Source organism: Promicromonospora xylanilytica, from assembly GCF_054782895.1.
The window spans coordinates 57,672-115,342 of record NZ_BAAGRP010000007.1 but is presented as its reverse complement, the minus strand read 5'-3'; the positions used below and the strand labels follow the sequence as shown (position 1 = coordinate 115,342).

Annotated in this window: 43 protein-coding genes, 2 pseudogenes and 1 riboswitch (2 of these 46 cut by a window edge); of the genes and pseudogenes, 21 read left to right on the top strand and 24 right to left on the bottom strand. The window is 72.9% G+C overall.

The genetic code is table 11. The features are described 5' to 3' along the window. A pseudogene (locus ACYVK7_RS08325) lies at positions 1-1,111 on the top strand (PepSY-associated TM helix domain-containing protein) (it extends 391 nt beyond the left edge of the window). A gap of 52 nt (positions 1,112-1,163) precedes the next feature. On the opposite strand, the gene ACYVK7_RS08320 reads toward ACYVK7_RS08325, so the two are convergent. From ACYVK7_RS08320 to ACYVK7_RS08305, 4 genes are all read right to left on the bottom strand, one after another. Continuing rightward, the gene (locus tag ACYVK7_RS08320; RefSeq protein ID WP_460887225.1) at positions 1,164-2,741 is read right to left on the bottom strand and encodes a hypothetical protein; all 1,578 of its coding nucleotides are present in this window, start codon (positions 2,739-2,741) and stop codon (positions 1,164-1,166) included. Between the two features lie 140 nt (positions 2,742-2,881). Then, positions 2,882-3,355 carry a GbsR/MarR family transcriptional regulator gene (locus tag ACYVK7_RS08315; RefSeq protein ID WP_460887224.1) on the bottom strand — a complete coding sequence of 158 codons (474 nt, stop codon included), beginning with the start codon at positions 3,353-3,355 and terminating at the stop codon, positions 2,882-2,884. After that, on the bottom strand, positions 3,352-4,224 hold the full coding sequence (locus ACYVK7_RS08310) for an alpha/beta fold hydrolase (RefSeq protein WP_460887223.1): 873 nt from the start codon (positions 4,222-4,224) through the stop codon (positions 3,352-3,354). Before ACYVK7_RS08310 ends, ACYVK7_RS08315 begins: the two co-directional genes overlap by 4 nt. 40 nt (positions 4,225-4,264) lie before the next feature. Next, a complete protein-coding gene (locus ACYVK7_RS08305) occupies positions 4,265-4,936 on the bottom strand; it encodes a TetR/AcrR family transcriptional regulator (protein WP_460887222.1) in 672 nt (223 codons plus the stop codon). A gap of 49 nt (positions 4,937-4,985) precedes the next feature. Between ACYVK7_RS08305 and ACYVK7_RS08300 the strand changes: the two genes are divergently transcribed. Further along, positions 4,986-5,918: an NADP-dependent oxidoreductase gene (locus ACYVK7_RS08300; protein WP_460887221.1), complete on the top strand. Its 933-nt coding sequence runs from the start codon at positions 4,986-4,988 to the stop codon at positions 5,916-5,918. A gap of 22 nt (positions 5,919-5,940) precedes the next feature. Here the strand turns inward: ACYVK7_RS08300 and ACYVK7_RS08295 are convergent, their stop codons facing one another. Together ACYVK7_RS08295 and ACYVK7_RS08290 are read right to left on the bottom strand one after the other, a co-directional pair. Next, positions 5,941-6,954: a zinc-dependent alcohol dehydrogenase family protein gene (locus tag ACYVK7_RS08295; RefSeq protein ID WP_460887220.1), complete on the bottom strand. Its 1,014-nt coding sequence runs from the start codon at positions 6,952-6,954 to the stop codon at positions 5,941-5,943. A 166-nt stretch (positions 6,955-7,120) separates the two neighbouring features. Continuing rightward, positions 7,121-7,969, bottom strand: a complete 849-nt coding sequence (locus ACYVK7_RS08290) for an SDR family oxidoreductase (RefSeq protein ID WP_460887219.1) — start codon at positions 7,967-7,969, stop codon at positions 7,121-7,123. 108 nt (positions 7,970-8,077) lie between these two features. On the opposite strand from ACYVK7_RS08290, the gene ACYVK7_RS08285 reads away from it, so the two are divergent. Beyond that, positions 8,078-8,533: a winged helix-turn-helix transcriptional regulator gene (locus tag ACYVK7_RS08285; RefSeq protein ID WP_460887218.1), complete on the top strand. Its 456-nt coding sequence runs from the start codon at positions 8,078-8,080 to the stop codon at positions 8,531-8,533. 48 nt (positions 8,534-8,581) lie between these two features. On the opposite strand, the gene ACYVK7_RS08280 is transcribed toward ACYVK7_RS08285, so the two are convergent. Beyond that, the gene (locus ACYVK7_RS08280) at positions 8,582-9,277 is read right to left on the bottom strand and encodes an ArsR/SmtB family transcription factor (RefSeq protein WP_460887217.1); all 696 of its coding nucleotides are present in this window, start codon (positions 9,275-9,277) and stop codon (positions 8,582-8,584) included. An 85-nt stretch (positions 9,278-9,362) separates the two neighbouring features. Here ACYVK7_RS08280 and ACYVK7_RS08275 point away from each other — a divergent pair, with 85 nt between their 5' ends. Next, entirely contained in the window at positions 9,363-9,827 is a 465-nt protein-coding gene (locus ACYVK7_RS08275) for an ACT domain-containing protein (protein WP_460887216.1), read from the top strand. On the opposite strand, the gene ACYVK7_RS08270 is transcribed toward ACYVK7_RS08275, so the two are convergent. Continuing rightward, a complete protein-coding gene (locus ACYVK7_RS08270) occupies positions 9,820-10,710 on the bottom strand; it encodes an SDR family oxidoreductase (RefSeq protein WP_460887215.1) in 891 nt (296 codons plus the stop codon). The genes ACYVK7_RS08275 and ACYVK7_RS08270 overlap by 8 nt on opposite strands. A gap of 111 nt (positions 10,711-10,821) precedes the next feature. On the opposite strand from ACYVK7_RS08270, the gene ACYVK7_RS08265 reads away from it, so the two are divergent. Next, positions 10,822-11,427 carry a TetR/AcrR family transcriptional regulator gene (locus tag ACYVK7_RS08265; protein ID WP_460887214.1) on the top strand — a complete coding sequence of 202 codons (606 nt, stop codon included), beginning with the start codon at positions 10,822-10,824 and terminating at the stop codon, positions 11,425-11,427. A gap of 6 nt (positions 11,428-11,433) precedes the next feature. Here ACYVK7_RS08265 and ACYVK7_RS08260 read toward each other — a convergent pair whose 3' ends face one another. Continuing rightward, positions 11,434-12,318 (bottom strand): SDR family NAD(P)-dependent oxidoreductase, encoded by an 885-nt coding sequence (locus ACYVK7_RS08260; protein WP_460887213.1) that lies wholly within the window; start codon positions 12,316-12,318, stop codon positions 11,434-11,436. A gap of 238 nt (positions 12,319-12,556) precedes the next feature. On the opposite strand from ACYVK7_RS08260, the gene ACYVK7_RS08255 reads away from it, so the two are divergent. Both ACYVK7_RS08255 and ACYVK7_RS08250 read left to right on the top strand, forming a co-directional pair. Then, positions 12,557-18,817, top strand: coding sequence for a polymorphic toxin-type HINT domain-containing protein (locus tag ACYVK7_RS08255; protein ID WP_460887212.1), 6,261 nt, complete (start codon positions 12,557-12,559; stop codon positions 18,815-18,817). Next, positions 18,796-19,422, top strand: coding sequence for a hypothetical protein (locus tag ACYVK7_RS08250; protein ID WP_460887211.1), 627 nt, complete (start codon positions 18,796-18,798; stop codon positions 19,420-19,422). The genes ACYVK7_RS08255 and ACYVK7_RS08250 overlap by 22 nt, the downstream gene beginning before the upstream one ends. A 49-nt stretch (positions 19,423-19,471) precedes the next feature. Here the strand turns inward: ACYVK7_RS08250 and ACYVK7_RS08245 are convergent, their stop codons facing one another. Then, complete coding sequence (locus tag ACYVK7_RS08245; protein WP_460887210.1) at positions 19,472-19,945, bottom strand: hypothetical protein; 474 nt, start codon at positions 19,943-19,945, stop codon at positions 19,472-19,474. Between the two features lie 224 nt (positions 19,946-20,169). On the opposite strand from ACYVK7_RS08245, the gene ACYVK7_RS08240 reads away from it, so the two are divergent. Both ACYVK7_RS08240 and ACYVK7_RS08235 read left to right on the top strand, forming a co-directional pair. Beyond that, positions 20,170-21,282, top strand: coding sequence for an alcohol dehydrogenase family protein (locus tag ACYVK7_RS08240; RefSeq protein ID WP_460887209.1), 1,113 nt, complete (start codon positions 20,170-20,172; stop codon positions 21,280-21,282). Further along, entirely contained in the window at positions 21,269-22,315 is a 1,047-nt protein-coding gene (locus ACYVK7_RS08235; protein WP_460887208.1) for a proline racemase family protein, read from the top strand. The genes ACYVK7_RS08240 and ACYVK7_RS08235 overlap by 14 nt, the downstream gene beginning before the upstream one ends. Before the next feature lie 117 nt (positions 22,316-22,432). Here the strand turns inward: ACYVK7_RS08235 and ACYVK7_RS08230 are convergent, their stop codons facing one another. From ACYVK7_RS08230 to ACYVK7_RS08210, 5 genes are all read right to left on the bottom strand, one after another. After that, positions 22,433-27,106, bottom strand: a complete 4,674-nt coding sequence (locus ACYVK7_RS08230; RefSeq protein WP_460887207.1) for a S8 family serine peptidase — start codon at positions 27,104-27,106, stop codon at positions 22,433-22,435. Positions 27,107-27,295: 189 nt separating this feature from the next. Further along, positions 27,296-28,324: a helix-turn-helix transcriptional regulator gene (locus ACYVK7_RS08225; RefSeq protein WP_460887206.1), complete on the bottom strand. Its 1,029-nt coding sequence runs from the start codon at positions 28,322-28,324 to the stop codon at positions 27,296-27,298. 125 nt (positions 28,325-28,449) lie between these two features. Further along, positions 28,450-29,340 (bottom strand): carbohydrate ABC transporter permease, encoded by an 891-nt coding sequence (locus tag ACYVK7_RS08220; RefSeq protein ID WP_460887205.1) that lies wholly within the window; start codon positions 29,338-29,340, stop codon positions 28,450-28,452. Beyond that, positions 29,337-30,239, bottom strand: coding sequence for a carbohydrate ABC transporter permease (locus tag ACYVK7_RS08215; protein ID WP_460887204.1), 903 nt, complete (start codon positions 30,237-30,239; stop codon positions 29,337-29,339). The genes ACYVK7_RS08220 and ACYVK7_RS08215 overlap by 4 nt, the downstream gene beginning before the upstream one ends. 94 nt (positions 30,240-30,333) lie before the next feature. Next, entirely contained in the window at positions 30,334-31,620 is a 1,287-nt protein-coding gene (locus tag ACYVK7_RS08210; RefSeq protein ID WP_460887203.1) for an ABC transporter substrate-binding protein, read from the bottom strand. A 269-nt stretch (positions 31,621-31,889) separates the two neighbouring features. Between ACYVK7_RS08210 and ACYVK7_RS08205 the strand changes: the two genes are divergently transcribed. From ACYVK7_RS08205 to ACYVK7_RS08175, 7 genes are all read left to right on the top strand, one after another. Further along, positions 31,890-33,074 (top strand): ROK family transcriptional regulator, encoded by a 1,185-nt coding sequence (locus ACYVK7_RS08205; RefSeq protein WP_460887202.1) that lies wholly within the window; start codon positions 31,890-31,892, stop codon positions 33,072-33,074. After that, complete coding sequence (locus ACYVK7_RS08200) at positions 33,071-34,291, top strand: substrate-binding domain-containing protein (protein ID WP_460887201.1); 1,221 nt, start codon at positions 33,071-33,073, stop codon at positions 34,289-34,291. Before ACYVK7_RS08205 ends, ACYVK7_RS08200 begins: the two co-directional genes overlap by 4 nt. Beyond that, positions 34,288-35,046: an ATP-binding cassette domain-containing protein gene (locus tag ACYVK7_RS08195; protein WP_460887200.1), complete on the top strand. Its 759-nt coding sequence runs from the start codon at positions 34,288-34,290 to the stop codon at positions 35,044-35,046. The genes ACYVK7_RS08200 and ACYVK7_RS08195 overlap by 4 nt, the downstream gene beginning before the upstream one ends. After that, positions 35,043-36,251 carry a sugar ABC transporter permease gene (locus ACYVK7_RS08190; protein WP_460887199.1) on the top strand — a complete coding sequence of 403 codons (1,209 nt, stop codon included), beginning with the start codon at positions 35,043-35,045 and terminating at the stop codon, positions 36,249-36,251. Before ACYVK7_RS08195 ends, ACYVK7_RS08190 begins: the two co-directional genes overlap by 4 nt. Before the next feature lies 1 nt (position 36,252). Continuing rightward, positions 36,253-37,257, top strand: a complete 1,005-nt coding sequence (locus ACYVK7_RS08185) for a LacI family DNA-binding transcriptional regulator (RefSeq protein WP_460887198.1) — start codon at positions 36,253-36,255, stop codon at positions 37,255-37,257. 65 nt (positions 37,258-37,322) lie between these two features. Then, the gene (locus ACYVK7_RS08180) at positions 37,323-41,705 is read left to right on the top strand and encodes a GH92 family glycosyl hydrolase (protein WP_460887197.1); all 4,383 of its coding nucleotides are present in this window, start codon (positions 37,323-37,325) and stop codon (positions 41,703-41,705) included. 331 nt (positions 41,706-42,036) lie between these two features. Beyond that, positions 42,037-43,608, top strand: a complete 1,572-nt coding sequence (locus ACYVK7_RS08175) for a ricin-type beta-trefoil lectin domain protein (RefSeq protein WP_460887196.1) — start codon at positions 42,037-42,039, stop codon at positions 43,606-43,608. 120 nt (positions 43,609-43,728) lie between these two features. On the opposite strand, the gene metE is transcribed toward ACYVK7_RS08175, so the two are convergent. The 3 genes from metE to ACYVK7_RS08160 all read right to left on the bottom strand — a co-directional run bounded on the left by metE (position 43,729) and on the right by ACYVK7_RS08160 (position 48,209). Beyond that, a complete protein-coding gene (metE, locus tag ACYVK7_RS08170) occupies positions 43,729-46,131 on the bottom strand; it encodes a 5-methyltetrahydropteroyltriglutamate--homocysteine S-methyltransferase (protein ID WP_460887195.1) in 2,403 nt (800 codons plus the stop codon). 8 nt (positions 46,132-46,139) lie between these two features. Then, positions 46,140-46,242: riboswitch (SAM riboswitch) on the bottom strand. A 205-nt stretch (positions 46,243-46,447) separates the two neighbouring features. Beyond that, a complete protein-coding gene (locus ACYVK7_RS08165; protein WP_460887194.1) occupies positions 46,448-47,602 on the bottom strand; it encodes a Cmx/CmrA family chloramphenicol efflux MFS transporter in 1,155 nt (384 codons plus the stop codon). 136 nt (positions 47,603-47,738) lie between these two features. Then, positions 47,739-48,209, bottom strand: coding sequence for a GNAT family N-acetyltransferase (locus tag ACYVK7_RS08160; RefSeq protein WP_460887193.1), 471 nt, complete (start codon positions 48,207-48,209; stop codon positions 47,739-47,741). Between the two features lie 139 nt (positions 48,210-48,348). Here ACYVK7_RS08160 and ACYVK7_RS08155 point away from each other — a divergent pair, with 139 nt between their 5' ends. Further along, positions 48,349-49,182 (top strand): HAD family hydrolase, encoded by an 834-nt coding sequence (locus ACYVK7_RS08155; protein ID WP_460887192.1) that lies wholly within the window; start codon positions 48,349-48,351, stop codon positions 49,180-49,182. Positions 49,183-49,262: 80 nt separating this feature from the next. Next, positions 49,263-50,495 (top strand): YibE/F family protein, encoded by a 1,233-nt coding sequence (locus tag ACYVK7_RS08150; RefSeq protein ID WP_460887191.1) that lies wholly within the window; start codon positions 49,263-49,265, stop codon positions 50,493-50,495. A 151-nt stretch (positions 50,496-50,646) separates the two neighbouring features. Here ACYVK7_RS08150 and ACYVK7_RS08145 read toward each other — a convergent pair. Then, positions 50,647-50,952: pseudogene (locus tag ACYVK7_RS08145) on the bottom strand (MarR family winged helix-turn-helix transcriptional regulator); the annotation flags it as partial. Positions 50,953-51,062: 110 nt separating this feature from the next. Between ACYVK7_RS08145 and ACYVK7_RS08140 the strand changes: the two are divergent. Next, positions 51,063-51,959, top strand: a complete 897-nt coding sequence (locus ACYVK7_RS08140; RefSeq protein WP_460887190.1) for an NADP-dependent oxidoreductase — start codon at positions 51,063-51,065, stop codon at positions 51,957-51,959. Here ACYVK7_RS08140 and ACYVK7_RS08135 read toward each other — a convergent pair. The 4 genes from ACYVK7_RS08135 to ACYVK7_RS08120 form a co-directional block, all read right to left on the bottom strand. Continuing rightward, the gene (locus tag ACYVK7_RS08135) at positions 51,926-52,732 is read right to left on the bottom strand and encodes a TetR/AcrR family transcriptional regulator (protein WP_460887189.1); all 807 of its coding nucleotides are present in this window, start codon (positions 52,730-52,732) and stop codon (positions 51,926-51,928) included. The genes ACYVK7_RS08140 and ACYVK7_RS08135 overlap by 34 nt on opposite strands. Before the next feature lie 68 nt (positions 52,733-52,800). Continuing rightward, positions 52,801-54,051: a chromate efflux transporter gene (gene chrA / locus ACYVK7_RS08130; RefSeq protein ID WP_460887905.1), complete on the bottom strand. Its 1,251-nt coding sequence runs from the start codon at positions 54,049-54,051 to the stop codon at positions 52,801-52,803. A 175-nt stretch (positions 54,052-54,226) separates the two neighbouring features. Next, on the bottom strand, positions 54,227-54,649 hold the full coding sequence (locus ACYVK7_RS08125) for a hypothetical protein (protein WP_460887188.1): 423 nt from the start codon (positions 54,647-54,649) through the stop codon (positions 54,227-54,229). 19 nt (positions 54,650-54,668) lie between these two features. Then, entirely contained in the window at positions 54,669-55,469 is an 801-nt protein-coding gene (locus ACYVK7_RS08120) for an SDR family oxidoreductase (RefSeq protein WP_460887187.1), read from the bottom strand. A gap of 134 nt (positions 55,470-55,603) precedes the next feature. On the opposite strand from ACYVK7_RS08120, the gene ACYVK7_RS08115 reads away from it, so the two are divergent. Next, positions 55,604-56,488, top strand: a complete 885-nt coding sequence (locus ACYVK7_RS08115; protein ID WP_460887904.1) for a sigma-70 family RNA polymerase sigma factor — start codon at positions 55,604-55,606, stop codon at positions 56,486-56,488. 98 nt (positions 56,489-56,586) lie between these two features. Next, positions 56,587-57,147, top strand: a complete 561-nt coding sequence (locus tag ACYVK7_RS08110) for a hypothetical protein (RefSeq protein ID WP_460887186.1) — start codon at positions 56,587-56,589, stop codon at positions 57,145-57,147. 57 nt (positions 57,148-57,204) lie between these two features. Here ACYVK7_RS08110 and ACYVK7_RS08105 read toward each other — a convergent pair whose 3' ends face one another. Beyond that, positions 57,205-57,671, bottom strand: the 3' portion of a protein-coding gene (locus tag ACYVK7_RS08105; RefSeq protein WP_460887185.1) for a DUF899 family protein. It continues 334 nt past the right edge of the window; 467 of the gene's 801 nt are visible here — the last part of the coding sequence; its start codon lies beyond the right edge, outside the window; it ends in the stop codon at positions 57,205-57,207.

The following is a 57,671-nucleotide window of genomic DNA, read 5'->3' as shown; positions in this document are numbered from 1 at the left end:
CCGCGCCGTGTTCGTGGACCCGGGCACCGGTGAGGTCCGGGGCGACCTCACCGTCTACGGCACCAGCGGTGCCCTGCCGCTGCGCGCCTGGCTCGACCAGCTGCACCGCAACCTCCACCTCGGGGACGCCGGACGGCTGTACAGCGAGCTCGCCGCGTCGTGGCTCGGCATCGTGGCGCTCGCGGGTCTCGGGCTCTGGATCCTGCGCATCCGCAAGTCCCGCACCAAGAAGGACTTCGTGCGGCCGGGCCGCGGGCGCACCGGATACCGGCGTCTGTTCACCTGGCACACGTCGGTCGGTATCTGGGTCCTGCTGGGGGCACTGTTCCTCTCGGCGACGGGCATCACCTGGTCGCAGTACGGCGGCAGCAACGTGGACACCCTGCGGGCCACGTTCGACTGGAGCACCCCCGGCGTCGACGCGCGGCTGCCGGGCGGCGGCGCGGAGCAGGGGCCGGCGGCAGCCGGCGGGGAGCACGCCGAGCACGGGGGTGAGCACGCGGGCCACGGTGCGGCGGGCGCCGGGGGCGCCGGGGACGCCGCGGCAGCGGCCGATCCCGCTCTGCTCGACGCCGTCCTCGCCACGGCGCAGGCGGTGAACGTCAACACGGGCCTGGTCGAGATCACACCCCCGGCCGAGCCCGGTACCGGCTGGGTGGTGCAGGAGATCCAGCGCAGCTACCCGACCGAGGTCGACGCGGTGGCGGTCGACCCTGAGACGATGCAGGTTCTCCACCGCGTGGACTTCGCCGAGTTCCCCCTGGCGGCGAAGCTCGCCCGCTGGGGGATCGACCTCCACATGGGCTCGCAGTTCGGCCTGCCCAACCAGCTCGTGCTGTTCTTCCTCGCGAGCGGCATCGCGACGATGGTCGTGCTCGGCTACCTCATGTGGTGGAAGCGCCGCCCGACGAACGAGCCGCGTGCCCTGGGTGGGGCCCCGCCGCGGCGTGGCGTGCTGCGCGGAGCGCCGTGGTGGGGGATCGCCGCGGTGCTCGCGGCGGCGGTCGCCGTCGGCTGGTGGCTGCCGATGGTCGGCTGGACGCTCGCCGGGTTCGTCGTGCTCGACGTCCTCGTCGGACTCGTCCGCAGCCGCACCGCACGCACACCCTGACGCCCGGGCCGGGCGCCGGCTCGCCGCACCGGTGCGGCGAGCCGGGGTCCGGTCAGTGCTTGGTGTACTTCAGCGGGCGCGGGTACAGGTCTCCCTGGACCGCCCACAGCTTGGTGTTCTTCATGACGATCCGCATCGCGAAGAACCCGTCGGGGTTGAGCGACGTCACGTCGGCGCCGTTCCACGCCACGTCGAACCAGCCCCCTCCGGCCGGCGTGACGACGCTCTTCTCCAGCTCGAAGCCCTTCTGCGTCACGGTTCCGCCGGTGTTCCGCAGCTCGCACCGGATCCATCCGCCGGGTTCGACGTCGGCGAGGATCTGGACGGTGCGGCCGGAGAAGTTGAGGCCCTGCGTCGTCAGCACCGACTCCTTGGCCGCCGTGCGCGCGCCGTAGCAGGCGAGCTTGTCCTTCTCGACGTACCCGCGGCCCAGGGCGGTCTCTCGCCATCCGGTGTGCTGCCCCTTGCCGCCCATGTAGTAGAACCAGAGGCGGTCGTCGATCTCCAGGGGCACGGCGGAGAAGATCACGTTGCTGTCGAAGTCGCCGTGGGGGTAGCCGCCGTTCTCCTTGCCGTGCGGGATGAGCACGCTGTTCTCGGGCGAGACCCGGTTGAACTCGCTGAGGTTGGAGGACCAGTGCAGCTCGAGGTCGACGTTCTCGTAGTCGTCGAGCGCGGAGTCCCCGTCGTGATAGACGGAGGCGAGCCCGAGGTAGACACCGTGCTGCTCGAACACCGGCATCGAGTAGATCTGGTCCTCGAACCCGTTGCCCCGGTGGATCTCCTCCGGAACCGACCAGTTCAGGAAGTCGGTCGACCGCGACACCGCCGAGACTCTGATGTTGTTGTCCCACAGCCGGGTGATCAGGACGTACTCGCCGGTCCTCGGGTCGACGAAGGTCTGGTTGTGGCAGTCGCCGCCCGGCACCGGGCTCTTGCTTGCGGCGGGCCAGGGGATGAGGTCGCCGAAGTGGACGCCGTCGGCTGAGAACGCGACGCAGAGCTGGGCTCCGCCCTCCTCCCGCAGGGTCAGCAGCTTGTAGCGCCGTGCGGGGTCCGGGTCGGCGGGGTCGCGGAGGACGGACGTGCCCTGGACCTTGCGGTACAGGAGGTTGTTGTCCGTGCTGCCGTCGAACTCGACGACGCCGAGGTGCGGTTTGGTCCAGACGATGCCGTCCGTCGACTCGGCGTACGCCAGCCCGGCCTCTCGGCCGGCGATCACGTAGGGCTCCTTGGCGCGTCGTGCCGGCGGTGTGTCGAGCGAGGCGGGGTCCTTGACCAGCAGGGTGTAGTACGCACGGAACAGCTTGGCCTCCGGGTCCCACAGGACGTTCGGATAGCCGTTGTCGTAGCGCGGCTCCCACGGGAGGTAGGGGTCCTCGAAGATGCCCTCGCGGAAGAGCGGCCCGCGGGAGTCCTTCACGAAGGTCCCCATCTGCACGCTCGCGTTGGTGTGGATGTGGCCGTTCCAGAAGCCGGAGTCGAACGCGTAGAACTTGCGCTGCTTGCTCGGGTCCGGCAGCGCCATCGGCCGGGCTGCTACCGGGAGCGGGGAGGCGGCGGCCGCCGTGAGCGCCCCGGAGATGAATCCACGTCGGCTCGGGGCAAAGGAAGGGGTCGGCTCGGGCATGCGAGTTCCTCTCTCTCGTGCGGGCATCGTCGCCCAGGTCTCCGTCGACCAGGTCTGCGCACCCAGGTCTCCGTCGACCAGGGCACCTGACGTCAGATGTCTGATGTCCTCGGTACCGTAGCAGCGAGAGGGCGCCGTGCCTAGTCGTCGCGCGGTGCCGAGTGCCGGTCGCGGAGCATGCGCTCCCCGGCGTCGACGTAGGCCTCGAACAGGTCCGTCACGGCGTCCAGACGGTCCGCGGCCCGGGCGTCCTCCGTCAGGTTCCGGCCCGAGCGCAGGGTGCGGATGAACGCACGGGAACGTTCCTGGCTGGCCGCGAGCAGCTGCTCGAAGCCACCGGCTGCCTCGATGAGGAGCCGGCGGCTGCCGGCCTGCGGGATGGTCCGGGCCAGGCCCCAGGAGACCAGTTCCCGCATGGCGGTACTCACCGCGCCCGCGCTGAGCCTCAGCTCGGCGCGGATCTCGTCGGACGACGCCGGTGTCGCCCGGGTCAGCAGGTAGCCGTAGGTGCGCCCGGTCGCGCGGGACAGGTTCCAGGACGCGAGGATGTCGCCCATGGCGTTGACGAACTGCTCGCGCTCCTGACCGGGCTGGTCGGCGTGCTCCTCGGTCATGGTGCCGCCGGGCTCTCGCCGGTCCTGGTGCCCATCGTCCCCAGGAGCTTCAGGAGGGTGCCGTTCAGGGCGTCCGGAGCGTCGAGCGTGACCATGTGTCCCGCCTCCGCGACGACGTGCTCGGCGATACCCTCCGCCGCGGCCCACCGTGGCATGGCGGTCGCGATGTTGCCGGTGCGGTCCTCCGCGCCCCGCACCAGGCCGAGCGGCACGGGCGTGCGGTAGCCCGGTTGTGGGTCGACCAGGCTCACCGTGGCCCGCCAGACGTCGAGGAACCGCTCCTTCGGCAGTTGCGCGAACAGTTCCTCGGTCCGGGCGACGGCGGTGGGGCGCACGGCCGACGCGCGGGCCATCAGCCCGGGTAGGCGGGACGCCGGGACGGTCGACAGCAGCGGTGCCGCGAGGTGGAGCGCCAGCCGCTCGAGGCGGCCGAGGGGTCCGGCGTTCCAGGCCGAGTCGAGGACGACGAGGCCGCCGGCCCGCTCCGGAGCCCTCCGGGCGAACTCCTGCGCGAGGTTGCCGCCGAGCGAGTGCCCGACGAGCAGCGGCCCGTTGGGCCGCGGGCCGGTCCCGAGGGCGTCGGCCTCCTGCTCGACCAGCCCGAGCCGGTCGAACAGGGCTGCCAGGTCGTCGAGCGCGTCGTCGGCGGTGAACCGGGTCCCGGGGTGCAGCGGGGAGACGCCGTGCCCGCGCAGGTCCCAGACGATCACGCGGTAGCCGGCGTCGCGCAGCGCCGGGAGCTGGGGCTCGAACATCGTGTGGTCGACGCCCGCGCCGTGGCTGAGCACCACGGGGCGGCCCGGTCCACCGAAGTCGGTGAACCGGATCGTCGCTCCGGGCCGGGGGAGGGTCTCGGTCAGATTCACCATTCTCTGAATATAGTGCACAGTGCTGGATGACACCGTCCGGTCAGCGCATGGCGGCCATCAGCGGCAGCCGGACGGCCGGCGGCAGCGGGCCGACGGCCGGACGCGCGCTGATCGACTGGATGACCAGTGCCGCGAACCGGCGCGAGGCCGCCGCGGCGGCCTCGCGGGACGTGGCGCGGATGCCCGAGTTGGCCATGATCAGCATGATCAGGTCGTCCAGCACGAAGTCGCGGCGCAGGTCGCCCGTGTCCTTGGCGCGCTGGACCAGGTCCGCCAGCGCACGCAGGACCCGCGTGCGCTCCTGGGCGAAGTCGACGGCCTGCGGGAACGCGGTGATGAACGCGGCGGTGAAGCCGCGGTCGAGGGCGTGCATGACGCACACCTGCTCGATCACCGTGCGGAGCCCGCGCCAGGCGTCGGGGTCCTCGAGGCCGTCGGCGACGATAGCGGTGCAGCGCACCATCTGTTCGCCGAACGCCTCGGTGACCAGCGCCTCCTTGGTCGGGAAGCGCCGGTAGAGCGTGGCGGGGCCGACGCCGGCGCGCCGGGCGACCTCGCGCATCGATACGCCGATGCCTTCCTCGGCGAACGTGCTGCGGGCCACCTCGAGGATGCGGTCGCGGTTGTCCCGGGCGTCGGAGCGCAGGGTGTGCGGCGGCCGGGCCGGTTCCGGCAGCTCGGGGGGCGGTACTTGAGTCAACGGGGTCGTCATCGCTCTCACTTCGCCGAAACGGACGGGCTGTTCCACTAGCGTCCCGACCATGATCGCACTCCAGTTCTCCGAGTACGGACCCGCCGACGTCCTCCACCTTGCCGAGGTCGCGGAACCCCATGCCGGTCCCGGCCAGATCCGCATCGCCGTCCGGGCGGTCGGCGTCACGCCCGCCGACTGGTACCTGCGCTCCGGCATGCTCAGCGACATGATGCCCGTCCCGCTGCCCCACACGCCCGGCGTCGACGCCGCGGGCATCGTCGACGAGGTCGGCGAGGGGGTGACCGGGGTCCAGCCGGGTGACGCGGTCCTCGGGCTGGTCGACGTCGCGGGCCTCGGCGGTGCCGCCGCTGAATTCGCCGTGCTGGCGGCCTGGGCGCCCAAGCCCGACGAGCTCACCTGGGAGCAGGCGGGCGGCGCGGCCGCGAACGTCGAGACCGCCACCAGGACCCTCGACCGGCTCGGCGTCGGCGCGGGCACGACGCTGCTGATCGAGGGCGCGGCGGGCGGCGTCGGCACCGTCGCGGTCCAGCTCGCCGTCGCGCGTGGCGCCACCGTCGTCGGTACCGCCCGCGAGGCCAACCACGAGTTCCTCGCCGGCCTCGGCGCCATACCGACCACCTACGGCGACGGCCTGGCCGGCCGGGTCGCGGCGCTGGTGCCCGACGGCGTCGACGCCGTGCTCGACTGCGCCGGCTCCGGATCGCTGCCTGACCTGGTGGCCATCGCGGGCGGCGCGGCATCGGTGGTGACGGTCGCCGACCTGCGCGCCCACGAGCACGGCGTCGAGCTGTCGAGCTCCGGCGGCCCCGGCGCGGCCGAGCAGGACGGGCGGCACGGGCTCGCCGTGGCTGCGGCGCTCGCCCGGGAGGGCCGGTTCACCGTTCCGGTCGCCGCGGCCTTCCCGCTGCGGGACGCCGCCGCGGCGCACGAGCTCAGCGAGAGCCGGCGCGCGCGGGGGAAGATCGTGCTGACGCTCTGACGGTCATCCCGCGACGGGCCGGTCAGGGTGTCAGCAGCACCTTGATCGCGCGCCGCTCGTCCATCGCGCGGTAGGCGTCGGCCACCTCGGACAGCGGGAGCGTGAGGTCGAAGACCTTGCCCGGGTCGATCTCGCGCTTCCACACGAGGTCCAGCAGGTGCGGGAGGTAGGCGCGCACGGGGGCCACACCGCCGCGGAGGCCCTTGTTGCCCCAGAACAGCGTGTCGGTGGGGAGGTCGCCGTGCGGCACGCCGACCAGCCCGATCAGGCCGCCGGGGCGGACCAGCTCCACCGACTGCGCCCGGGCTTCCTCGGTGCCGACGCACTCCAGCACCGCGTCGGCACCGATGCCCTCCGTGAGCTCGTGGACCTGTGCCAGGCCCGCCGCACCGCGCTCGGCGACGATGTGGGTGGCGCCGAACTCCTTGGCCACGACCTGCCGCGACTCGTGCCGGCTCATGGCGATGATCGTGGCGGCGCCGAGCTGGGCGGCTGCCAGCACGCCACTCAGCCCGACGGCGCCGTCACCCACCACCACGACGCTCGACCCCGGCCCCACGCCGGCCGAGACCGCCGCGTGCCATCCGGTGCACAACACGTCGGACAGGCTCAGCAGGCTCGGGATCAGGTCGGCGTCCGGCTCGCCGGGCGTCGCGAGCAGCGTGCCGTCGGCGTTCGGGATGCGGATCTTCTCGGCCTGGCAGCCGTCGAACCCGCCCCCGTGCAGGCAGTTCGCCTGCATGCCCTTGCGGCACACCGCGCAGGTGTTGTCGCTGTGCAGGAACCCGCCGACGACGAAGTCGCCCGGCGCGACCGTGGTGACCGCGTCACCGACCTGCTCGACGACGCCGACGTACTCGTGCCCGATCGGCGTGGGCCGCTTGACCCGTGAGACACCCCGGTAGCGCCACAGGTCCGAGCCGCACACGCAGGACGCGACGGTACGGATGACGGCGTCGGTGGGCTCCACGATGACGGGATCGGGCCGCTCCTCGAAGCGGACGTCCCCGGGGCCATGAATGATCGCTCCTCGCATGCGCCCATTCAACACGCTCCGGGTACAGGGCTGGGCACGGGTGCGGGTGCGTGTGGTCGGCAGTTCGTCAGGTGGTCGGTAGCCCGGGCTACCGACCACCTGACGAACTGCCGACCACAGCTGGTGGTCAGGGGCTGCGGTCAGGGGCTGCTGTCTGGGGCTGCGGTCAGGGGCGCAGGACGTTCCTCAGTGGGGTGGTCGGGCGGCCCAGGAGCTTGGCCAGGTCGTCGCTGGTGGTCTCCAGGTCGCCCGCGGCGATCGAGGCGTCGATGCCGGCCACGAACCCGGCGGTGCCCTCGTCCAGGCCGGCCTGCTGCAGCTCGGCCTGGTAGTCCTCGACCGAGAGGTCCCGGTAGGCCACCGGAGTGCCCGTGACGTCGCTGATCGTCGCGGCGAGCTCCTCGAACGTGAACGACTGCCCGCCCAGCTCGTGGACCACGTCGCCGTCGGACTCGGCGAGGAGGGCCGCCGCCGCCGCTGCCGCGAAGTCGGCCCGCGGGGCGGCCGAGACCTTGCCGTCGCCGGTGGCGCCCACCACCTCGCCCCGCTGCAGGTACTGCTCCAGCTGGTCGGTGTAGTTCTCGGTGTACCAGCCGTTGCGCAGCAGGGTGACCGGGATGCCGGACGCGCGCAGCGCTTGCTCCGTGGCCTGGTGCTCGCCGGCGAGCGGGTTGGTGGTGTCGTCAGCCTTGAGGATGCTGGTGTAGGTGATGCGCTCCACGCCGGCCGCCTTCGCGGCGTCGATCACCGCGGCGTGCTGTGCCACGCGCCCGCCGGGCTCACTCCCGGAGATCAGCAGCAGGCGCTGCACGCCGGCCAGGGCCGCGGGCAGGGTCTCGGGGCGCGAGTAGTCGCCCTCGCGGACCTGTACCCCGCGCTCGGCGAGGTCGGCGGCCTTGGCGGGCGTGCGGACCACGGCGACCAGGTCGGCCGCGGGGACACCGCGGGACAGGAGGTCCTCGACGACGAGGCGGCCGAGGCGGCCCGTGGCTCCGGTGACGGCGTAGACGGTCATGACACTCTCCATTGCTCAAAGTGGAAACTACTGAAGTGGTTGCGAGCAGTTAGCACTAACCAATCGAAAGTACACCACATTCCGAGGGCGTAGCGGTACCCTGGTGCCGTGAGCATCACCGACCTGGAACCCGACGGCCCCGCGGAGGACGGCCCTGCCGCAGGCCCCCCGCAGGAGCTGGTGACCGACGTCTTCGCGCGCGGCTGCACCTCCCGGGCGGCGTTCGAGGTGGTCACGTCCAAGTGGGCGTCGCTCGCCCTGCTCGCGCTCGGCGAGGGCGGCTACCGCTTCAACGCGCTGCGCCGCCGCGTCGAAGGGGTCAGCGAGAAGATGCTGTCCCAGACCCTGCAGGCCCTCGAACGCGACGGCATGGTCACGCGCGACGTCGTCACCACCATCCCGCCGCGCGTCGAGTACTCGCTGACGCCGCTCGGCGAACGGGTGGCGCAGCGGCTGCGGGCGCTCGCCGACCTCCTGGAGGAGACGGCGGCCGAGGGCGCCTGGGCGCCGGCGCAGGAAGGTGCCGCTGCCGACGGCACTGGCGCTGGCGGCGCCGACCGCTGAGCCCGGCGACCGCTGAGCCCGGCGTCGGCAGCGCGCCCAGGCGCATCGTCACTCGGCGTCGGCCAGGTCGACTCCCCATGTCGCCCGCAGGAGCTCGTGCCCCGCAGGCGTGACGTCCAGCCCGCGCCCGGGCCGGTGCCGGGTGACCCACCCGGCGGAGAGGAACCGGGACCCGACCGCCGAGCCCAGCGCTCCGGCCAGGTGCGGCCGGCGCTCGGTCCAGTCGAGGCACGCCCGCGTCGTGGCGCGCCGGGCGGCGACGGCGCCGTCGACGTCCACCCCGATCTCGCGCAGGCCCGCGGCGCCGGTGTCGGTCAGGGTGAGCTCGTCGGGGCCGGCGAGCCAGCCGGAACGGACGCAGGCGTCCGTCAGCCCCGTGCCGAGCCGCCCGGCGAGGTGGTCGTAGCAGAACCGCGCGGCGGCCAGGTACTCGGCCCGCCGGCTGTGCCGGTAGCCGGAGACGGGCGTGGCGTCGGCGAGCATGCCCAGGGACTCCAGGGCGGCGGCGACCTCCCCGTCCGCCAGGGAGTAGTAGCGATGCCGTCCGTGGGTCCGGCAGGTCACCAGACCGGCGTCCAGGAGCACGGCGAGGTGTTCCGACGCGGTGGAGGCGCTCACCCCGGCCGCCTGCGCCAGCTCGCCCGCCGGGCGCCGGGTGCCGTCCATGAGGAGGTTCAGGAACGTCGAGCGGGCCGGGGTGGACAGTGCCCGCCCCACGGCGGTGAAGTCCCTGTCCCTGCTCACGCGGCCGAGTCCCTGCTCATGCGGCCGACCGTACGGCGGGGACATCTCGGCGTCCACCGAAGCGTCCCCGGCCTACGGTCCCGACATGAGACGAGCGACGAGCCCTGCCACGACACGAGCGGCGACACGAGCGACCGGCCAGCACGCGATGCAGGACCTCGAGATCCACCTCCCCGACCGTCCGGGAGCGCTCGCCGACCTGGGCCAGGCCCTGGGGGAGGCAGGCGTGAGCCTGGAGGGCGGCGGCGTCTTCACCCACGACGGCCGGGCGGTGGCGCACTACCTCGTGCACGACGGCGCCCGCGCCCACCGGGCCGTCACCGCGGCAGGGCTCGGGCCCTGCGTGGTGCGCACCGTCGAGCTCGCGAGGCTGGACCAGGAGGCGCCGGGGCAGCTCGGCGTTCTCATGCGACGGCTGGGCGACGCAGGAGTGAACGTGCTGGTCCAGTACAGCGACCACAGCGGCAACCTGGTGCTGCTGGTCGCCGACGAGGACGTCGCGGCCTGCCGGGAGGTCGTGGCGAGCTGGGGGAGCCGTCGGCTCAGCTGACGCGGTGCGCAGACCGGCGCGCGCGCAGCCGGCCGATCAGGGACCAGCCGATCATGCGCGCCATCCGCACCGGGCCGTAACGGACGCCGGTCGCGAACGGAGTCTCGCCGCGGAGGCTCGCCTCGGCGCCACCGTCTACGAAGAGCACCTGGCCCGTGACGAACCCCGCGTCCGGGGAGAGCAGCCAGGCGATCGCCGCGGCGACCGGTTCGACCGGGCCGGGCATCCCTAGCGGCTGCGGCAAGGCGTCCTGGAGCACCCGCACGGTCGCGGTGTCGGAAAGCATGGTGCGGCGGGCGGTCTCGGTCTCGACGATGCCGGGTGCGACAGCATTGAGCAGGATGCCGGCCCCCGCCCACTCGTCGCGCACGGCGGTGCGTCGCAGCCACCGGTTCAGGGCGATCTTGGTCGACCGGTAGATTGCCGCGCCGCGCCCGCGACTCGTCAGACGGTCGGCGGCCGTACGGGCGAGCGCCTCGTCGTCGGCCAGGCAGGCGTCGACCAGATCGGTGTCGCCGGCCGAGAGCGAGGACGCCGAGCTCACCACGACGGCCCGTGGGTGAGGGCCGACGGCCAGGTCGTCACGCAGCGCCGTGAGCAGTGCCGTGGTGCCGAAGTAGTTGAGCGCGACGGCGACCTCGCCCTCCGGGCTGCCCGCGACGAGCGCTGCGCCGTCGATGCCTGCCGGGGCATGGCGACGGATGCTCTCGACGGCCACGGCGCGTCCCTCGGCCGTGGTGAGGTCGGCGCGGACCTCGACGTCTGCCCCGATGCCGCACCGGACGACGTGCGCGCCGCCCGCCACGAGGCGGGTGGCGAGGGCCGCGCCGATCCCGGAGTCGGCGCCGGTCACGACGTAGGTCCGGCCGGTGTGCTCGGGCATGGGTACTCCTTCGTGAGGCGCAGGTTCGGCGAGGCGCTGGCCTGGCGCGCACCGGCTAAGATGCACTAGTGCAAGAATACACTAGTGCATCAGATGCGCTATGCTGGAGCGATGAGCAAGCAGGTCGAGCAGGCCGGAATCCGGGAGCGCAAGCGCGCCGAGACGCGGAGTGCCGTCGTCCGGGCGGCGACCCGGCTGTTCCTCGAGCGGGGCGTCACCGGCACGTCCATCGACGACATCGCCGCGGGGGCAGGCATCGCGCGCCGCACGTTCTTCCTGCACTTCCCGTCCAAGGAGGACGTGCTCTTCCACTACCTGGAGGACCATGTCGGCCGCGCGGGCCGGGTGGTCGCCGACCTGCCCGCGCGGGCCGACGCCGCGCAGGGCGTCCGCGCGGTGATGGGCGTGCTCGTCGACCTCTTCGAGGACCCGCGCGCCGGGACGGACGAGCTCGCCGATCTCCGGGCGCAGCTCATGGCCGGCTCGCGCGGCCTTCCGGGCTCGCTCGTGGTGCGGTTGCAGCGGGCGCAGTCGGACCTGGGCGCCGCACTCCGTGAGCGGTTCCCGGACCCCGACGCCTGGCCGTCGCTGTCCGCGCACCTCGGGGCCTGCATGGGTGCTGCCGCCGCGGCGGCGGTCGCCGTCGAACGGCCCGGGGAGCGGGCGCCCGCCATCCGGGACGCCGTCGAGCGCGCGAGCGCGGGGTTCACGGCGTAGCGCGGCTCAGCGTGCCGTGACCCCGACGAGCTCCGCCGAGCGGTCCCACAGTCGGCGGGCGAGGTCGGCGTCACGCGCCTGGGGGTTGACGCGCCACGCGACGCGGCCGCCCTCGTAGTACGCGCCCGACTGCCAGTCGACGCCGGGCTCCGTCCGGGCGAACCGGACCAGCTGGGCGGCGCCCTTCTCCGGCGTGGCCAGGAACATCTTGCCGATCCTGCTCTGGTAGAGCGGCCGGAGGAAGCTCGTGCTCTCGGCGCCGAAGCTCGTCGCCACCACGCCCGGGTGAAAGGCCGCCGACGCCAGGCCCTGCTCGTGGAAGCGACGGTGCAGCTCGGTGGTGAACAGGATGTTCTCGAGCTTGGCCGTGCCGTACGCGAGGTGGGGCGTGAAGTCGCGGTCGTGGTCGAGGTCGTCCAGGTCGAGGTGGCCGAAGAGGCGTGCGCCGGCGCTCGAGGTCTGGATCACCGTCGCGCGGCTCACCAGGAGCTTGTCGAGCAGGAGGCTGGTCAGCAGGAACGGTGCGAGGTGGTTGACCTGAAGGGTCCGCTCGTGGCCGTCGACGGACTTGGTGCGGTCGCCGAGGATGCCGCCCGCGTTGTTGGCCAGCACGTCGATGCGCGGGTAGGCGTCGTCCAGCTCGGCCGCCAGGCGTCGCACGTCCGCCAGCCGGGTGAAGTCGGCGACGAAGTGGTCCCCGCCCAGCTCGGCAGCGACCCGGGCGGTCTTCTCGGGGGAGCGTCCGACGACCGCGACATGGTGGCCGGCCCGGGCGAGCAGGCGTGCTCCGGCCGCGCCGATCCCGTCGCTGGCGCCGGTGATGACGATGGTCCTCGGCGTGGTCCCGGGGGTGGACGCAGGCCCCGTGGGGACGGGGGAGTCGCTGTTCATGTTTCACAGCATGCACGCAGCGGGTGATCCAGCGGGGGATCGCTGCCCGCAGCACTTCCGGGCATCGGCCCGCAATGAATTTTTCGTCCCCTCGCGATTGCCCTGACCTGCGCATTTCATAGCAACTCAATGCACACGGATCAGAAATGCGTACTTAATCGGTTGTCGGCTCCGTACAGGCTGATCACACTCGATACCGGGTAACTGCTCAGGAAACACACCAACGCGGGGGTTGGCGATGTCCGAAGCACGTGCGCACCATCTTGTGATCACCCGGCTGGACCGGCGCTGGCTCGCGGCGGCGGTCGCCACCGGCTTCGGGGCATCGCTGCTGATCGCCGTCGCACCGCAGGAGACCGCCCAGGCGGCTCCGGACGTGCCGCAGGCGACCGCGGGCCAGGGGCCGACCGACCGGCCGATGCCCGAGGGGGTGCGCCGCTCCACCGCGTTGCCGGAGGACGAACGCCCACCCGTGGTGCCGGCGGCCGTCCCGTCCGGCGGCGAACCCGTCGAGGTCACCGCTCGGGAGTGGCGCACGCTCACCGCCCCGACCCCGCGGGCCGCCGCGGCCGCCGCCGCCGCCGGCTTCGCCGACGTCGACCTGCGACCGGGCTTCCTGCTGGGCGACACGTCGCTGGTCCTGTACTTCTCCGAGGGTGACGTCGACCCGGACTGGACGCACGCCGTCGTGCGGCTGTACGAGGGCGACGACCAGACGGAGCAGGAGTCGGTACGCCTGAGCCGGGAGGAGCTGGAGGCCCCGCGGGCGTGCGGTGCCGCGGACTTCTGCCGGTCCTTCGGGCGCGACGACGGCTGGGAGCTGGACAACGGCAAGGACTACTTCGTCACCGTCGCCGCGGTGCTGCCGGGCGGCGACGAGGTGGTCTCGGAACCGTCCGGCGACTCCCGGCCGCGCGCCACGATCCTGCCGCCCGACATCCCCGACGACCAGGCCGCCGGCTGCGGGTGCGAGAACGCGCTGGCACCGACCGCCGTCGGCCAGGCGCAGCGCGGCGTGGGCGTCAACACGGGGACCGGCGCGTTCGTGCGCGTGGAGCGGGACCTGCAGATGGCGTCCTTCGGCATCCCGTTCGCGAGCGCGCGCACGTACTCGTCGGCGAACAACCGCCAGGGGCCGCTCGGCATCGGCTGGGCGTGGTCGTACGACATGCGCGTCACGGAGACGGACGACGGCGTCATCGTGCGTGCCGAGGACGGCGCTGAGGCGCTCTACACCCCTGACGGCGACGGGTACACCCGCCCGCCGGGCGTGCGGTCCGAGCTGCACCGGGCCGGCGACGGGTGGGAGCTGGTCACACCGCAGCAGGTCACGTACGAGTTCGGGGCGGCGGGGCGGCTCGCGGCGGTCCTCAGCCCGCGCGACGACGGCGTGCGCCTCGCGTACGGAGCGCAGTGGCACGGCCACGACGCCATCGAGATCACCGACGCCTCCGGGCGCACCGCCGTCGCCGTGCTCGAGGACGGGCTGATCACCCGGATGGTCCTCCCGGACCGCCGCCAGGTGCGCTTCGAGTACACCGACGGCCTGCTCACCGAGGTGGAGGACGCGCGCGGCAACGAGTGGCGGTACCGGTACGACGCCGAGGGCCGGCTGGCTCAGGTGGTCGACCCGCACGAGGTCGTGGCGGTGTCCAACGACTACGGTCCGGGCGGCCGCGTGATCGCGCAGCGCGACGGCGTGGATGCCGAGATGACCTTCGGCTGGGACGCCGACAAGCAGGAGGCACGCAGCACCGACGAGGACGACGTCACGGTCTACGACGGGTACCACGGCAACGTGCTGATCTACAGCCAGCGCAGCACCGGCGACGCGGACAACCACCGGTACAACAAGCGCCTCGACCGCAACCTCGTGGTCAACGGGAACCAGTACCAGCACGTGGTCAACTTCGACGAGCGGGGCAACCCGACCCGGGCGCAGGCACCGCAGGGCTTCGACGAGAAGACGAAGTACGACGACCGGAACAACCCGATCGAGTACACGGACGCGAACGGGAACGTCTGGAAGAACACCTACAACGAGTTCAACGAGCTGGTGCGCAGCGTCGACGCCGAGGGCAACGACATCACGCACGCGTATGACGACCGGGGCCTGCTGATCTCGACGACGGACCAGCGGGACAAGGTCACCACCTACGAGTACCTGCCGGACGGCGAGGAGAACGCGGGGCTGCTGGCCGCCGTCGTCTCCCCGGAGGGTCGCCGCAGCGAGTACGCCTACGACCGCACGGGCCGCCAGGTCGCGGCCACGGACCCACGAGGTACCGCGGACCCGCGCGAGCGCAGGCACTACACGACGAAGACGCACTACGACGAGCAGGACCGCGTGGTGCGCGTCGAGGAGCCGGGCAAGCACCACGACTGGCGCACCGTCTACGACGACGTCGGCCGGCTCACCCACCAGATCACGCCCGAGGACGCCGTCACCAGGACGACCTACCTGGACAACGGCCTCCAGTCGCGGGTCGAGGGTGGCGGCCGCGTGATGACGTTCGCCTACACGGACGCCGGACGCCGCGCGTCCGAGAGCGTGCGGATGAAGGGCGACGACCTGACGACGTCGTACACGTACGACGCGAAGGGCCTCGTCAAGACCGTGACGTCGCCGCGCGGCAACGTGCCGGGCGCGAACAAGGCCGACTTCACCACCGAGTACTTCTACGACGCGAACGACAACCCGATCCGGATGCGCATGCCCTACCCGGGCGGCGGGTTCACCACCCGGGACATCAAGGTCGACGCCCTGGACCGCACGACGGCGGCGATCAACGAGCTGAACAAGACCTCCAGCTTCGAGCGCAGCAACACCGGCCAGGTCGACTCGGTCACGGACACCAAGGGCCGTACCACCACGATGGGGTACGACAAGAACGGGCGGCAGACCGAGCGCACGGACGCGGGGAACAAGACGACCCGCACCGAGTACGACGCGGCGGGCAACAAGATCAAGGAGATCTCGCCGACGGGCGGGATCACCACCTACGCGTACACCGACGACGGCCTGCTCGCCTCGGTGACGGAACCGCGCGGCAACGTGGAGGGCGCCGACAAGGACCGCTTCACCACGCGCTTCGAGTACGACCTGGCGGGCAACCGGACCAAGGAGATCGACCCGCTCGGCAACACGACGACGACCACCTACGACGCGAACAGCCGGCCCACCGAGCTGACCGACGCACGCGGCGGGACCACCTACTACGCCTACCGCGACGACGACCAGATCAGCCACGTGCGGCAGCCGGACGCGCCGACGCTGCCGATCTTCAGCAAGGCCTTCGCGACGGTGCTCACCTACGACGACGACGGCCGCGTGGTCGGCGTCCGCGACCCGCAGGGCGGGCGCTCGCGGATCACGTACGACGACGCCGGCCGGCCCGCGACCACCACGGACCCGCTGGGCCGCACCGCGCACGTCGGGTACGACGCCGAGTCGAACCCGCTCTGGAGCATCACGACCGACCGGCACGAGGACCTGGACGACCTGTCCGACGCCGAGCGTGCCGAGCGAACGATCACCTCGGAGTACGACCTGCGCAGCCGCCTGACGAGCCAGCAGGTCGGTTCCACGGGGCCGGAGTACACCTACGGCTACGACGCGAAGGACCGGACGACGTCGTACGGCGACCCGCTGGGCGTGCGCACGGTGACGTACGACGACGAGGACCAGATCACCAAGGTGGTCCGCGAGGAGCCGGGCCAGCCCACCGAGACCTTCACCTACGGGTACGACCAGCGCGGGAACATCACCGCGCGGACGTATCCGGACGGAACCCAGATCACCTCGACCTACGACGACGGCTCGCGGCTCGCCTCCACGACGGCCTCCGGCGGTTCCACGGGCGGCAGCACCGCGACGTGGGAGTACGCGTACGACGTCGCCGGGCGCCGGACGGCGACCACCCTGCCGCCGTCGACGGGCCTCACGGAGCAGCGGAAGTACGACGACGCGGGCCGGCTCACGTTCATCGGCACAGAACGCACCGGCGAGCCGGTCGACGGGGTACAGGACCCGGTCTCGGCGTTCGACCTCACGCTCGACCCGGTGGGCAACCCGACCCAGGTGCGCACGACGCGCGGTGGCGTCACGGAGGCGGTCGCCTACGCGTACGACGACGCCAACCGGGTGACCACGGCCTGCTACGCGGCGCAGGAGTGCGACCGGCACAGCAAGGACGCCGGCCGGATCTCGTACGAGTACGACCTGCTGGGCAACCGGACCGAGCAGAAGCGGTCCGGCTCGGCGGGGCACGACGTGACGCGCTACTCGTACGACGACGCGAGCCAGCTCGTCCGGGAGATCGTGATCGGCAAGAAGGGGGTCGACCGCAAGGACTACGAGTACGACCTGCTGGGCAACCAGACGCGCGCGGGCGACGACCGGCTCGAGTACAACCTCGACAACACGCTGGCCGAGGCGAACGTCGACGGTGTCTCGACCCGGTACACGTACGACGCGACGCGCATGCGCCTCGACGCTATCTCGGGGATCGGCGCCGGTGCCAAGACGCGGCACTGGGCCTGGGACACGAACGGGTCGCTGGAGAACATCGCCGTCGACACGGTGACGGGAGCGAGCGGGGCGGTGCTGAGCCGGCAGGCGTTCGCGTACGGGCCGACGGACGAGCCGCTGGCGCTGCTCGAGGCGCAGGGCGGGGCGCACGCGTACACCCACGACTGGCTGGGCGGCGTGGCGAACATGCTGTCGGCGGACGGGCAGGTCGAGGAGGGCTACGACTACGACCCGTTCGGCAACCCGCGGCAGGGGGAGACGCTCGCGGGGGCCGTTGCCGAGAAGGCCGGCGGTGGTGCGGCCGACGGCGAGGCCGCGGTCGGTGGGGCTGATCCCTCGCCGGACGCTTCGTCCGCGGAGGCCGAACCGGCCGCCGACATCAAGAACCCGATGCAGTTCCAGGGTGCGTACCAGGACTCGACCACCGGCGAGGGCAACTACGCCATGCGGGCCCGGAACTACGACCCGGGCACGGGGCGGTTCTCGTCGGTGGATCCGGCGGGTGCGCAGCCGATGGGCTCGTCGCCGTACGTGTTCGCGGGCGGCAACCCCCTCGTCTACACGGACCCGACGGGCGAACGCGAGCTCGAGGGGCCGACGGGCGGGAGCACCACCTCCAACCCCAACGACCCCGGCAGCGAGGTCGAGGGCCCGAGCGCCGAGGAGATCGCCCAGGCGCAGCAGCTCCAGTCGAAGTCGATGCTGGACGTGATCCTGGAGGCCGGCGGGCAGATCCTCATGGAGTTCCTGGGGATCACCGACCTCATGGACTGCCTCGACGGCGACCTCGGCGCGTGCGTGATGCTCGTGGTCGGCGCCCTGCCGTGGGGCAAGATCTTCAAGGCGGCGAAGATCGGCGAGGCCATCTACAAGGCCGGCAAGGCCGTGATGACCTTCTCCAGCGAGCTCAAGTGGGCCAAGAAGATCCTGTCCGGCGCCAAGAAGGCGAAACAGGCGGCGGAGGCGGCCAAGGCCGCGGCTGCGAAGGCCGCGCGAGAAGCTGCCGCCAAGGCGGCGAAGGCGAAGGCCGCGGCGGACGCGAAGATCAAACGGCTGGCGGCCGAGGCAAAGGCGAAGGCGCGCGCGGACGCGGCCAAGAAGAAGGCCGACACGACCGGTAAGGGCGACTCGGGCGGCGGCGGGGACATGACGACGTCGACCTCCAGGAAGGGCTGCAACAGTTTCCTGCCTGGCACCCTGGTTCTGCTGGCCAACGGTGATCGCAAGCCGATCGAGGAACTTGATCCTGGCGATGAGGTGCTGGCCGGGGACGAGGAGACGGGCCGCCGCTCGGGCGGACGACTGGTCACTGCGCACATCACCGGCAGCGGCGAGAAGACCCTGGTCACCGTGACGATCCAGGACGACGACGGCGACAAGCAGAAGATCGTCGCGACCGACGAGCACCCCTTCTGGAACCCCGAGAAGCGCACGTGGGTCGACGCCATTGATCTGAAGTCTGGTGACTGGCTCAAGACGAGTGCTGGTACTTGGGAACAGGTCGCGGACATCGAGGTCGAGCGTAAGCACGCAGTGGTCCACAACGTCACCGTGAACCGTGACCACAGCTACTACGTCGCCGCAGCCGAGGATGCCGGCGCGGTTCTCGTCCACAACGATGCGTGCCCGGTGACCGGCAATTCACATGGTGACCTGGGGGAGGCCGCCGAGCTGGACCGGCTGGTGAACGATGGCTATACCGATATTGCGAGTGAGGTTACCCTTCTCGCCCCGGATGGCACGAGGTTCCGGGCGGATTTCGTTGCACGCGATCCGCACGGAGTGCTGAAGGCGATCGAAGTCAAGACGAACGGCGGGGGGCTTACTCCCAACCAGGCCGTTGGGTATCCGCAACTGTCGGGTGGTGTCGAGGTCCGGACGGACAAGCTCGCCGGAATCGGCTTCCCTCACGGTTCGAAGATCAAGCTGGATCTGGAGATTTCGTTGTGGACATGCCCAAGTTGCTAGAACAGGCGTGGGCCCGGAGGCTGAACGAGGAATTCAAGCTGCGCGGGTGGATGATGGTCGCGATGGAAGACGTCGTGATCTACGAGAAGGTGGCCGGTGAATCCCGTCGCCGAGTTGTCGCGGACGTTCTTCGGCAGTCTAAAAGACCCATCGTTCTTCCGAAGATCGGGATTCGCTTTCCGATGATAAGTGAAGCAGTGGGTCGCTTGACGGGGGACAGTCGGGCGAGTACGGCAACGGTCGGAATCGACCTCATACACCTGGTGAGGCGCGAAGAAGATCACGCAGGGGCGAGTCGATGGATGGTTTCGGGCGCGGACCATGTCGACCAGGTGATTGAGCAATTGTTTGATGACCTGGAACGTTCGGGAGAATTATTCTTCCGTGAGTTCTCTTCGGTTGACCTGCTGCTCGAGAATTATCGCAACTACCTGCTCGCGCCGCCACAACGGCTCGACGTGGCAGTGGCTTTCCTTGAGCGTGGCCGTGCGGTCGAGGCGTCGGAGATTCTGGATCCACTTGCTTCAGACGGGTCGATCGTGGACCCGAAAATTAGACGTGCAATCGAAAAGGCCGGAGCACGCCTGCACGGCGGTCGTACCTGAACCCGTGTCTGGTGGGACCCGTGGGCGGCGGCGTCCATGGCGTGGCGTACTACGCCACCTCCACGTGCTCCCGTGCCGCCTCCACGAAGCTGAAGATGCCCTGCCGGGACACGTCGCGGGCGTCCTTGAAGTCCTCGGCGGGGGTGCGCAAGGACAGGCGGTCGACGCTGTCGATCGCCTGCTGCGCCAGCTCGATCAGCTCCCTGGACTCGGTGACGAGCTGGACCCGGAACATCGCCTCGAGCGCGCTCGTCCGCAGCCGGTAGGTCTCGTAGCGGATCGCGTCGGGGTCGGCGTTCCGGCGCTCCTCGTGGACCGCGTACCAGCGGTCGACCTGCGCCCGGCGCAGGCTGACGAGCGCGCCGCCGAACGACGTGTACGCGCTGACCCGCTCCTGGCGCAGTCGCTCGTTGCGTTCGAAACGCTCGGCGTCCGCCCGGTTCCGCCGCTGGAAGTAATGCGTCGCCAAGGAGCCGAGCAGCGTTCCGACGACGGCGATCACGCTGGTCACGATGATTTCCACGGGCCGAAGCCAACCACGACGAGCACCGGTTGAGAAGTCCGCCTCGAACATGCGATCAGGCATGCTTGGACGGCCGAGAGCGTGCCGGATCGCATGTTCGAAGCGGACCTTGCACCTGGCGGCGGGGCGACGCCGGCAGGGCGCCCGCCCAGGCTCGCCGGGCGGCGTGACGCGCCGAGTTCTCGCGGGTGCGACGCAGGAACTCGCGCCCCTAGACTCCCAGGATGACGGCGATTCCTGCGGTGATGAAGGCGGTCCAGCTCGTCGGTCACGGGGGCCTTGACCAGCTGGTCTACCGGGACGACGTGCCGACCCCGACGCCGGACGCCGGCGAGGTGCTGATCGACGTGCATGCCTGCGGCATGAACAACACCGACGTGTGGGTGCGCGAGGGTGCCTACGGCACCGAGACCGACGCCGCCGAGGTGTCGACGTGGCGTCGGGGCCGGTCCACGCTGACGTTCCCGCGCATCCAGGGCACCGACACGGTGGGCCGTGTCGTCAACGTGGGGGAGGGCGTGCCGACCGAGCGGATCGGGCAGCGCGTGATGGTCGACTTCAGCATCTACAACCGGCCGGAGGGCGACGACAGCCTCGCGGACATCGACTACATCGGCCACGGGCGCGACGGCGGCTACGCGGAGTACGTCGCGGTGCCGTCGGAGAACGCCTACGAGGTCACGTCCGGGATCGACGACGCCGAGCTGGCGACGTTCTGCTGCGCCTACCTGACCGCCGAGCAGATGCTCGACCGCGCCCGGCTCGCCCGGGACGAGCGGATCCTGGTGACGGGGGCCTCGGGCGGCGTGGGGTCGGCGGTCGTCCAGCTCGCACGGGTGCGTGGCGCGGTGCCGTACGCCGTCACCAGCGCGGGCAAGGAGGACGCGCTCCGGCAGATCGGCGCGCAGGACGTCGTCCTGCGGGACGCGCCCGACCTGGTCGCCGAGGTCGAGCGCGTGGTCGACGGCCCGGTCGACGTGGTGGCCGACCTCGTGGCCGGCCCGATGTTCAACGACCTGCTCCGCGTGCTGCGGCCGGAGGGCCGCTACACCACGGCCGGTGCCATCGGCGGCCCGGTGGTGAACCTGGACCTGCGCACCATGTATCTCAAGCAGCTCGAGCTGCACGGCTCGTCCCAGGGGACGCGCACCGCGTTCCGGCGGCTGGTGCGCCACATCGAGGACGGCGCCGTCCGGCCGCTGCTCGACCGGACGTTCCGGCTCTCGGACTTCCACGAGGCGCAGACCACTTTCCTGGCCAAGTCCTACGTCGGCAAGCTGGTGGTCGTCCCCGACCGCCACTGGGAGCAGGTGGGAGCCCCGCATGCTGGACCGTGAGTGCACGCTGGAGCTGATCGACACCCAGTCCGGCGGGGACGTCAGCCGCATCATCATCGCCGGTGTCGAGCCGCTGCCGGGCGCCAGCGTGCTCGAGAAGGCGCGCTACCTGCAGAACGAGGGTGACGGTCTGCGCCGGCTGCTGCTCTCCGAGCCGTACGGTGACCCGGCGATGTCCGTCGACCTGATCGTCGAGCCGAGCCGGCCCGGGGCGCAGGCCGGCTACATCATCATGGAGGCGATGGGTTACCCGCTGTACTCGGGATCCAACACCATCTGCACCGCGACGGCCCTGCTGCAGAGCGGCGCCATCCCCATGGAGGAGGGCCTGCAGGACGTGGTGCTCGAGTCGCCGGCCGGTCTGGCCCTGATCACCGCACGGGTCATCGCCGGCCGGGTCGAGTCGATCACCACGCAGGGAGAGCCCGCGTACGTGGCGGACGAGGGGCTGAGCGTGGACGTGCCCTACTACGGCCGTGTGGGGTTCGACCTGGTGTGGAGCGGCGCCTACTACGCGATGATCGACGCCTCCCTGCACGGCTTCAGCCTCAGCGCGGAGGAACAGGTCGCGCTCACGGCGTTCGGCGACGCCTTCGTGCGCGCGGCCCGGCCCGGCCTGCGACAGGAGCACCCGGAGCTGGGCGCCGTCGGGCCGCTGCCGTTCGCCCACTTCATGGGGCCGGTGCGCACGGTGGGGGACGGGCGGATGGAGTCGCCGTCGGCCACGTACGTCCACCCGGGCGTGCTCTGCCGGAGCCCGACCGGTACGGGTACCTCGGCGCGCCTTGCGCTGATGGCGCGCAGGGGCGAGATCCGTGAGGGGGAGTCGCTCGAGACGATCTCGCCGCGGGGCAGCCGGTTCGTCGGTACCGTACTGAACGGCGCCCGCGTGGGCGAGTACGCGGCGCTGCACTCGACCATCACCGGCAGGGCCCGGCTGATCGCGCACTCGCGCGTCACCGTGGACCTGGACGATCCCCTGGTGGACCCGACGGACCTGGCGAACGTCCTCGTGCCCCGTCCGGCGGCATAGGCAGGCCGGTCGGCAGGCGGCGTCCCGCCGACGTGGTCGGCAGGACGTCAGGAGGTCGGCAGCCCGGGCTGCCGACCTCCTGACGTTCTACCGACCACACGGGGCCGCCTACCGGGACTAGCGGCCGCGCACCTCGATCGTCGTGGTCGCCGTCGAGGGGGCGTAGCGGCCGGCCGGCTCGTACGCCGCCGTCACCTCGTAGGTGCCCGCCCGGACGAGCGGGGGTAGCCGCAGGTCGGCGCGGCCGTCCCGCAGCCGGACCGTCCGCTCGTACGGGTGACGGTCGCCCGCGTGGCCGACCGTGACGGTCACCGACCCGGCGGGCGTCGCGCCGTCCGCGCCGTCCGCGCCGACCGAGACCCGGACCCGGGGGCGCTCCCCGCGGCGGACCTCGTCCGGTGCGTCGATCCGCGTGGTGGTGACCACGGGCAGCGCGTCGGCGGGAACGAGCGAGGCAGCGGACGTGCGGTGCACGCCACCCTCGTCGGTGCCCGCGTAGACCCAGGCACCGTCGGCGCTCACGCTCAGCGAGCGCACCGACATGGCGGTCAGGCCGCCCGACGCCGGGCTCCACGTGGCACCGCCGTCAGCCGAGACGAAGGTTCCGGCACCGCCCGCGACGAGGCCGCTCGGGTTCCACCGTGCGCCCCCCGCGACCAGGAGCCGCGTCCCGGCGGCAGGGCCGTCCGGCACGTCGACGGCGACGACGGCCTCGATGTCGGCGGACGAGTCCGGGATCTCGGCGGCGCTGAACGACTCACCGCCGTCAGTGCTGACCCGGATGCCCGGCCGCTCACCGGCCACCACGTGGTCGGTGTCGGCGGGGTCCACCCAGACGGACCGGGTGTCGGTGGTGGTCAGCCGGGTGAGCGTGGCTCCGAGGTCGTCCGACCGGTAGAGCCCCGTCGACGTGGCGAGCCACAGCCGGCGCGGGTCCTGCGGGTCGAACGCGACCTGTGCGACCCGCAGGCCGTTGTCGTGGGTGCGCCAGGTCTCGAACCCGTCGTGCGACACCATGATCCCGCGCGCCACGAGGGAGCCGAAGGAGACGACCACCGTGTCGCCGTCGCCCGCGGAGTCCTCGTGCGGCGAGACCGCCAGCGCCCCGGGGGTGAGCCCCCCGGAGGGGCCGACCCGCTCCAGGTCGGCGTCGGTGCCCCCGGCAGGCCCGGTGCGGATCTTGGCCCCGCCGAACGCGTTGGTGCCGATCGCCCACACGGCGCGCTCGCCCACCTCCGACTGCGTCACCTGGATGAACGCGTAGCCGACAGCGCCCGGGTGGTTCGAGCCCCAGTCCTGCTCGTCCGGTCCGACGTCGGCCAGCGGCCGCACGTGCAGGCCCTCCGCGTCGACGGCCCGCAGCACGGGCTCGCCGTCACCACCCGTGCCGACGTGCACCCCGCGCACGTCCGTGCCGGACACCCCGGACCGGGTCCAGGTCTCGCCGTCGTCCGTGGCGTAGTAGCCGGAGTTGCCCATGGCCATGACCACGCTCGTCGCCGAGGTGCCCGGCCAGTGGTCGACGTCCGTGGCCAGCGGTCCACGGACCGGCAGCGGGTGCGTGGTCCAGGTGGCGCCCCCGTCCGTGCTCGTGCTGTACGAGGACAGGCCCGCCGCGTACGCGACGCCCTCGACCACCGTGGTCTCGGTGACGTACGACTGGCCGGTGTGGGCGGCGTCGGCCCACGTGGCGCCGCCGTCCGTCGACACCATGGACACGCCGTCGCCCCGGACCGCCACCGCGGTGGTCCCGTCCGCCGCGACGCCCTGCGGGCGGGTGCGGTAGTCGGTGCCCGCGTAGGTCCGCGTGACCTCGCTGCCCCCGTCGAGGACGTCGGCGATGCGGTAGATGCCCTGGTAGGTCGTGATCAGCAGGTCGTCGCCGGCGAACACGGCTCCCGTCGCGTCGCCGTCCCACATGGCGGGGACGGTGCGCCACGACTGGCCGCCGTCCCGGCTGAGGTACAGGCCCTCCGACGTGACCGCGGCGAGCGCGTCGTCGTGCGCGACGAGCTCGTCGACGGCGACGTCGGGGAAGGGCAGCACCGTCCACGTGGCCCCGGCGTCCGGGGTGTGCACGATCCGGCCCTCGTAGCTCGGGTCGAGCACCACCGTGCCCGCCCTGGCGTTGAGCGCCACGTAGAACGCCCCCGGAGCGGTGCTGTCCGCCACCGGGATGCCCCAGCCGTCACCGACCGGCATGCTGCGCACCCGCTGCCACGTCTCGCCGCGGTCGGTCGTCACGAACGGGTGGACGCCCGTCGACGTCATCGCCATGCCCGTGCCGGGCGCCGTCGGCGAGACGGCGAGCTCGCGGGCCGCGCCGGACAGGCCGACCTGCTCCCACGCGCCCGGCTGGTCGGCGCCCTCGGACTGCAGCACCGCCTCACCGGTCAGGGTGCGTCCCGTGACCGTCGCCGTCGCCCGCAGGCGGTACGTGCCCTGCTCGTCGAGCGGCACCGTACCGCGGTACCAGCCGGCGTTCGCGCCGACGGCGGACAGCGCCGCCGTGTACTCCTCGCCCGACGGCGCCGTCGCGACCACCACCGGGGTGGCCTCCGGGGTCATCACGGAGCGCACGAAGACCTCGGTCTGCCCGACGGCGGGCGCCGGCGAGGCCTGGACCTGCAGCGGCCGCACGTACGCCGCGTACGGCACCCGGACCGTCGTGCCGTCCGAGACCTTGCCGACGAGCACGCCGGACGTCTCGGCGTCGACCGCGCCGACGGCGGGCGTGACGGTCAGCTCGGCCGACGCGTCCCGCCCGGCGGGGATCCGCAACCGGCGGGTCGACAGCGCCGCCTCGCCGGTGCTGGCGTCGGACGCCTCGACGGACAGCCGGACGGTCACAGCGCGGTCGCCCGCGTTGTGCAGCACGACGGACCGGGTGCTCGCCCGGTCGGGACCCATGTCGGCCAGCCCCAGCGACACGGCGTCGGGCGACGCCGTGACCCGCTGGTCCACCGCCGCGGCGACGTCGAGCTTGCCCGCGCCCTGGTCCGACGGCGACAGCCCCGCCTCGTCGGAGCCCAGCGGCTGCGCGCTGCCGATCAGGGTCGCGCGCAGCTGCGCGGCCGTCTGCTCCGGACGCGCCTGGGCCAGGAGCGCGGCCGCGCCGGCGACGTGCGGGGCGGCCATCGACGTGCCCGAGAAGCGGTACTGGTCGCCCTCCACACCGAGCGACGCCGGGACGTCCGACAGGATCTCGTAGCCGGGCGCGACGATCTCCGGCTTGAGCGTCATCGCGTCGCTCGGACCCCGCGAGCTGAACCCGGCGATCGTGTCCGTGCGGTCGACCGAGCCGATGGTGGCGCTCGCGGTGCCCGCAGCCACCTCGCGCTTGAACTCGTGGTACTCGGCGGAGCTGATCGACATCATGACGAGGCTCTCCCGGCGCAGGTCGAAACCGCCGTCGGTGAGTACCGCCGCGTCGCTCTGCGGCGTGACGCCGTCGTCCACGGGGTCCGCCGGGCTCGGGCTGTACAGCAGGGCGCCGACCGCGCCGTGCTCCTCGGCGAGCTCCGCCTGGACGAGGTGCCCGCCCTGTACCTGGCCGAGGTCCGAGACCACGAGGCTGTCCATGACGACGATCGCGCCGGTGACGTCGCCGGCCTGCTCGTAGTCCTCGGCGTCGAGGCCGTCGCCGACGTCGACGAGCCGCGCGGTGAGGCCGTCGGCGGGCGGGTTGGCGGACAGCGGGAAGCGGTCGACGTCCAGCGGCCGGGGCTGGTCGCCCGGCCGTGCGCCGTCGAGCGTGAGCGTCGGGTCGGCGATGCCGGTGACGCCCGCCCCGACCGCGATGACGCCCTCGGCGGCCGCGGGCGTGCTGACGCTCTGCCCGGTGGGCCCGGAGTTGCCGGCGGCGGCCACGACCACGACGCCCTGACGCACGGCGGCGGTGGCGGCACGCCCCAGCGGGTCGGTGCCGTCCCCGACCCCGCCGAGGCTCATGTTGACGACGTCGGCCGGGTGGTCGTCCAGCGGGTCCGTCGCCGCCTCCAGCGCGAGCACCAGGTCGGACGTCGTGCCGCCACCGTTCCGGTCGAGGGCCTTCCACGCGGTGAGCGACACGTCCGGCGCCATGCCGGTGAGGTTGTCCCCGCCGGCGCCGACGATGCCCGCCACGTGGGTGCCGTGCATGTGGTCGTCCATGGGGTCTGCGTCGTCGTTGACGAAGTCGTAGCCGTCCACGACCCGGTGGCCCGGGCCGAACCCGCCGCCGAGATCGGCCAGCGTGTAGTCCACGCCGGTGTCGATGACGGCGACCGTGCGGCCGTCGCCCCGGACGGGCGTGCCGGACCCGTCGGTGCGCTCCCAGACCTGCGGCGCGCCGGTCGCGGGGATGTTGGCCTCGCCGAGGATGTGCACCGGCGCGTCGCGGGTGACCCGCGCGACGCCGGGCGCGGTGCGCAGCTCGGCCAGGTCGGCGGCGTCGACGGTCGCGACCAGGCCCGCCAGCAGACCGGTGAGCGGCTCGGTGTCGTCGAGCGCCACGCCCTCGCGGACCGCCCAGGAGGTGACTCCGCCCTGGGCCTCCTCGACGGCGTCGACGGCGGCCCGGTACTCGGCGGCGAACGCGCCGCGCGCGGAGGGCTGGTCGGATCGGGCGGCGGCGACCTCCCCGTGGCCGACGACGTCGGCGGCGGTCGGTGCCTCGAGCTCGATGATGACCCGCACGGGGTCGGGGTCCGGGGCGGCGACGGCGGCGCCCGGAGACAGGATCACGGAGGCCGAGACGAGGGTGCCCGTGAACAGGGCACCCCAGCGGCGGCCGGAGGACAGAGGTTGCATGACGGTTGTCTAGCCTTCGCCCGACCGGAGAGGCAATGGCGCGGCTGACCGGTTGCGGCCACTGGCCGGTACCGGCCGCGAGTGTTTACACGGCTGTCACGCGGGAGGCCTGATTTCACCCGGCTGCTGACGCTGGGTCAGCTCGGCGGGGCTGCTTGGCGGGCCGGCGCGGCGGGTCGGTCCGCCGGGTCAGATCCAGCCGCGGCGGACGGCCTGCGCGCCGGCCTGGAAGCGGTTGGCCGCGCCGAGGCGGCGCAGGAGGTCCGCGGTGCGGCGCCGGAGCGTGCGCTCGGACAGGCCGAGCTCACGGGCGATCGTCTCGTCCTTCGCGCCCGAACCGAGCAGGGCGAGCAGGGCGCGGTCGCCCTGGCCGGGCCCGCGGTCCGGGGGAGCGGTGCCCTCCAGGCTGTCGGTGGGCGGGATCTCCACGGCGTCGGCCCACACGGACTCGAACGCGGCGCACAGGAGGTCGACGAGCGGACCACCCTCGACCACGACCGCCGTGGGGCGGTGCGCGTCGAGGGTGGAGCTGACCAGCGCCGTGCGGCGGTCCGCTATCGCCAGCTTGGTGGGCAGGGTCCGGGCGATCCTCGCCCGCTCGCCCTGGGACGCGGCGTACCGCATCTCGGTCCACGCGCCGGGACGTTCCAGCACCTCCGCCGCGTACACCGCCCGCCACAGGACGCCGCGCTCCAGCACGAGCGGCTCGACCGGGTTCTCGCCGGCCAGGACGTAGGGCGGCCGGTCGAACGCCATGAACTCGCCGGTCACCTCGTGCTCCAGGCGGGTGTACCAGGCGCCGATGAGCGCGGGGTCGTCGATCACGTGCACCCCGGCGCCCGAACGCGGCGCGTCACCGGGGTGCTCGAACAGCTCGGCCAGGTCCGGGATCGTCGCACGGACCCGGTCCAGCTGTGCGGCGGTCCGGTCGGTCAGCGCCCGCAGCGCGACGCGGGGGTCGACCGCCGTGTACTCGCCGTCGCGCCCGCTCGTGCGGTTGATCAGGCCGGCCGTCCGGAGCCGGGCCAGCATCCCTGCGGCGTCGGTCCCGTCGAGCGGCACGTCCCGGGCGACGTCCTCCACCCGGACGGTGCCCTGGGCGAGCACGTACCGGTAGATCAGCCGGGAGTCGTCGTCGATGCCGACGGCTTCGAAGTCGCTGTCGAGATCGACGCCCTCGGGTGCGACGTCACGTGTGGTCCCGGTGTCCGCTGCCATGCGGGCCAGCGTAGGTCGGTGGTCGGTGGTCGGGTAGAACGTGGTCGGTAGAACGTCAGGAGGTCGGCAGCCCGGGCTGCCGACCTCCTGACGTTCTACCGACCACCCGTGGCCGACACCGGGCGTCAGCCCTTGACCGAGCCCGACATCAGGCCGCCGACGAAGTACTTGCCCAGCACGATGTAGACCAGCAGCGTCGGCAGGGACGCGAACAGCGCACCGGCCATGGACACGCCGTAGTTCTGCAGCAGGGCGCCGTTGGCGAGGTTGTTCAGCGCCACGGTGACGGGACCGTTCTGCGACGACGAGAAGAACACGGCGAACAGGAAGTCGTTCCAGGCCGACGTGAACTGCCAGATGAGTACCACGACGAAGCTCGGGATCGAGATCGGCAGCACGATCGACCAGTACGTGCGCAGCATGCCCGCTCCGTCGACGCGCGAGGCCTCGATCAGCTCGTGCGGCACGGTGGAGTAGTAGTTGCGGAAGATCAGCGTCGTGATCGGGATGCCGTAGACCACGTGCAGCATGATCAGCGTCGGTACGCCGGTCGGGATGCCCAGGTCGAGGACCAGCTGGTTGAGCGGGATCATCACCGCCTGGTACGGGATGAACATGCCGAACAGGATCACCGTGAACACGATGTTCGCGCCGCGGAAGCTCCACCGGGCCAGTACGAACCCGTTCAGGGAGCCGAGGAACGCCGCGATGATCGCGCTGGGGACCACGACGGCGACCGAGCGCATGATGGAGGGGGCCAGTGCGGTCCACGCCGTCGCCCAGTTGTCCAGGGTCCAGATCTGGGGCAGGGCCCACGCGCGGCTCGGGTCGGCGTCGCCGGTGCCCTTGAAGCTGGTCACGAGGAGCACGTAGACCGGGATGAGGACGACCAGGAGGAAGAAGATGAGGCCCGCGTACTTGAGGGTGCGGCCCAGCGCGTACCGGTTCCTGCTGGTGGGCCGGGGCCGGTGCACCGTGGTGCGGGGCGCTGCGAGCTGGTCGGTGGCGGCGGTCATCGCTTCTCCTCGCGGTTCGTGCGGATCAGGTACGGCACGATGACGAGCGCGACGATGATCAGCAGGATCGAGCCGACGGCGGCGGAGTTCGCGTAGTCGAAGCTCGACTTGAACACGAACATGTCGACGGCGGGAACCTTGGTCTGGTAGTTCGCGGGCTTGGAGATCGACATGATGAGGTCGAACGCCTTGAGCGACATGTGCCCGATGATGATCAGCGCGGACAGCGCGACCGGCGAGAGCTGCGGGAACAGGACGTGCCGGTACAGCTTCCACTCGCTGGCGCCGTCCACCCGGGCGGCCTCGCGCAGCTCGTCGGGGATGCCGCGGAAGCCGGCGAGGAACAGCGCCATCACGTAGCCGGACAGCTGCCAGATCGCGGGGATGGCGATGGCGATGATGCCGAACGTGACGTTGTTCCACCAGTTGTTCTGCAGGGCGTCGAGCCCCACCATCTGGAACAGGCGGTTCAGGCCGGAGGCCTGCTCGTCCTGGTTGGAGTTGAGCAGCCAGCGCCACACCACACCGGAGGCGACGAACGACACCGCCATGGGGAAGAGGTAGACCGAGCGGAACAGTCCCTCGCCCTTGACGGGCTTCTCGAGCATCCAGGCCCACAGGAAGCCCATGACCATGGTCCCGGCGAGGAACACGACCGTGTACAGGACCAGGTTCATCAGCGAATGCTGGAAGTCGTCACTGGCCAGCAGGTCGAAGTAGTTGGTGAACCACACCAGTGCGGAGGGCTCCTGCCCGGTGGCCTGGGCTGCCGTGTGGTTGTCCGTGAAGGACGTGGAGAAGTTGGCGGCGATCAGCCCGTAGACGAAGACGCCGACGAGGATCAGGGACGGGGCGAGCAGGAGGAGCGGTGGTCCGACTCGCCGCAGGTTCTTGAGCATGTGGGTACCTCGGTGGTGGGCGCGGCCGCGCGCCGCCGGGTGGGGGCCCGACGGCGCGCGGCGTACGGCGGTGTGCGTGGCGCGGACTCGGGTGTCAGCCCGCGGCCGCGGCGGCCAGCTCGGACTGGTACCCGGCGAGGTCGGACGCACCGGTCGTGAACTTGCTCGTCGCGTCGGAGACGGCGTTGAGCGTCGCGACGGGGGTGGCCGCACCGTGGGCCAGCGAGGAGACGATCGTGTCGTTCGCGAACGACTCGATGGCGCCCTGCTGGTACTCGGAGAAGTCGGCCGGGTCCGCGTCCGTGCGGGCGGGGATGGAGCCCTTCGCCTTGTTGAACGCGACCTGGCCCTCCAGGGAGCCGACCGTCTCCAGCCATGCCTTGGCGCCCTCGGCGTCGGGCGCGCCGACCGGCAGGGTGAACGAGTCGGCCAGGAAGTCGAACGTCCCGTCGGTGCCGGGCACCGCGGTCGCGGTGAAGTCCGTGCCGAGCTCCTTGTCCTGCTCCTCGAACGCCGCGACCGCCCAGTCGCCCATGACGTTGAAGGCGGCGTTGCCGTCGATGACCATCTGGGTGGCCTCGGGCCAGTCGAGACCGTCACGGTCGTCGTTGGTGAAGCTCATGAGCGTCTCGAAGTCCTCGAGCGCGCTCGTGACCTCCGGACCCTCCCAGTCGGTGCTGCCGTCCCAGAGGCCCGTGTACGCCTCGGCGCCCAGGCCGGCGAGCAGCACGGTCTCGAGCAGGTGCACCTGCGTCCAGGTGGTGCCGACCGACAGCGGCGTGACACCTGCCTTGTCGAGCTTCTCGAGGTCGGCGATCCAGGCGTCGAGGTCCGCGTACTCGGCCGCGGGGTCGATGTCGTTCTCCTCGAGCACCGTCGGGTTGGCCCAGACGACGTTCGCGCGGTGGATGTTCGACGGGACCGAGTAGATCGCGCCGTCCTCCGTGGAGAGCCGGTCGACCAGGTCGGCCGGGAACGCGTCGGTGAGCCCGAACTCGTCGTACAGGTCGGAGACGTCCTCGATCTGCGCGGCGTCGATGTAGTCCTGCAGCTCCAGGCCGGCGTGGGCCTGGAACGTGTCGGGCGGGTCCTGCGCCTGCAGACGGGTCTGCAGCAGGTCCTTCGCCGCGGAGCCGGCGCCGCCGGCGACGGCACCGTTGACGAACTCGATGTCCGGGTGCTGCTTCTCGAACTCGCCGACCAGGGCGTCGAGTCCCGCCTTCTCGGAGCCGGCCGCCCACCAGGTGAACACCTCGACCTGGCTGCCGCCGCCCTCGCCGCCACCTTCGCCACCCGTGTCGCCGCCGCCGCACGCGGCCAGCGTGAGACCGAGAACAGCGGCTGTCGCCACCGTCGCGGTCATCCTCCGGTTCACTCGCATCTGGGGTCCCTCAACCTTCCTCGGTCGCTGGAGCACCGACCCGGGACGTCGTCGTGCGCGGTGAAGGTGAAGTCTCTTCACTGGGGACGGCGTCGTTCCGCTGGACCGGCCGGGCGCGCCTGTACGCCCGTGAACCCGGGTCCTATCGAACGGCCGGACATCTTTGGTGTCAAGAAATGAACGCAAGCGTCGCCCGATCGTGACCTGAAGGTTCAGTTCGTGTATCCAAAGCCGTCATCCGGCACAGGAAGGCGGTTACCCTGGGCGCTGTGCGCGCGGATCGGGTGACCCCGGGCTCGCAGACCTCACTGCGTGAGGCCAACCGAGCCAGGATCGTGAGCGCCGTCCAGCAGCGTGGTTCCCTCACGCAGATCGAGCTGGCCGGCGTCACAGGGCTGTCCCCGGCCACCATCTCGAACATCGTCAAGGAGCTGACGACGGCGGGCGTGCTGCACACGGCGCAGTCGACGCGCAACGGCCGCCGCGCGCTCCAGGTCACGCTCGCCCGCAACCTCGGGCTCGTGGCCGGCATCCGGTTCGGCATGCGCTCCCTGAACGTCGCTCTCGCCGACGCGTCGATGCGGGTCCTGGCCGAGCAGCGCATGCCGCTGGCCCCCGACCACCGCGCCGACGCCGGGCTCCAGCGCACCGCGATGCTGGTCAGGGAGATGATGGAAGCCGTGGACGCCGACCCGGCCGAGCTGCTCGCCGTCGGCGTCGGCGTGCCCGCGCCGGTCGACATCCGCACCGGCCAGGTGGTCACCGTCGGCATGATGCGGGGCTGGGACGGGGTCCACGTCGACGAGATCCTCGGCGCCGAGCTCGACGTCCCCGTGACCGCCGACAACGACTCGACGCTCGCGGCGATCGCGGAGGCGCGGTTCGGCGCCGGCGCCGGGTACGACTCGGTCGCCTACATCCGCGCCTCGCACGGCGTGGGCGGGGGCCTCGTGCTCGGTGGGCGCGCCGTGCACGGCAGGTCGGGCGTGGCCGGCGAGATCGGGCACGTGTCGGTCGACGAGAACGGGCCCGTCTGCCGCTGCGGCAACCGGGGCTGCCTGGAGATGCTGGTGGGCGCCACCAGCCTCCTGTCGATGCTGCCGCCCGAGGCGGGCCACCTCACCCTCGCGGACCTCGTGAGCAGGGCGCTCGACGGCGACGCGGGCTGCCGGCGGGTCGTGTTCGACGCCGGCCGCCACCTCGGCATCGCCCTCGCCAACCTCTGCAACGTGGTCGACCCCGACGTCGTGGTCATCGGCGGCAAGCTCGCGGAGGCCGGCGAGCTGCTGCTCGAGCCGCTGCGGACCTCGCTCGGCCAGCGTGTCGTGGCGACGTCGCGCGGCCCGGTCGAGGTGGTCCCGTCGGTGCTCGGCGCGGACGCCGGCGTCCGCGGCGCCCTGGCCGCGGCCCTGGACCAGGCAAGGATGTTCGGCTCGCTGGGCGTGACGTCATGACCACTCGACGAGGGCGGCGGGTGGCGCGACCGTGGGCGGCGGGCCTGGTCGCCCTGGTGCTCGGGGTCGGGGGCTGTGCCGCGGGCGGCGGCGGGATCCCCGATGCCGAGGGTGCCGTGCACGAGGGAACCATCGGGCTGCTGCTGCCCGAGTCGCAGACCGCCCGTTACGAGGCGTCGGACCGCCCGACGTTCATGGCCGTGACCGACCGCCGCTGCCCCGGCTGCACGGTCCTGTACGCCAACGCGGGGCAGGACGCCGCCGCCCAGCTGCAGCAGGCCGAGTCGATGCTGGCGCAGGGCGCGGAGGTCCTGGTGCTCGGCGCCGTCGACACGGTCGCCGCCGCCGGGATCGTCGCGCAGGCCGAGCGGCTGGGCGCCCAGGTGATCGCCTACGATCGTTTCCTGGACGGCGCGGACTACTACGTGTCGTACGACTACGAGTTCATCGGGTTCCTGCTGGGTTCGGCCCTGGTCGGCGGGATCGCCGCCCGTGCGGAGGGCGGGGCGCAGGACGGGGCCGACGACGGTGACGGTGACGAGGACGAGGACGGGCGACCGGGGGTACTGCTGGTGCACGGCTCCGCGACCGAGCCCAACGCCCTCGCGATCGCGGCAGGCACCCGCCGCGCCCTCGAGGGAGAGGACATCGACGTGCTCGCGGAGTACTACACACCCGAGTGGAGCCCGGACAAGGCGACCGAGTGGACCGAGGCCATGCTGACCAGGTTCCCCGGTCAGGTGGACGGCATCCTCGCCGCCAACGACGGCGTGGCCGGCGGCGCCATCGCGGCGGCCAAGGCGGCGGGGCTCGACCCCGTACCGGTCACCACGGGCCAGGACGGAGAGCTCGCGGCGGTGCAGCGGATCATCGCCGGCGACCAGTACATGACCGTCTACAAGGCGACCGACCAGCAGGCCCAGACCGCCGCCGAGCTCGCGGTCCGTGTGCTGCGCGGCGAGGACCCCCGCTCCACGGCCGTCATCGGCGGCGTGCCCACGCAGCTGCTCGCGCCGCGCGCCGTGGGCGCCGCGGACGTCGAGCACGTGATCGTCGACGGCCGGGTCTACTCCACCGACGAGATCTGCGTGCCCGCGTACCGGGCCGCGTGCGAGCGCGCGGGCCTGATCGGGCCGGACGCCGACGCCTCGCCGGCCTCCGTGCCGGCCCCCGCGCCGGTCGTGGCCCCCGCGCCCGCACGGGAGGCGGCACGATGAGCGACCCGGTGCTGTCCCTGCGCGGCGTCTCCAAGCGGTTCGGCGGCGTGCGCGCTCTCGTGGACGTCGACGCGGACGTCCACGAGCACGAGGTGCTGGCCGTCGTCGGCGACAACGGAGCCGGCAAGTCCACGCTCGCCGGCCTGCTGGCGGGCGCCCACCGGCCCGACGCCGGCCAGGTGCTGCTCGACGGCCGCCCCGTGCTCCTGGACTCGCCCGCCGTGGCACGGTCGCTCGGGATCGCCGCCGTGTTCCAGGAGCTGGCGCTCGTGGACGACCTGGACGTCGTCGAGAACATGTTCCTCGGGCACGAGACCGTGCGCGGACCCCTCCTCGACGAGGTGGCCATGGAGCGCGAGGCCTGGCGCCTGCTCGACCAGCTCGCCGGCAGCGTGCCCACCGTGCGCGAGCCCGTCCGCACGCTGTCGGGCGGGCAGCGCCAGGTCGTCGCGGTGGCGCGGGCGCTGCTCGGGTCGCCGCGCGTCGTCGTCCTCGACGAGCCGACCGCGTCCCTCGGCGTGCGCCAGACCGCTGAGGTGCTCAACCTGATCGTCCGGCTGCGCGAGCGTGGGCATGCCGTGGTCCTCGTCAGCCACCAGGCGGGCGACCTGCAGGCCGTGGCCGACCGCATCCTCGTGCTGCGCCTCGGCCGCGTGCACGACGTGTTCGACGGCGACGCGTCGTACGAGGACCTGCTCGCCGCCATGACGGGCGCCGTACGGCCCGGATCTCCGAACCGGCGGGTGCGCCGATGAACGCCCAGCAGGGCGCCACGGGCGCCGGACCGTCCGGAGCCGGTCTGCCCGGCGCCGTCTGGCAGCGGATGCGCGGCGGCAACAGCCTCCTGCCCATCGTCGCCGCGCTCATCGGTATCTGGCTGGTCCTCGGCGCGATCAACCCCGCGTTCCTCGCCCCCGAGAACCTCGTCAACCTCACCCTGCAGAGCGCGCCCGTCGGCGTCATCGCGCTCGGCGTGGTGCTCGTGCTCCTGGTGGGGCAGATCGACCTGTCCGTCGGGTCGCTCAGCGGCCTGGCCGCCGCGGTCGTCGCCGTCGGGTCCGTGACGCTCGGCTGGCCGGTGGTGCTCGCGATCGCCGCCGCCCTGGCCTGCGGCGTGGTCGTGGGGCTGGCCTACGGTGCGCTCTCGACCCGGCTCGGGCTGCCCAGCTTCGTGTTCACCCTGGCCGGGCTGCTGTTCCTCGCCGGGGTGCAGCTGCGCGTGCTGGGCCCGCTCGGCTCGATCAACCTGCCGTTCGAGTCGTGGTTCGTCCGGTCGGTGCAGCAGGGCTTCCTGCCCGCCGGCGTCGCGTGGGCGGTGGTGGTCGCCGTCGTGGTCGCCTCGGCCGCCGTGCAGCTCGCGGCACGCGCCCGACGGCGGCGCGCCGACCTCGCCTGCGCGAGCGTGCCGCAGATCGCCGTGCGCACGTTCGTCCTGGCCGCCGTGCTGTCGCTGGTCGTCGCCTACCTGTACCTGGGCTCCGCCCGTGGCATCGGCTGGTCCGTGGTGCTGTTCGCATTCCTCGTCGTGGTCACGGACGTGCTGCTGCGCCGCACGCGGTGGGGCCGCTCGGTGCGTGCGGTCGGCGGCGACCGGCGAGCCGCGATGCTCGCGGGCGTGCCCGTGCGGCGCACCGTCGTCCTGTGCTTCGTGGCCTGCTCCACGCTCGCCGCGCTCGGCGGAGTGCTCGCGGCCGGCCGGCTGGGCGCCGCCAACCAGGGCACCGGCGGAGCCGACACCTACCTCGTCGCGATCGCCGCCGCCGTGATCGGGGGCACCAGCCTGTTCGGCGGGCGGGGCAGCGCGTGGTCGGCGGTGCTCGGGGTGCTCGTCATCCAGTCCATCGCCAACGGGCTCACGCTGATGAACGTGGACCAGGCGACGCGCTACATGGTGACAGGGGCCGTGCTGCTCCTCGCCATCGTCATCGACATGCTGATGCGCAAGCGCCGGGAGGCCTGACATGATCCGTCGTCCCACGCTCGCCGTGGTCGCAGAGACCGCAGGCGTGAGCCTCAAGACCGCCTCCCGGGTGCTCAACCGCGAGCCCAACGTCGCCGCCGCCACGCGCGAGCGCGTGCTCGACGCCGCCACCTCGCTGGGTTTCCGGCGCAACGCGGTGGCCGCCGACCTCGCGCGCGGCGGGTTCTCCCGGCTGGTCGGGTTCATCACCGGCGACCTGGCCAACGAGTTCTACTCCGCGCTGGCCAGCGGCATCGAGCGGGAGCTGCGGGAGCACGGGCTGCAGCTGCTCACGGCGTCGTCCGACGAGGACCCCGAGCGTGAGGGCTCGCTGACGGGGGAGCTGCTCGAGCGACGCGTCGGTGCCCTCATCGTCACGCCCGCCGGCGCCGACCACTCGGCGCTGCGGGGCGAGATCGCCGGTGGTCTGACGGTCGTCGTGGTGGACCGGCCCGCGGCAGGGGTCGACGTCGACACGGTGGTCATCGACAACCGCGGCGGCACGCGGGCCGCCACCCTGCACCTCCTGGACCACGGCCACCGTCGCATCGCGTTCGTCGGCGACGAGCCCCACCTGTGGACCTACCAGGAGCGCAGCGCCGAGTTCCTGGACGTGATGCGCGACGCCGGGGTGCCCGACGCCGAACGGCTGCTGCGCTCCGGCGCGCACGACGCGGCGGCGGCCCGCGAGCTCGTCGCCGAGCTGTTCGCGGTGCCGGACCCGCCCACCGCCGTGCTCGCCGCGAACAACCGCGCGACCGTCGGCGCCCTGCAGGCGCTGCGGGACGTGCCGGGAGGGGACGCCGTGGCGGTGGTGGGCTTCGACGACTTCGAGCTGGCCGACCTGCTCGGCATCACCGTCGTCGCCTACGACGCCGTGGAGATGGGCCGGCGCGCCGCGGAGCTCGCCGTCGCGCGGTCCGCGGAGCCCGACCGGGCGGTCGAGCTCGTGGTGCTGCCCACCCGGGTGCTGCCCCGGGGGAGCGGCGAGCGCGCACCCCGTTGACACCGGGCCGACCTGCACCTACGTTCGGCACTCGACAGCGCTGTCAGCCGACGAGGGAGCCCACCATGTCCGTAGCCACCGGCCGACCACGACCTCGGCGGGCGGCTGCCGCCCTGTCGGGCGCCCTCGCCCTGCTGCTCGTCCTGCCGGCCGGCGGGGCGCTCGCGGCCCCGGACGACGGCGCCGCCGACACCGTGTCGCGCGCGGACACCGTGTCGCGCGCGGACACCACGTCGCGCACGGCAGCCCGGGGTGACTTCGCCACGTCGTTCGAGGACGGCGACCAGGTCCCGGCCGAGTCGACGCCCGCCGAGCGGGACGGGGAGCCGTGGCAGCACAACGTCGGGGAGTTCGTGCCCGGCCTGCCGGGCAGCGTGCTGGAGCAGGTCGCCGCCGTGACGGCGAGCGGGGAGAACCCGCCCAACGAGGGTGCGGCGAACCTCGCGGACCGGTCGTCGGCCACCAAGTGGCTCACGTTCGCCCGGACGGGCTGGATCACCTATGAGCTCGCCGAGCCCACCGCTGTCACCGCGTACTCCCTGACCTCGGCGAACGACTTCGCGGACCGCGACCCGCAGGCCTGGACCCTTCAGGGCTCGGCGGACGGCGAGACCTGGGAGACGCTCGACGAGCGCAGCGACGAGCGGTTCTCCGAGCGGTTCCAGCGGCGGGTGTTCGAGCTGGACGGGGCCACGGAGGCGTACACACACTTCCGGCTGGACATCACCCGGAACAACGGTTCGGACGGCACGCAGCTCGCCGACTGGGACCTGTCCGCGGACCTGGCCGAGCAGCCCGCCCGGCAGCCGATGGTCACCGCCGTGGGCTCGGGTCCGGAGACGGTGAGCTTCACCAACAAGACGGAGGTCGGGTTCACCGGCACCAGGTCGCTGCGGTACGAGGGCGGCCATCTCGGCGCCGGCCCCGCGCACGCCACGAACGTCCTGTACGACGACCTGGACGTCCGCGTGCGGCCCGGCACCCGGCTGAGCTGGAAGATCTTCCCCGAGCTGCTCGGCGACCTCCGGTACCCGTCGACGTACGCGGCGGTGGACCTGCGGTTCACCGACGGCACCTACCTCTCCGACCTCGGCGCGCGCGACGCCCACGGGACCGCCGCGACGGCGGCCGGCCAGGGCGAGGGCAAGATCCTGTACGCCGACCAGTGGAACTCCGTGCGGGTCGACGTCGGCGCGGTGGCCCACGGCAAGCGGATCGACCAGGTGCTGCTCGGCTACGACAACGACGGCGGCGGCGGTGCTGACGAGGGCGCCGTCGGCACCCGGTTCGCGGGCTGGCTCGACGACGTGGCGCTGGAGGCGATCCCGGAGCGGATCGACGCGTCGAGCCTGACGAACTACGTCGACACCCGTCGCGGCACGCTGTCCAGCGGCTCGTTCTCGCGCGGCAACAACGTCCCGGCCACCGCGGTGCCGAACGGCTTCAACTTCTGGACGCCGATGACCAACGCGGCCACGGACCGGTGGCTCTACGAGTACCAGGCGGCCAACGACGACCAGAACCGCACCGTGCTCGAGGGCATCGGCATCTCCCACGAGCCGAGCCCGTGGATGGGCGACCGCAACCAGCTCGCCTTCCAGCCCGCGACCGGGGCGGGTACGCCCGACGCCGGGCTTGACGCGCGCGGCCTGCCGTTCAGCCACGCGGACGAGACCGCCCGTCCCGACTACTACGGCGTGACCTTCGCGGACGGCGTCAAGGCGGAGGTCGCCCCCACCGACCACGCCGCCGTGCTGCGGTTCAGCTTCCCCCGGGACACCCCGGACGAGGCCGGCCACGTGCTGGTGGACCGGGTGCTCGGTTCCTCGAGGCTCAGCCTCGACGAGGAGTCGGGCGAGCTGAGCGGCTGGGTCGAGAACGGCAGCGGCCTGTCCGTCGGCCGCACCCGCATGTACGTGGCGGGCACGTTCGACCGGTCGCCGTCGTCCGTCGGTGACGCGGCGGGCGACCGGGACGGCGCGCGGTACGCCACGTTCGACACGAGCGACGACCGTACGGTCGAGCTGCGCGTGGCGACGTCGTTCATCGGTCTGGACCAGGCGCGCGCGAACCTCGGCCTGGAGGTCGCCGGGCGCTCGTTCACGGCGGTGCAGCGCGCCGCGCAGCGCCAGTGGAACGACCGGCTCGGCGTGATCGAGACGGAGGGCGGCAGCGAGGACGAGCTGGTGACCCTCTACTCCAACCTGTACCGGCTCAACCTCTACCCGAACTCGCAGTTCGAGAACACGGGCACGGCCCGCGAGCCGCGGTACGAGTACGCGAGCCCGGTCACCGCGCCGTCGGGCGAGGCCACGGACACCGAGACGAACGCGCGGATCGTGGCCGGCAAGATCTACGTGAACAACGGGTTCTGGGACACGTACCGCACGGCGTGGCCCGCGTACTCCCTGCTGTACCCGGACGTCGCGGCGGAGCTGGTGGACGGGTTCGTGCAGCAGTACCGCGACGGCGGCTGGGTCGCCCGCTGGTCCTCGCCGGGCTACGCCGACCTGATGACGGGCACGTCGTCCGACGTCGCCTTCGCCGACGCGTACCTGAAGGGCTCGCTGCCGGTGGACAAGGCGCTGGACGCCTACGACGCCGCGCTGAAGAACGGCACGGTCTCCCCGCCGAACGACGCGGTGGGGCGCAAGGGCCTCGAGTCGTCGCCGTTCCTGGGCTTCACGCCCGAGAGCACGCACGAGTCGGTGTCGTGGGGCCTGGAAGGGCTGATCAACGACTTCGGCATCGGCAACATGGCGGCCGCCCTGGCCGAGGACCCGGGCACGCCCGACGAGCGCCGCGAGGCGCTGCGCGACGAGTCGGCGTACTTCCTGGAGCGAGCCACGCACTACGGCGCGCTGTTCGACCCGGCGGTCGACTTCTTCCAGCCGCGGCACGCCGACGGCGAGTTCCTGAACGCGCCGGAGGACTACGACCCGCGTACGTGGGGCGGCGGCTACACCGAGACCAGCGGCTGGAACTTCTCGTTCCACGCGCCGCAGGACCCGAACGGCCTCGCCAACCTGTACGGCGGCCAGGAAGGGCTGGAGGCCAAGCTCGACGAGTTCTTCGCCACGCCGGAGGACGCCACGCACACGGGCGGCTACGGCGGCGTCATCCACGAGATGCGCGAGGCGCGGGACGTCCGGCTCGGCCAGTGGGGCATGAGCAACCAGGTCTCCCACCACATCCCGTGGCTGTACGACGCCGCGGGCGCGCCGCACAAGACGCAGGAGATCGTCCGCGAGGTCACGCGGCGCCTGTTCGTGGGCAGCGAGATCGGCCAGGGGTACCCGGGCGACGAGGACAACGGCGAGATGTCGTCGTGGTGGATCTTCGCCGCGCTCGGCTTCTACCCGCTGCAGGTCGGTTCCGACCAGTACGCCGTGGGTTCGCCGCTCTTCGACAAGGCGACCGTGCACCTGCCCGACGGCGACCTCGTGATCAACGCGCGGAACAGCTCCGTGGAGAACGTCTACGTGCAGTCGCTGCGGGTGGACGGCGAGGACCGCACCTCCACGTCGCTGTCCCAGGCGGACCTCTCGGGCGGCGCCCGGCTGGACTTCGTGATGGGCGCGGAGCCGTCGGGCTGGGGCACCGGCGAGGACGACGCCCCGCCGTCGCTCACCGAGGGCGACGAGCCGCCGAGCCCGGCCAGGGACACCACGGGGACGGGCACCGTGACGGTGGACGACGGCACCGAGCCGGGCGCCCTGGTCGACGACACGTCGGCGTCGCGCGCCACGTTCGGCGACCGGACGCCCACGATCACGTGGGACGGCTCGGGCTCCGGGTCGGGCTCCGGCTCCGGCTCCGGGGCGACGGTCGGCACGTACACGCTCACCTCGGGTGTCGCGGGCACGGCGGCGCCGTCGGCCTGGCGGTTGGAGGGTTCGGCCGACGGCGAGAGCTGGACCGTGCTCGACGAGCGGAGCGGCCAGGAGTTCCGCTGGGCGTTGCAGACGCGGGCGTTCCAGGTGGCCGATCCGCGGCCGTTCACCCGGCTGCGGGTCGTCGTCGAGGAGTCGGCCGGCGAGGGTGACCTGTCGCTGGCCGAGGTCGAGCTGCTCGCCGAGCAGGATGCCGGCTCCGAGAGCCTGCCGCCGGGCACGACCGCGACGCCGGACGCGGCGACACAGGCCGAGTCCAGGGCCGCAGGGAAGGCCGAGGACACGGCCGGCGGGGTCACGGTCTGGGCCGTCCCTGCCTGCGATGACGGCGACTCCGCGCTCCGCGTGGTCGTCGAGGACGCGGAGGGGGCGAAGGTCCGGGTCATCTCCGACTTCGGGAGCAAGACGCTGCGCGGCACGGGCACGCTGACGTTCGCTGCGGGTTCGGCGGGGGTCGGCACGGGCGCGGTGACCGCCGTCGTGACGGCGACCGTCGACGGCCAGGAGGCGACCGAGACGCTGACGGTCCCGTACCAGGCGGCCACCTGCGGCTGACGTGACCTGACCTGCGACCCCCGTGAGTTCGGTCGGTTGACCGGCTGACCCCGTGAGTTCGGTCGGTTGGTTCGAGATCGGTCCATTGTCGGACCGATCTCGAAGCAACCGACCGAACTCGTGCCGTGTGGTGGGTCGATCGTGTGGTGGGGCGGTCGTGTGGTGAGGCGGTCGGGGGTGAAATCGGTGGGACAGGGTCTGGGGGTACGGGGTAGTACGCGGTGAATTACGTACTTTCCACACGAGGTTCGTCCGGTCGTTCTGGTGACGGCGTGGCGTCAATACGCTCCGTGGCACACGAGGTTCCCCAGGCCTGACCGAGGAGCACACCATGTCACGATCCTTCAGAGCGTCCCGTCCTTTGATAGCGCTGTCAGCCGCCGCGTTCGTGGTCGGCACAGCGTTCACCGGCGCCGGTGTCGCGGGGGCGGCGCCGCCCCAGCCGTCCGCCGACCAGCCGTCCGCCGACCAGCCGTCCGACGTCCGGCTGCCCGAGGCCCAGCTCCGCGCGATGGAGCGCGACCTCGGGCTCACCCGGGCGGAGATCCCGGAGCGTCTCGCCCTCGACGCCGAGGCGGCCGTCCTCGAGGCCCACCTCGCCGCGACGCTCGGTGACGCGTACGCGGGCACCTGGCTGCCCCAGGACGCCGACGCTCCGCGCGTCGCCGTCACCAGCACCGCCGCGGCCACGGTGGCCGAGCGCGCGGGGGCGGACGCCGTCGTCGTCGAGCACGGCTACGACGCCCTGACCGCGTGGAAGGAGTCCCTCGACGCGGTGGGCGCGCCCGAGTCGGTGCACTCCTGGTACGCGGACCCGACCACCAACCAGGTGGTCGTCGAGGCCGCCGACGTCGGTGCCGCGAAGGCCATGATCGCCGAGGCGGAGATCCCGGCCGACGCCGTCCGCGTGGAGAGGTCGACGGTGGCGCCCGAGCCCGCGCGCGACATCCGGGGCGGCGACGAGTTCCACAAGCCGCTCGGCAACGGGTACGTGACCCTGTGCTCGATCGGGTTCGCCGTGCAGGGCGGGTTCGTCACCGCGGGGCACTGCGGCAATGCCGGAGACCCCGTCAACGCGCCGGACGGCGCAGCGCTCGGCACCTACCGGGCCTCGGTCTTCCCCGGCCACGACTGGGCGTGGGTGGCGACCAACAGCAACTGGACACCCACCCCGACGGTGAACAACTACGCGGGCGGCACCGCGACGGTCGCGGGCTCCGCCGAGCAGGGCATCGGCGCCACGGTGTGCCGCTCCGGGCGGACGACGGGCTGGCGCTGCGGCGTCATCCAGGAGAAGAACGTCACCATCAACTACGGTGACGGCGACATCCCGGGCATGGCGACGGGCTCCGCGTGCGCGGAGGGCGGTGACTCCGGTGGTTCGGTGCTGTCGGGCAACCAGGCGCAGGGCGTCACGTCGGGCCGGATCGGCGACTGTTCCTCGAACGGCCGGTTCATCTACCAGCCCCTGAACCCGATCCTCAGCACCTACGGGCTGCAGCTGACCACCAGCGGCGGTGGCGGCGGGCAGGCGCTGATCGGGCTGGCGGGCAAGTGCATCGACGTGCCGAACTCCGAGTTCACGGACGGCAAGCGCCTGCAGCTGTGGACGTGCAACGGCAGCGCCGCGCAGCGGTGGACCTTCCACGCCGACGGCACCCTGCGCGCCGGCGGCATGTGCATGGACGTGGCCTGGGCCAACACGGCCGACGGCACCGCCGTGCAGCTCGCGAACTGCAGCGGCAACGCGGCCCAGCAGTTCACGCTGAGCGGGGCCGGAGACCTCGTCTCCATCCTCGCCAACAAGTGCGTGGACGTGCCGAACAGCAACAGCGCCAACGGCACGAAGCTGCAGATCTGGACGTGCAACGGCACGGCGGCCCAGAAGTGGCACGTCGGCTGACCCGCCCGCCCCCCTCGCCGAGGTAGTCACTTGGCGAGGTAGTCACGTACGCGACTACCTCGCCAGGTGACTACCTCGCCAGGTGACTACCTCGGGGAAGGGGGTGGGTCAGAGGGTGGGTCAGAGGGTGGCGCGGACCGACCTTGCCGCCGTCACCAGGTTGCGGAGCGACTGGGTCGTCTCCGCGTACGCGCGGGTCTTCAGACCGCAGTCCGGGTTGACCCAGACCAGCCGTGGGTCGATCGACTTGGCGGCGAGCGTCACGAGCTCGGTCACCTCCTCGACCGAGGGCACGCGCGGGCTGTGGATGTCGTAGACGCCCGGCCCGATGCCGCGCCCGTACCCGGCGTCGGCCAGCTCCGGCACGATCTCCATGCGGGAGCGCGCCGCCTCGACCGACGTCACGTCGGCGTCCAGCCCGTCGATCGCGCCGATCACCTGCCCGAACTCCGAGTAGCACAGGTGCGTGTGCACCTGCGTGGCCACGTCGGCCCCCGCCGTCGAGAGCCGGAACGAGCGCACGGACCAGTCGAGATAGTCCGCGTGCGCCGAACGGCGCAGTGGCAGCAGCTCGCGCAGGGCCGGCTCGTCCACCTGCACGACGCCGATGCCCGCCCGCTCCAGGTCCGTCACCTCGTCCCGCAGCGCCAGCGCCACCTGGTCGGCCGTGTCGCCCAGCGGCAGGTCGTCACGCACGAACGACCACGCGAGGATCGTCACCGGGCCCGTGAGCATGCCCTTGACCGGCTTGTTCGTGAGCGACGCCGCGTACGCGGTCCACTCGACGGTCAGCGGCGCGGGCCGGGACACGTCACCCCACAGGATCGGCGGCCGCACGCAGCGGGAGCCGTACGACTGCACCCAGCCGTGCACGGTGGTCGCGAATCCGTCGAGCTGCTCGGCGAAGTACTGCACCATGTCGTTGCGCTCGGGCTCGCCGTGCACCAGCACGTCCAGACCCAGCTCCTCCTGGAGCGCGACGGTGCTCGCGATCTCGGCGCGCATCGCGGCCGTGTAGTCGGCGTCCGACAGCTCGCCGCGCGCCCACGAGGCGCGCGTGCGGCGGATCTCCGCCGTCTGCGGGAACGACCCGATCGTGGTGGTCGGCAACGGCGGCAGGGCGAGCCTCGCCTGCTGGGCGGCGGCGCGCTGCGCGTACGGCGCGCGTTCGGCATCCGCGGCGGTGAGGGCCGCGGTGCGCTCCCGCACGGCGGGCACGGCGACGCCGGCTGCCTCGGCCCGCGACCGCAGGGCAGCCGTTGACTCCGCCAGTGCGTCGGTGACTGCCGTGCGGCCGTCGGTCAGGCCCGTGGCCAGGGTGACGACCTCGGCGACCTTCTGGTCCGCGAACGCGAGCCAGGACTTCAGGCCGGCGTCCAGCCGGGGCTCGTCGGCGACGTCGTGCGGCACGTGCAGCAGCGATGTCGAGGTACCGACGGCGACCGCCCCCGCGCCGAGGCCGGTGCCCGGCGCGGTCAGGCCCTCCAGCGCGGTCAGGCGGTCGTCGAGGTCGGCCCGCCAGATGTTGTGCCCGTCGACGACGCCCGCGACGAGCGTCTTGGTCTGCAGTCCGGCAACGGGCCCGGTGGGTACCGCGCCCTTGACCAGGTCGATCGCGATCGCCTCTACGTCCGTGCCCGCCAGGAGCGCGAGGCCGTCGCCCGGGCCGCCGCGGAGGTCCCCGTACGGCGCCGTCACGAGGATCGCGGGACGCTCGGCCGCGCCGTCCGGTCCGGGAGCGGAGGAGAGCTCGGTGGCCAGCCGCGCGTAGGCCCGGCGCACGGCGTCGGCGACCTCGTCGAAGGGGACGTCGAGCAGGTCGGTGACCAGGGCGGGCTCGTCGAGCTGCGCCCAGGGCGCACCCGCGGCGGCCAGGGCGCGCAGCGCCTCGGCGTACGCGCCGACGACGTCGTCGAGCCGGTCGAGCGGGCGGAAGCCGTCGGGGGCGCCGTCGGCCGCCTTGCTGAGCAGCAGGAACGTCACCGGCCCCACCAGCACGGGGCGGGTCACGACGGCCTGGCCGCCGTCCGCCGGCGCCGTGAGCTCGGTGAACTGGCGCACCGTCCGGTCGTCCACGAACCCGATGGGGGTGTCCGGACCGATCTCGGGGACCAGGTAGTGGTAGTTGGTGTCGAACCACTTGGTCATCTCGAGCGGCGGCTTGTCGCCGTCGCCCCGGGCCAGCGTGAAGTAGCCCTCCAGGGTGAGCGAGCCCTCGCCGTCGCGGGCCAGGTCCCGGAACCGGTCCGGCACCGCGCCCAGGAGAGCCACGGCGTCGAGCACCTGGTCGTAGAAGGAGAACGAGCCGGGAACGGCGCCGGCGCCGGCGTCCAGGCCCAACCCGGCCAGATGCCGTGTGGTGTCCAGGCGGAGGCCGGCGGCGGTGGCCTCCAGCTCGTCGGCGGTGGTGCGCCCGGCCCAGAAGGACTCGACGGCGCGCTTGAGCTCGCGCCGCCGGCCGATGCGCGGGTAGCCCAGGATCGTGGCGTGGGGAAGGTGGGGGAGTGCGTGCTCGACTGCCATGCGTATCAGCTCCATCGGACCTGGCGTTAGCACCTTGCCCGAGTGTGGCGGTTCGGGGGCAGGTTGCTGCGGTGTCGTTGAGCCAGGACTCTCGACCGCTCTGGATGATGAGACTGGATCGTAGGCATGCCCGGGATGTGGTCGAAAAACCGTCCACGCCTCGGGACGCTCCCTGGCCCACGGAACAGTGAGTTTAAAAGTGTGCCAAGCACGGCTCCTGACAGGCCGGCCCCGCGGGACCGGTCGCCCCGGATCCCAGGTGTTGACCACAGCAGTTGCTGCCGGACCGGGTCCAGCCTGGCAGCAACTGCTGTGGTCAACGGGCGCTGCGGCGAGCGACGCTGCTTGCGGACCAGAGCACGACGGCGACGACGGCCAGCCCCGCGCTCACCGCGAGCGGTCCCACGAGTCCCAGCGGACCGATCGTGAGGCCGCCCAGGACCGGGCCGGCGAGCGCGCCGAGATTCAGCGCGACCGTCGAGAACGCCCCACCCATCGTGGGCGCGTGCGCCGAGGCCATGCTGCGCGCGATCAGCGTGCCGCCGGCTGCGAACGAGAGCGCGCCCAGGACCGGCGCGAGCACCCACACCGCCGCGGGGCTCGCCGCGAGGGCGGCCCACAGCGTCCAGCCCGCGACGAGAAGCGGGAGGCCGATCCCGAGGACCAGGTGCCCGTGCCGGTCGGCCAGGCGGCCCGCTGCCGAGACCCCGCCGAAGGCCCCCAGTCCGAACAGCGCGAGCACCAGCGGCACGAGCGCGGGGCCGAGGCCCGCGCGTTCCGTGACCAGCGGCGCCAGGTACGTGAACGCGCAGAACGTCGCGCCGTTCACCAGCACCCCGAGCGAGAGGTACCGCAGCAGGTCCGGGGACCGGAGCGTGCGGAGCTCGGCGGCCAGGTCGACCCGGACGCGCGGAGCGCGCGGGCCGAGTCGGCCCGGCGTCAGGACGGCGACGGCCACCAGCGCGAGCGCCGACACCGCGGCGATCGCCCACAGGGCCGAGCGCCAGCCCCAGACCTCGCCGAGCAGGGCCCCGGCGGGGACGCCCGCGATCAGGGCGAGCGTGGTGCCGCCGAGGAGCGCGGCGAGCGCCCGGGCCTGCCGACCCGTCGGGACGAGCAGGGTGACGGTCGACAGGGCGACCGCGAGGAACCCGGCGTTGGCCACCGCGGCCACGAACCGGGTGCTGAGCAGCACGGCGTAGTGGTCGGTGAGGGCGCCGGCGGCGTGCGCGGCGACGAAGACCGCCAGGCAGGCCGACAGGGTCCACCGCGGTGGCAGGCGGCGCCCGAGCGCGGCCGTCAGCGGTGCGCCGACGACCATGCCGACGGCGAAGCCGGAGGTCAGGTAGCCGGCCTCGGCGAGGGTGATGCCGAGGTCGACCGAGATGCCGGGCACGAGGCCGGCGAGGACGAACTCCGAGGTGCCTTGCGCGAAGACGGCGACGGCAAGCACATGGAGCAGGACAGGCATGAGCGACTCCGAAGGGAGAGGGGGAACGGGTAGGCCGGAGGCGGCACTACGGGGCCCTTCGGATGCGCGGGTCTCTACAGGGGCATCTCGGGCTACCGGAGTACCGGCAGCCCGAACCTGGATGCTTCTGGAGACCTCATGCGGCGAAATTATCAGACGCGGGCAGCGGCCGCTGCCACGCGACCTCGTGGTCGAGCTGGCCCGTCGAGCGGAACAGCAGCACCTGGTGGGCGTCCGGCAGCGCGGCGGCGAGGTCGCCGGTCGTCGTCCGGGCGAAGCCGAGCTTCTGCCAGAAGCCTCCTGAGCGGCGGGAGAACAGCCAGGCCCGGCGCGCCCCGGCGTCGGCGGCGCGGTCGAGCGCGAACCGGGCCAACCGCCGGCCGGCGCCGGTCCCGCGCAGGTCGGGGCGGACGGCGACGCTCCGGACGAGCGCGTGCTCGCCGCTCACGCCGAGCTCGAACCCGGTGGTCGTGCGCACGGCGCCGGCGTCGTCGCGTTCGAGCCACAGGTGCACGGCGGGCTCCGCGAGAGCGGCGACCGTCAGGTCGGCGGTGCGGAGAAAGACTGCCAGGTCGTCGAGATCGTCGGGTGTCGCAGGGCTGAGCACGCGGGGGAGCCTACCCGCGTGCCCGACCTGGTACGCCGCGCCGTGAATAGCCCTGAAAGGCGGCTGACCTGGGCGGGAGTTTCAAAATGTCCCAGTATGCGGCAGGATGCGTCATATCGCCTATCACCAGGGGAATATCGTGACCGCGACCGCCGCCGGGGGCGCCGTCCTGTCGGACGCGTCCGTGTCCACGCCAGCCCTCGTCGCCTGTGATGTCGAGGGGACGCTCGTCCGTGCCGGACGCCGGCCCACGCCTGCGGTCCTCGACGCGGTGGCCGCCGTGCGCGCCGCCGGCCACCACCTGGTGATCGCCACGGGCGGGTCCCTCGCGGACGCCGTGCAGACGGCGCGGCAGCTCGGCGTCCGCGACGGCTGGGCGGTCGCGGCGAACGGGGCGGTGACCGCGCGGCTGCGGCCGGACGGCTACGCCATCACCCAGGTGGTCCCCGTCGACGCGGAGCCGGTGTGCCGGCTCGTCGCCCGGACGCGACCGGACCTGCGGCTCGCCGCCGAGGTGGTCGGCACGGGGTACCGCGCCACGCGGCGGCTGCCCGAACGCCACGTCAGCGGGCCCCAGGAGGTGGTCCACGGGATCGAGGGCGTCTGGGGGCGGCCGACGCCGCGGGTGGTGGTCAACGGGCAGTGGGCGCAGCGGCTCGTCCCGGCGCTGCGCGCGTCGGGAGTCACGGCGCTCGCGGCCCGCGTGGACTGGGTCGACGTCACGGCCCCCGGGGTCACCAAGGCGACCGCGCTCGAGATCATCCGTGTCGAGCTGGGGGTCGCGCCGTCGCGGACCGTGGCCGTCGGCGACGGCGAGGGCGACCTCGAGATGCTGGCATGGGCCGCCGTGTCGATAGCCATGGGCCAGGCCCCCGAGGAGGTCCGTGCCGTCGCCGCGCGCGTGACGGGAACCGTGGAGGAGGACGGCGCGGCCGAGGCGCTCTTCGACGCGCTGCTGCTGCCGACCGGCTGAGCCGCGGCGCACCGCGGGCCGTGGAGAACCGGGTCGCCGCTCGCCGCGCCGCCGCCGCGCCGTTGGGTCAGGATGTGCGCATGGCGCACGCTCACTCGCACGGCTCGGCCGGGCCTGCCGCGCCGCGCACGACGTTCCTGCTGGTCATCACGTTGGTCTCCGCCCTGCTCCTGACCCTCGTCGGCGTGTGGCTGCTGTGGCCCGACGCCGGTGCCGTGCCCGACCGCGTACCGGCCAAGGCGGAGGGCACGTCGTTCGTCGACGTCACCGTCACGGGTCCCGCCGACCCGGCCACCGGAAGCATCCCCGTCGAGCTGCCGGGCGGCGAGACCTCCCGGATGCAGTCGCCCGGCCCGTCGGTCCCGCTCGCCGACGGCGACCGCATCACCGCCGTCGACATCTCCCAGGTCTCCCAGCCCGGCGTCGACCCGCTGGTGTTCATGGACTACCAGCGCGAGGTGCCGATCGCGCTGCTGGCCCTCGCCTACGCCGCCGTCGTGCTGCTGGTCGCACGCTGGCGAGGGCTGGCGGCCATGGCGGGGCTCGGCATGGCGTTCGTCGTGCTGCTCGGCTTCACCATGCCCGCGCTGCTGGCGGGGGAGTCCGCGATCGGTGTGGCGCTCGTGACGTCGTCGCTGGTCATGTTCGTGACCCTGTACCTGGCGCACGGACTGTCGGCCCGTACGTCGACGGCGCTGCTCGGCACCCTGGTCGGCCTCGGGCTCACCGCGCTGCTCGCGGCCTGGGCCTCCGGGGCGGCGCAGATCACCGGCACCACCGACGAGGCCTCCGCGTTCCTGCCGTCCAGCGCGCCGGGTGCCGACCTGCGCGGGATCGCCCTGTGCGGCATCGTCCTTGCCGGGATGGGTGTGCTGAACGACGTGACCATCACGCAGGCATCCGCGGTGTGGGAGCTGCGGGGCGTCGCGCCCGCCGCGTCGCGGGCCGAGCTGTTCACGCGAGCCATGCGCATCGGGCGCGACCACATCGCGTCGACCGTCTACACCATCGCCTTCGCCTACGTCGGCGCGGCCCTGCCCCTGCTGATGATGGTCTGGCTCGTGGACCAGTCGCCGGCCACCGCCCTGAGCTCCGGCGAGATCGCGGAGGAGGTGGTGCGCACGCTCGTCGGGTCGATCGGGCTGGTGCTCGCCATCCCGGTCACCACCGCCATCGCCACGCTCACCGTCCCGGGCCCCGCCGGTCCGGAGGAGGGTCCTGCGGGGTCCGAGCCGGCCTCCGACCCGGAGCTGATGGCGCCGGTGTCCGACGCGTGGGCGGCCCGCCCGTCGTCCGAGGCGTCGGCGACGTAGCGGCGGTGACGCCCACGTTCTCCTCGAGCGCGCGCAGGAGCCGCGTCGCGTCCTCCTGCTCGGCCCCGCTGAGGTCGCCGGCCGTCGCCCGCTCGAGCTGGGCCCAGATCTCGGCGACGCGCGGCCGCAGCGCCAGGCTCGCGGGGGTGGGTTCCACGAGGGTGACCCGCCGGTCGCCGGGGCTGGAGCGCCGGCGCACGAAACCGGCGCGCTCGAGCCGCTGGACCGTCCGGGTCATCGACGCGGAGTCGGTGGCCACGTACTGGGCCAGGTCAGTCTGTCGCTGGGGCCCGTGCTCCCACAAGAACATGAGCAGCAGCTCCTGGCCGGGATGCAGCCCGAGGGGACGCAGCAGGTCCGCGGCGAGCGCCCGGTGCGCTCGCGCGAGCGAGAACACCGCGAGGCTGAGCGGCCCGGTGGCGAACGGGTTCGACTCACTGTCCGGGGCAGATGCCATGGGGTTCATCATAGAACTCGTCGCCTTCGGACCACCGGTCGGGAATAGCGGAGGTGCTCACGACAGTTACCTGTCCCGAACAGCAAAGAGTGGCGAGGAGAGGAAGCACGATGCGAGCAGTGGTCTTTGACGAGTTCGGTGGCCCGGAGGTGCTGCACCTCGGCGAGGTCGCGGAGCCGGAGGCAGGCCCTGGCCAGGTCCGGGTGCGGGTCGAGGCCGTCGGCGTCAACGCCTTCGACGGGAAGGTGCGCTCGGGTGCCATGGAGGCGGCGTTCCGCACGCGGCTGCCCGGGGTGCCCGGCCAGGAGGTCGCGGGGATCGTGGACCAGGTGGGGGCCGGCGTCACCGGGGTCACCACGGGTGACCGGGTCGCGGGACCGGCGGGCCGCGGCGCCGCGGAGTACGCCGTGCTCGGCCTGTGGGCCCGGGTTCCGGACGGTCTCGACGCGGCCCAGGCGGCCGCGGTGCCCGTGGTGGCAGAGACGTCCCGGCGCGCGCTGCGCATCCTCGACGTCAAGGCGGGGGAGACCCTCCTTGTGCACGGCGCGAGCGGCGGGGTCGGCGGGCTGGCGGCCCAGCTCGCGGTCGCGGCGGGCGTGCGCGTGATCGGCACGGCGTCCCCTGCCAACCAGGAACGAGTCGCGGGGTACGGGGCGACCCCCACGACGTACGGGGAGGGGCTGGTCGACCGGGTGCGGGCGCTCGCGCCCACGGTCGACGCCGTGCTCGACGCGGCGGGCAGCGGCGTGCTGCCGGACAGCATCGAGCTGCGCGGCGGCACCGAGCGCGTGCTGACCCTCGCCGACCCGGCGGCGTTCGCCCTGGGCGTCGATTTCAGCGAGCGGTCGGAGCCGTCGGCCGAGGTGCTGGCCGAGACCATGGGCCTGGTGGCGCGCGGAGAGGTGTCGGTGCCGGTCGCGAAGGTGCTACCGCTGGCGGAGGCCGCCCAGGCACAGCGCCTGGTCGACGACGGTCACGCGGGCGGCAAGGTGGTGCTGGTGCCGTGACGCGCCCTGCGGGCCGTGGCCGGGTCGGCTAGGCCGGCCTCGACGACCAGGCTCTCGATCTCGGCGGTCAGCAGGCGCCCGCCGTCGAGCCCCATCGTGTCGAAGGCACCCACGATCTCCAGGGACACGAGCCCGTGGACGCGGTACCAGGTGGACAGGGCGAGCCGGAGCGCCGGCGCCGCGGCCACGGTCGGGACGCCGAGGGACCTGCCCCACCGGGAGAGCTCGTCGTCGAGCGCCGACCGGTCCGGCGCCGGGCTCGCTGCGGCCCCGGCCGCGGCGTCAGCACCCGTGTCGGCCCGCGGACCGGCGTCGGCCGCGACGTCCTGGAGCGTCGTGACCAGGGCGAGCATGCTCTGCCTGATCGTGTCGACGCTCTCCAGCGGGTCCACCGTCTCGCGCCGGCTCCCGGTGAAGAGCATCGAGTACCGGCGTGGGTGGTCCAGCGCCCAGCGCCGCCAGGCGTGCGCGATGGCGGCCAGGCGCTCGGGCGCCGGCCGGTCGGCCGCCGCGCGGGCGGTGTGCGCGACGGCCGCGCCGAGGTCGCTGTACCCGGCCGTCACCAGGGCGTCCAGCAGCGCCTCCCGGGACGCGAAGTAGTGGTAGAGCGCGGGCGACGTCATACCCATCGCCTTGCCGACCGACGCGAGCGACAGGCCGTGCGCGCCGCCGACGTCGATCAGCTCCAGCGCGGTCTGGACGATCTCGTCGACCGTCTGCCGCCGGAGCCGTTCGCGCCGGGTCAGGGGCCGGTTGTCGTCGTCGACTGGCATGTCGCCGAGCCTAGGCCGTGTTCCGGGTGGACGTGCGCCAGGACGTCCGGCGCACCGGGACGGAGCGCTCAGAGCACCGCCCAGCCGAGCAGCCCCGCGGTGATCACGACCGCCCACGGCGGCGCCGCCCACCTGGCCAGCGCGACGAACGCCGCGATGGCGAGCGCCAGCGCGACCAGCGGCTCACCCGCCGCCAGCACACCCTGGGTGAACACCGGGTCGTACAACGCGGCGGCGAGCAGCCCGACCACCCCGGCGTTCACGCCGGTGAGCGCACGCCGGGCGCGCGGCGCGCCCCGCAGGCGCTCCCAGAACGGCAGCCCGCCGACGACGAGGAGAGCCGACGGCACGAAGATGGCCACGAGGGCGATCGCCGCACCGGCGACCCCGGTGGGCCCCGACGTGGTGACGGCGCCCAGGTAGGCCGCGAACGTGAACAGCGGCCCCGGCACGGCCTGTGCCGCGCCGTACCCGGCGAGGAACTGGTCGTTGCCCACCAGACCGGACGGCACCAGCTCCGCCTGCAGCAGGGGCAGCACCACGTGCCCGCCACCGAAGACGAGCGCCCCGGCGCGGTAGAAGACGTCGACGAGCCGCGTCACCCCGCCGCCCCAGAGGCTCGCCAGCAGCGGCAGCACCACGAGCAGCGCGCCGAACACGGCGAGACAGGCCACGGCGACGCCGCGCCGGACGGGCACCGCGAACGGCTCGTCGTTGCCGTCGTCGTCGGACGCGCGGGCGAGCCACAGGAGCCCCGCGACGCCCGACAGGACGATCACACCGACCTGGCTCATCACGACCGGAAGCCCCAGGACGGACGGCGCAAGGAGCGTCGCGACCGCCGCGGCCCCCGTGATGGTCGCGCGGCGCGCGTCCGGGGCGAGCGTCCTGGCCATCCCGAGCACGGCCTGCGCGACGACGGCGACAGCCGCCGCCTTGAGCCCACCGATCCATCCGGCGCCCGCGTCGCCACCGAACGTCGCGACGCCGTACGCGAAGGCCACCAGCAGCACCGCGGACGGCAGCGTGAAACCCGCCCAGGCGGCCAGCAGCCCACCGATGCCCGCCCGGTGCAGCCCGATCGCCATACCGACCTGGCTGGACGCGGGCCCGGGCAGGAACTGGCAGAGCGCCACCAGGTCGGCGTACGCACGGTCGCCGAGCCACCGCCGCCGCACCACGAACGCGTCGCGGAAGTACCCCAGGTGTGCCACCGGCCCACCGAACGACGTGAGTCCCAGGCGCAGGAACGTCACGAAGACCTCGCGGGTCGCCGCGGCTCCCGAGGCGGGCGGGACGGACGGGCCGGACGTCGACATGCCGGAGCCTTCAGAGGTCACACCGGGACGGTACCGGGTGGGCGCCGCCCCTGTGCTGCCGTACCGCGACGTCTCTCGTACCGGTGCGTGCCGTGGCCGTCCTACCCTGACCCGCCCACCTGGACAGCGGGCAACTGGGCACGTTCGACACGTTTGGTGACGCTGGGCGCCCCGCTCAGGCGGAGCTCCAGCCCGGCAGCAGCCGCTCCAGGGCGTCGGCCAGCGGTACGGAGTCGCCGTCCTTGCCTCCCGCCCCGAGCAGCAGCGGCGGACGCCGCGGCTCCGGCCGGATCCCACGCACCCGGTCGAGGAGCCCGATCGGTGCGGTGAGCACGTAGAAGCCGCCGTCGGTGCCGACGCCGGCGGTCCGGTCGACACGCAGGTACCAGCCCTCGAGCGGCGTGCGGACGGTGCCTCGGCCCCCGTACCCCTGGACCCGGAGCGGCACGGGGGCCAGCCCAGCGGTACGGGTGGCCGTCACGAACTCGCGCAGCAGAGCCTCGGCCCGGGCATGCTCGGCGTCCTGGCGTGCCTGCAGGCGCTCGCCCTGCAGCCGGACCGCCTCCGCCCGCTGCCTGGCCCACTGGTCGTCGCGCATGGGAGCAGTCTGGCAGGAGTCACGCCCCGACCCGGGCGCCCACCCGTTCCGCCAGGAACTCCTCCCAGGTACGGCGGCCCACCGCCCGGTCCGGCGCGGTCCCTGCGCCCGCCCGCAGCGCCCGCGCCGCACCGCCCGGCTGCCGGATCGACAGGATCGGGCGACGCAGGCCCGCCGCGTCGAGGTACGTGCGCAGCAGGTCACGCATCTCGTAGACGCGCGGGCCGCCCACGTCGGGCACCAGGCCGGCCGGGTCGGACAGGGTGAGCTCGACCAGGCGGTCCGCCACCTCCGCGGCCTCGACCGGCTGGATCCGGTACCCGCTGAACGACGGCGCGACCGGCAGCTTCGCCAGGGCCTGCACGAGCGTCAGCACCAGGTCGTGGAACTGCGTGGCGCGCAGCGTGGTCCACGGCAGCCCGGACCGCTCCACGAGCAGCTCGGCCGCCCGCTTCTCGGCGATGTACCCGAACGCGGCCCGGTCCACGCCGCTGGTCACGGGGACGCGGTCCGCGCCGACCACCGAGATGTAGACCAGGTGCGGGGCCCCGGCGGCGCTCGCGGCCTCGACGAGGGTGCGGGTCTTGGCCGCGTCACCCTTGTTGCTGCCGGCCAGGTGGAGGATAGTGTCCACCCCGGTGACGGCGGCGCCCACGCCGTCGCCCGTGCTCAGGTCGGCGGTGACGTGCTCGATGCCCGGCCGTGACGCGTGCGGCGTGCGGCTCAGGACGCGTACCTCCTGGCCCGCACCGCGCAGCAGCGGCACGACATGGCGGCCGAGCGTGCCGGTGCCGCCGGTGACGAGAATGGTCGCAGTCATGGTTCCTCCTTCGGCAGGAGCCGGGGCTCCTGATCACATCGGGCGCCGCTCGCGGGTCAACGGGTCGTGGACCAGGACGAGCGACGTCGGGTCAGTACTGGCATGACACGCGGCGAAGGAGGAACGTGACAGCGATGGACGAGCGGACGTGGTGGCGGGACAGCTTCGAGGAACACCGGCCGCACCTGCGCGCGGTCGCCTACCGGATGCTCGGCTCGGTGAGCGAGGCGGACGACGCGGTCCAGGACGCGTGGCTCCGGGTCGAGCGGGCCGGCGCCACGGGGGTCGACAACATCGGCGGCTGGCTGACCACCGTCGTGTCGCGCGTGTGCCTCAACATGCTGCGGTCCCGCGGCACGCGCGGGGAGGTGCCGCTCGACGTGCGGGTCCCCGACCCGGTCGTCACCCCCGAGCCCGGTACCGACCCGGAGACCGAGGCGGTGCTCGCGGACTCGGTGGGGCTCGCCCTGCTCGTGGTGCTCGAGCAGCTCGCCCCGGCGGAGCGGCTCGCCTTCGTGCTGCACGACACGTTCGGTGTGCCGTTCGCGGACATCGCGCCCATGATCGAACGCACGCCCGAGGCCACGCGCCAGCTCGCGAGCCGGGCGCGGCGCCGGGTCAGGGGCTCCACGACCGACCCCGACACCGACGTGCCTCGGCAGCGCGCGGTGGTCGACGCGTTCTTCGCCGCCGCCCGCGACGGAGACCTCGACCGGCTCGTCTCCGTGCTGCACCCCGACGTGGTGCTGCGGTCGCAGGGCGCGCACGGCCGGCCGACCGTCATCAGCGGGGCGCACGACGTCGCCTCGAGCGCGCCCCTGTACTCGAGGCTCGCCCCGTTCGTGCGCCCGGTGCTCGTCAACGGGGCCGCCGGGGCGCTCGTGCTGGTCGACGGCCGAGCGGTGTCCGTGCTGGCGTTCGTGGTGACAGACGGGCGGATCGCGGCGATCGACGTGCTCTCGGACCCGGCGCGCCTGGCTGGGCTCGACCTCTCCGGCGTGCTGCCGGCGGGGGACTGAGCCGGGCGTCCGACCACCGGCCGGGTCGGGACAACCCACGGCTCCGGAAGGGGGTCACCCGGATTCCCGCTGGGCCGGCGCCGGGCCAGCATGGACGCATGACCGAAGCCAGCCGTACGACCCGATCCGCGCGCCGCCCGGCGGAGACACCGCCCGGGCCGGCCCGCCCCGTAGCAGAAGGTCCCGCACGCGACCGCCCCGCACCCCAGCGCGCGGTACCGCTCAGGACGCTGTCGGCCGCCGCGTTCGCGCTCGCGGTCCTGGCCGGGGTCGCCGAGGCCGTCCTCTCCGTCGGAGTCATCGTGGGGGACCAGGGCACGGCGGGCATCGACCCGGGCCTCGCCGCGCAGCTGGTGCTGCGCGGCGCGATCTTCGCCGGGGCGCTCACGTGCGCGTGGCTCCTCGCGCAGGGCCGCCGGTGGGCGTGGTGGGCGCTCCTGCTCGGCCTCGGCCTGCTGGGCACCGCGTCGATGGCGCTGCCGCTGGCCTCCGACCTCATGGGCGGTGCGAGCCTCTACAGCGCGCTGGGCGGCGACGTCTCGGCAGCCTTCCCGGTGGTACGCGTGCTCCACCTCGGCCTCGTCGCAGCCGGCGTCGTCACGATGCTGCACCCGGACGTGCGCACCACCCTGTCCGAGCGTGGCCGACGCGCTCGTTGACCCGGACCGGTTCGGTGACCCGGACGGGCCTGGTGCCGACGGGCCCGTCCGGGGGACTCAGTGGTGGTGGTGCGTTCCGGGGGCGACCGGGGCAGCGCCCGGCAGGGTCCACTGGATGGTCGGACGGCCGCCCGTCCAGCCGTTCCCGACGCCGTTCTCGTCGGCCTTCCAGAACCAGCCAGGGGTCTTGCCCTCCGGCCAGCCCTCCGGGTACTCCTGCCAGGCTTCCTCGCGGCCGCGCACCGTCATGTCGAGCAGCGCGAGGGCGGGCATGGTCGCCTCCGCCCCGCGCCCCGTCACCGAGTTGGTGAGGAACACGCGGTCGCCCCGGCGCAGGAAGCACACCCAGGTGCCGAAGTCGCCGCCGCCCACGACCTCGTCCTGCGTGTCGAGCACCGAGTGCCAGTGCCGGGGGTACCCCATGAACTCGACGAACGGCGCGAGCTCCGCGTAGGGCGCCTTGGCGAACACCGCGAACGAGACGCCGCGCGCGTTCAGGTACGCCGGCTCCCGGACCGCCCAGT

Bases quoted from the DNA above. Each gene is read 5' to 3' on its own strand.
- ACYVK7_RS08320 (WP_460887225.1), bottom strand. From the start codon at position 2,741: ATGCCCGAGCCGACCCCTTCCTTTGCCCCGAGCCGACGTGGATTCATC.
- ACYVK7_RS08315 (WP_460887224.1), bottom strand. From the start codon at position 3,355: ATGACCGAGGAGCACGCCGACCAGCCCGGTCAGGAGCGCGAGCAGTTC.
- ACYVK7_RS08310 (WP_460887223.1), bottom strand. From the start codon at position 4,224: ATGGTGAATCTGACCGAGACCCTCCCCCGGCCCGGAGCGACGATCCGG.
- ACYVK7_RS08305 (WP_460887222.1), bottom strand. From the start codon at position 4,936: ATGACGACCCCGTTGACTCAAGTACCGCCCCCCGAGCTGCCGGAACCG.
- ACYVK7_RS08300 (WP_460887221.1), top strand. From the start codon at position 4,986: ATGATCGCACTCCAGTTCTCCGAGTACGGACCCGCCGACGTCCTCCAC.
- ACYVK7_RS08295 (WP_460887220.1), bottom strand. From the start codon at position 6,954: ATGCGAGGAGCGATCATTCATGGCCCCGGGGACGTCCGCTTCGAGGAG.
- ACYVK7_RS08290 (WP_460887219.1), bottom strand. From the start codon at position 7,969: ATGACCGTCTACGCCGTCACCGGAGCCACGGGCCGCCTCGGCCGCCTC.
- ACYVK7_RS08275 (WP_460887216.1), top strand. From the start codon at position 9,363: ATGAGACGAGCGACGAGCCCTGCCACGACACGAGCGGCGACACGAGCG.
- ACYVK7_RS08270 (WP_460887215.1), bottom strand. From the start codon at position 10,710: ATGCCCGAGCACACCGGCCGGACCTACGTCGTGACCGGCGCCGACTCC.
- ACYVK7_RS08265 (WP_460887214.1), top strand. From the start codon at position 10,822: ATGAGCAAGCAGGTCGAGCAGGCCGGAATCCGGGAGCGCAAGCGCGCC.
- ACYVK7_RS08260 (WP_460887213.1), bottom strand. From the start codon at position 12,318: ATGAACAGCGACTCCCCCGTCCCCACGGGGCCTGCGTCCACCCCCGGG.
- ACYVK7_RS08255 (WP_460887212.1), top strand. From the start codon at position 12,557: ATGTCCGAAGCACGTGCGCACCATCTTGTGATCACCCGGCTGGACCGG.
- ACYVK7_RS08240 (WP_460887209.1), top strand. From the start codon at position 20,170: ATGACGGCGATTCCTGCGGTGATGAAGGCGGTCCAGCTCGTCGGTCAC.
- ACYVK7_RS08235 (WP_460887208.1), top strand. From the start codon at position 21,269: ATGCTGGACCGTGAGTGCACGCTGGAGCTGATCGACACCCAGTCCGGC.
- ACYVK7_RS08230 (WP_460887207.1), bottom strand. From the start codon at position 27,106: ATGCAACCTCTGTCCTCCGGCCGCCGCTGGGGTGCCCTGTTCACGGGC.
- ACYVK7_RS08225 (WP_460887206.1), bottom strand. From the start codon at position 28,324: ATGGCAGCGGACACCGGGACCACACGTGACGTCGCACCCGAGGGCGTC.
- ACYVK7_RS08220 (WP_460887205.1), bottom strand. From the start codon at position 29,340: ATGACCGCCGCCACCGACCAGCTCGCAGCGCCCCGCACCACGGTGCAC.
- ACYVK7_RS08215 (WP_460887204.1), bottom strand. From the start codon at position 30,239: ATGCTCAAGAACCTGCGGCGAGTCGGACCACCGCTCCTCCTGCTCGCC.
- ACYVK7_RS08210 (WP_460887203.1), bottom strand. From the start codon at position 31,620: ATGCGAGTGAACCGGAGGATGACCGCGACGGTGGCGACAGCCGCTGTT.
- ACYVK7_RS08200 (WP_460887201.1), top strand. From the start codon at position 33,071: ATGACCACTCGACGAGGGCGGCGGGTGGCGCGACCGTGGGCGGCGGGC.
- ACYVK7_RS08195 (WP_460887200.1), top strand. From the start codon at position 34,288: ATGAGCGACCCGGTGCTGTCCCTGCGCGGCGTCTCCAAGCGGTTCGGC.
- ACYVK7_RS08190 (WP_460887199.1), top strand. From the start codon at position 35,043: ATGAACGCCCAGCAGGGCGCCACGGGCGCCGGACCGTCCGGAGCCGGT.
- ACYVK7_RS08185 (WP_460887198.1), top strand. From the start codon at position 36,253: ATGATCCGTCGTCCCACGCTCGCCGTGGTCGCAGAGACCGCAGGCGTG.
- ACYVK7_RS08180 (WP_460887197.1), top strand. From the start codon at position 37,323: ATGTCCGTAGCCACCGGCCGACCACGACCTCGGCGGGCGGCTGCCGCC.
- ACYVK7_RS08175 (WP_460887196.1), top strand. From the start codon at position 42,037: ATGTCACGATCCTTCAGAGCGTCCCGTCCTTTGATAGCGCTGTCAGCC.
- metE (WP_460887195.1), bottom strand. From the start codon at position 46,131: ATGGCAGTCGAGCACGCACTCCCCCACCTTCCCCACGCCACGATCCTG.
- ACYVK7_RS08165 (WP_460887194.1), bottom strand. From the start codon at position 47,602: ATGCCTGTCCTGCTCCATGTGCTTGCCGTCGCCGTCTTCGCGCAAGGC.
- ACYVK7_RS08150 (WP_460887191.1), top strand. From the start codon at position 49,263: ATGGCGCACGCTCACTCGCACGGCTCGGCCGGGCCTGCCGCGCCGCGC.
- ACYVK7_RS08140 (WP_460887190.1), top strand. From the start codon at position 51,063: ATGCGAGCAGTGGTCTTTGACGAGTTCGGTGGCCCGGAGGTGCTGCAC.
- ACYVK7_RS08135 (WP_460887189.1), bottom strand. From the start codon at position 52,732: ATGCCAGTCGACGACGACAACCGGCCCCTGACCCGGCGCGAACGGCTC.
- chrA (WP_460887905.1), bottom strand. From the start codon at position 54,051: ATGTCGACGTCCGGCCCGTCCGTCCCGCCCGCCTCGGGAGCCGCGGCG.
- ACYVK7_RS08125 (WP_460887188.1), bottom strand. From the start codon at position 54,649: ATGCGCGACGACCAGTGGGCCAGGCAGCGGGCGGAGGCGGTCCGGCTG.
- ACYVK7_RS08120 (WP_460887187.1), bottom strand. From the start codon at position 55,469: ATGACTGCGACCATTCTCGTCACCGGCGGCACCGGCACGCTCGGCCGC.
- ACYVK7_RS08115 (WP_460887904.1), top strand. From the start codon at position 55,604: ATGGACGAGCGGACGTGGTGGCGGGACAGCTTCGAGGAACACCGGCCG.
- ACYVK7_RS08110 (WP_460887186.1), top strand. From the start codon at position 56,587: ATGACCGAAGCCAGCCGTACGACCCGATCCGCGCGCCGCCCGGCGGAG.